Raw genomic sequence first — 47,855 nt, forward strand, 5'->3', positions numbered from 1 at the left:
GGCAAGATATGATAAGCGCGATCGCATCTTACAATCACGCTGTGAAAATAAAGAGTGATGACCCCAAAGCTTGGTACATGCTGGGTATTGCGCTGGGTAATTTGGGACAGTTTGAAGAAGCTGTTGCATCTTACGATGAAGCTGTGAATATAAAGAGTGATGACCACCAAGCTTGGTACAACCGGGGTGTTGCGCTGGGTAATTTAGGACGGTTTGAAGAAGCTGTTGCATCTTTCGATGAAGCTGTGAATATAAAGAGTGATGACCACCAAGCTTGGTACAACCGGGGTGTTGCGCTGGGTAATTTAGGACGGTTTGAAGAAGCTGTTGCATCTTTCGATGAAGCTGTGAAAATAAAGAGTGATTTACACGAAGCTTGGTACAACCGGGGTATTGCGCTCTCTGATTTAGGACGGTTGGAAGAAGCTGTTGCTTCTTACGATCAAGCTGTGAAAATAAAGAGTGATGACCACGATGCTTGGAACAACCGGGGTATTGCGCTCTTTAATTTGGGACGATTTGAAGAAGCTGTTGCTTCTTACGATCAAGCTGTGAAAATAAAGAGTGATGACCACGATGCTTGGAACAACCGGGGTGGTGCGCTCTTTAATTTGGGACGGTTTGAGGAAGCTGTTGCTTCTTTTGATGAAGCTGTGAAAATAAAGAGTGATGACCACGATGCTTGGAACAACCGGGGTATTGCGCTCTCTGATTTAGGACGGTTGGAAGAAGCTGTTGCTTCTTACGATCAAGCTGTGAAAATAAAGAGTGATGACCACGATGCTTGGAACAACCGGGGTATTGCGCTCTCTGATTTAGGACGGTTGGAAGAAGCTGTTGCTTCTTACGATCAAGCTGTGAAAATAAAGAGTGATAAACACGAAGCTTGGTACAACCGGGGTAATGCGCTCTCTGATTTGGGACGGTTTGAAGAAGCTGTTGCTTCTTACGATGAAGCTGTGAAATTAAAGAGTGATTACCACGAAGTTTGGGATAATCGCGGATATGCTTTATATAAACAGGGAAAATTGCCAGACGCAATTAAATCTTACGACCAAGCAATAGAAATAAAATCTGACGATGCAAATGTTTGGTACAATCGCGCTTCTGCCTATGGTGATTTAGGTGATGTTGATCAAGCCATAGAAAACCTGCAAACAGCGATTAATTTAGACGCCAAATATCGAGAAATGGCGAAAACAGACGCTGATTTTGATAGCATCCGTAATGATGTGCGGTTTCAAATGTTAATTGGAGAGTCCGGAAATAAAATTAAATTGTAGGGTGCGTTATGTCGCGATCAGCAAATCACACACACTGTAGAGACGTTCCACTGGAACGTCTTTACGACAGTTGCGATGTTTTTATTACTATTAATTAAACGAACATGATATTACATCAGGAATGAGCGCATAATTATGGAAAAACGAACCGCAGAGTACACAGAGAACACAGAGGAATAATAGTTTGGGAGGTATTTTGCGTAAGTCCTGTTACATGTTTAACAGGTTTAATGCTTGTTCCAAGTGCATTTTAGCTTTATGCAAATTAAGCAGCGTTTCTTGCTCATAGCGTTGGGGATACTCTAAACGCTTTCCTTGCATCGTTGCTCTAATTAATGCCGCTTGTTGATCGGTAGGTTCTCCCATTTGGTCGATCGCTTGTCCTAAGTCCTGATATCCTTTAAAGGTCATTCTCCTTAATCCTTCCCCTTCCCTCACCTGACGTAAGGCAATAGCCGCAAACGTCAATAGAACATCAATCCAACCAGTTTTATAGCTAGGATTACCGAGTGGCTTTAATCCATACTGCTTACACAGTCCCTTTAGTTCCCCAAGGGTTTTAATTTCCAATTCCGAACGAGTGAACATAAAATAATAATGTCCGTTGATTGATATTGATGGATTTAGGTGAGTAAAACTTTCCACGGTGTAACTCACCTAAAAACTAATTTATAACTATGCGGACATAGGTTTCAACCTATATTCACATTTCTCAATAATGCCTAACCCCAAAGGGAACCCAGAAAGTTTAGAGCCTCATAAACTAACTACTAATAGACCGGAGGCACTAACAGAGAAAATTACTGTCAGGGTTAGCCCTTCTATGAATGCCAGACTGAAAGCGTTAGATGATTATGCGGAATTTGTGAGACAGGCTATAGCTAAAGCGTTAGATGAACTATAGCGGTTCTCGCTTGGGTACAGTACAGTCAAACCTCACTTCCATTCCTCTCTCCTACAAGCTACGGTGTACACACAAGTCGGAAAAACCTCACCCTCGCTTTTAGCTACGCTAAAATCTTTCCCTCTCCTTATCAAGGAGAGGGATGTCCGGAACGGACAGGGTGAGGTTTTTCAAGATTTTGGGTAATTTGATAACTTGTGTGTACACGGTAGCCTACAAGGAGAGAGGCTTTGATTCTTGCTCCCCTTCCCTCGTAGGGAAGGGGTTGGGGGTTAGGTTTGCGAGAAAGTTGCACACGGCGTTAAGTAGTTACGCATCACGTCAGCTAAATTAGAGAAGGTATCTCTATAAGCATCATGATGATGTAAACAAGAATACTCAAATGAATGATTAAAACATTTAATTTGGGCTATTTGAGCATTATATAAGCATTTTTTATATATTAATGGTTAAAAGCCTTGAAGATAGGTACCTCAAACGTTCACTGCATAAATCCTGACTGTCAACGTCCTTATCCCCAGCTTTGGGGACAAAAGTTTTGTAATAGTTGTGGGGCAACGTTACAGTTATTAGACCGTTATATCCCTCTTGAACGTTTGGGTTCAGGAGGATTTGCCCAGATTTATACGGTTTGGGATGAAAAAAGCCAAACCGAGAAAGTGCTGAAAGTGTTGATCGAAAATTCAGCCAAAGCACTAGAATTGTTTACTCAAGAAGCTGCTGTATTAAGTAGTTTGCGACATCCTGGTGTTCCCAAAGTCGATAAAGATGGGAATTTTGAAATAGATTTGTCCAATCCACAACCACGCAAATTAGCTTGTTTGGTAATGGAAAAAATTGATGGGTTGACTCTAGAGGAAATTCTCGAACAATATCCTCAAGGATGTCCCGAAAAATTGGTGTTAAGTTGGCTTACCCAAACGGTGGAAATCTTACAGGAGTTGCACAAACGTCAAATTCTTCACCGGGATATTAAACCGAGTAATTTAATGTTGCGGACTTTTCCAGCTACCACACTTTTAAATAAGGGGGGAGTTGGAGAAAGTCGCTTGGTGTTGATTGATTTTGGTGGTGCAAAGCAATTTAATGAGAAAATACTTCGTTCTCAATCTGGTTCAACGAGGTTATTTTCTTCTGGTTACAGTCCACCAGAACAAGTTGTTGGGGGTAATGTCGGACCTGGGACTGATTTTTATGCCCTTGGTCGGACGATGATAGAATTACTTACAGGGAAGTATCCGCCAAAGTTGGAAGATCCGCAAACTGGGGAATTGCGCTGGCGTGGTGGAATTAATCTCAACCCTGAATTGGGAGATTTGCTTTCGGAAATGGTAGAAGAGGATGTGCGATCGCGTCCAACATCTTCAACAATAATTTTAAAACGTTTGGCGCAAATTTCTCAACCTCCACAACCAGACTTTTTCGCCATAATTATGCAAGCTATCCGGCAAGCGATCGCCGATTTTACGCAAGCAATAAGTAAAACTACTCTTTTCATCATCCAGACGATATTTAGAGTCTTCGGTGCTTGTGTGATGACCATTTGGACAATGGTTTTAAGCTGCATCGGTGCTGGTGTAGGTACAATTGCTGGTTATATTTTGGCGTATCACACAATTTTAGGCGATCGCGTTGGCGCAGTTGTATCTCAACGCTTACTTGGATTAATCCCAAATACTAACCATTTTTTCGGTTCTGAAATTATTTTATTTGCCACCGCTGGTTTGGGAACCGCATGGGGATTAACTCTTGCCGGAGGGTTTGGTCAACAACGACGGTTTATAGTAGCTTCAATGATGGGTATAATCGGCTACGGATTTAGCTGGTTAATGTTGCAATTAATTACACCCCAAGATGGAATTGAAGCATCAACGATTTCGATTTTGATTGCTGTTTTTGTTCTCACCCTTGGTTTAGGGCTACGCAGTCATCACATAGTTTACGCTGCGATCGCTTCAGGAGGCACGGCGATCGTCTTTGCGCTTTTGATCAGTTTCGGATTTTCGCCCACTGCATTTCTCTTTCACAATACACCCAACCAATGGAGTTTACTGCTAACTATTCTGTTTTTTAGTCTCGCCGGTTTGTTTGTCAGCTTCTGGTTAGCGGTGAGTCACTATCTCATCGTACCGGGATTGCGTTTTTTAGGTTGGCGTTGAGGGGGATGAGGGGGATGAGGGGACAAGGGGACAAGGGGACAAGGAGGCAGGGGAGGCAGGGGAAGATGAGGCAAATAGTTCTTTTTTCCCGATGCCCAATGCCCAATGCCCTATTAATCAAAATCCCCCTAGCTGCTTTTATCGTGCAACTAGGGGGACTTAATAAAGAGTGGGTTATAGAGTTTCAGTATAGTTCTTGATGTTTCTATTGTAGAATCTCTATATGCTTTTGACTAGTACTTATAACATAATTCATATTATTTTAATAATTATTTTATCATTTGTTCATATAGGTGGGCAAAACAGAGGGCAATTTACATACCAACCTCCCCAATGCCCCATGCCCAATGCCCCATGCCCAATGCCCAATGCCCAATGCCCAATGCCCAATGCCCAATGCCCAATGCCCCATATAAATAAAGATCCCCCCAAACCGTTTTTTTACTTAAGGTGTGGGGGGATCTCATAAAGAGTAGGCGATAGAGTTTCTGTATATTTGCTGACGAATACATTCTATAAGCGCGTGTTTTCTATTGACTAGCCCAAATGTGAGAATTTACAGTATTTTTACGACTTCTTTATTACTTCTTCATGGCGATCGCTTACTGAACAAGTCTTATATGTCAGTATAGCAATACATTCAAAGCCTAACTCTATGCAAAAAAATATTAAACTTAAAGTTGTCGCTACCGTAACGCTCTTAGCTTGTTTAGGGTTTACAGAGCAAGCCTTTGCATTCAATCAACAAGACATAGATAACTTGAAAGCAACAAGGTCTTGTCCACGCTGCGATTTGAGTGGTGCTGACTTAAGTCAAGCTAACCTAGTAGGAGCAAATTTACGAGAAGCTAACTTAAAAGGTGCGACTTTATCTGGTGCTAATCTCAAGAATGCAGATTTAACAAGTGCAAATCTGGAAGGTGCGGTAATGAATTCTACCAATCTGTATGGTGCTTCCATGACGGGTACTAATTTGAAATCAGCATCGCTGGAAAATGCCGATTTGAGATTTGCAGGTTTAATTAGCGCCAATTTGGAAGCAGCTAACTTGAAAGGTGCTAAATTGGACTTTACCAATTTCCGGGGGGCATACTTCCGACTGACAACTCTGCCAGTTGGCACCGTCACATCTGATAAACCCTATGGGTGGTCATTGCAAGAAGGAACAGAAGACCCGAAAAAGAAACCACGGGAATCTAAAAAATAGGGCATTAGGCAATTTGAGGAGGGGGAAAGGGGAAAGGGGTCGGGGATAAGAGGGGAAAAGGGAAAGGGGGAAAGGGGAAAGGTATGGAAATAAAATACAGATTTATTCACTATAACTCTATATTTCTTACCCTTTCCCCTTTTTTCCTTTCCCCTTTCCCCCTCCCCAGAAGGTAACGTTTCTTTATGATGGGAAACAAGCCTGTAGATTAGTTTTTTCGATGCTTACCCGTATTAAAGACTTAGCAATAAAACTAGCGCCTCGTTTAATTGAAATTCGTCGCCATATTCACTCTCACCCAGAACTCAGCGGTCAGGAATACCAAACAGCAGCTTTTGTTGCTGGTGTTTTGTCTTCTAGTGGTCTTCATGTACAAGAGGGTATTGGTAAAACTGGTGTCATTGGAGAACTGCAAGGAACTGGTAACGATAATCGTTTATTGGCAATTCGTACAGATATGGACGCTTTGCCAATCCAAGAACGTACTAATTTGGAATATGCCTCTCGTCAACAAGGTATAATGCACGCTTGCGGTCATGATGTGCATACTACAGTTGGTTTGGGAACAGCAATGGTATTGTCCCAAGTAGCAGAGGAGTTGCCTGGTAAGATCCGATTTTTATTTCAGCCAGCAGAGGAAATTGCTCAAGGGGCAAACTGGATGGTAGCAGATGGGGCAATGGAAAATGTCTCAGCTGTGTTGGGAATTCATGTTTTCCCCTCAATACCCGCAGGTTCAATTGGTGTGCGTTATGGTGCGTTGACGGCAGCGGCTGACGATCTAGAGATTATTATTATCGGTGAATCTGGACATGGCGCTCGTCCTCATGAGGCGATTGATGCCATCTGGATTGCCGCGCAAGTAATTACTACACTGCAACAAGCGATTAGCCGGACGCAGAATCCGTTGCGTCCAGTGGTATTAAGTATAGGGAAAATTAATGGTGGTAGAGCGCCGAATGTGATTGCAGATCATGTGCAGTTGTTGGGAACCGTGCGATCGCTTCATCCGGAAACTCGTGCTAATCTACCAAAATGGATTGAAAAAATCATCGCTAATGTCTGCAATTCATACGGGGCAGGCTATCAAGTTAATTACCGCCAAGGTGTGCCTAGCGTGCAGAATGATTATGCTTTAACACAGTTGTTACAATCATCTGCCGAAGAAGCATTTTCGAGCGATCGCATTCAAGTATTACCCGAACCCTCTCTTGGTGCTGAAGATTTTTCTGTTTATTTAGAACATGCGCCAGGTTCTATGTTTCGCTTGGGTGTAGGCTACAAAGATAGAAGCATTAATCACCCTTTACACCATCCCCAATTTGAAGTAGATGAATCTGCCATTATCACCGGAGTTGTAACTATGGCATATAGCGCTTATAAATATTGGACACACGGTTAATAACTCAGTCTCTAAAGGATTTTGAGGCTTTTAATTGTTAATTTAAGTAGCAAACAAGTAACAGTGAAGTACCTACGCCGACTGCTGGACAGTACGGCGTAGGCTCAAATACTCATATGTCCTCCAATTTCGTTTGGCGTAGCCAAATATTAATTGGAGGACTATTCGTATTTGTTCCGTTATTCATTCCGGCACTGATTCCTAAGAAGGAATACAGTGCGGGACTTCTAACGGGAAAGAGTTAAAACCAAATGAGGATATCAATTACTTTCAACCAGCTGATTTTCTTGCCGTAAGTAAGATTGGATGAACATGTCAATTTCGCCGTTCATGACATCGCCGATCGCTGTAGTTTCCACATTGGTACGCAAATCCTTTACCATTTGGTAAGGGTGAAACACATAGTTACGGATTTGGTTTCCCCAAGAGGCTTCGACCATATCACCCCGAATTTGGGCAATTTCTTGAGCGTGTTGCTCTTTAGCGATAACTAACAGCCTTGCTTTCAAGCGAGCGAGAGCTTTCTCTTTATTTTGCAGTTGACTGCGTTCTTCTGTACAACGGACGGCAAGACCGGTGGGAAGGTGAACAACTCGGACTGCTGTTTCCACTTTGTTGACATTTTGCCCACCTTTACCACCAGCTCTAGATGTGGTAATTTCCAAATCCTTATCTGGAATATCTAGTTTTACGGTATTATCTATTTGCGGCATCACTTCCACCCCTGCAAAACTAGTTTGGCGTTTGCCGTTGGCATTGAAGGGTGAAATTCGCACTAGGCGATGAGTGCCTGTTTCCGATCGCAAGTAGCCGTAGGCATACCGACCTGTAATTTCTATGGTTACTGATTTGATTCCCGCTTCATCACCTTCGGAAAGTTCGCTAGAAGTAACTTTATAACCTTGCCTTTCTGCCCAACGAGTGTACATCCGCAACAGCATTTCTGTCCAGTCTTGGGCATCTGTTCCACCAGCGCCGGCGTTAATCGTCAGGACTGCGCCTTTTTCGTCGAATTGACCGGAAAGTAGCTGTTGTAACTCCCATTGGTCGAGTTCGCGATTAAGCTTAGTGACAGTATATTCGGCTTCTTGGAGTAATCCCTCATCGCTTTCTAACTGCAAAAGCTCAAAAACTGCTTGGGTATCTTCTAAGCTGGCTTGCCACTGATGATACTGCGACAAATGTACTTTCAGGTTGTCAAGTTCTTGTAAAGTTTCTTGAGCCTGGGTTTGGTTGTCCCAAAATTCCGGCTGTGCGGATATTTGTTCTAAATCTTGAATTTTAGCTGTCAGTGCAGGGATGTCAAAGATAGTCCTGAGTTTTACCCAGGCGATTAGATAACGTTTCGATTTCGCGTTTGAGTTCTAAAACTTCCATAGGCTTGTGTGAAATAACGAGTGCTTTATATTTTAGGCGATCGCTCTATATCTATTAATTTTAGTATACTTGACCACACCGTTGCTCTATTTATAAATGAAAAGCGGTGTATGTCTGATTCTTTATGCTTCATTTTGACGAGGCAAAAATGCGATCGCTTTGTCTGACAATTTCATTTGGTGACATTTACACCGATTTTTGCAAATGAAAAAGTTATAATTTGCTTAAAAAATGCTGGAGTTTAGCATGATATTTTGGGGAAATCACACTGGTCAACCAATGCCTTATAGAGGCTGGAATGTAGTTGTCGGTAACAGGAGAAATAACACAAAAGCTAAATTTGTTGCCTCTATTAATAAGCTACTCAAGTGGCTGCAAGAGTATATATCGGTAGATACAGTAACGCTGCTGCTTCCTGTGGAAAATCAACAGCATCTAGCTGTATACGCGACTTTGGGACTAGAGGAGGAGATTGTAGGACAGATCCGTATTCCCATTGGGTCAGGAATTGCTGGTCGCATTGCTCTTAGTATGCAGCCGATGATAATTGATGATATGTCGGCGGTGGAAGTCTTCAGTCCAATTCTGCGCGAGAAAGGTTTGCGATCGCTTGTGGGTATTCCAATACCGTTCAATGAACAATTAGTTGGAGTTTTACATGTCGGTACGTTTGATTCTCATCACTTTAACGAACGTGATGTACAGCAGTTGGAATTAATTGCACATCGCCTGAAGTTGATCGTAGGGAATGGAGATGTGTTGAATTTTGAGTGCGATCGGCATCACAATGTCGGAAGACTTATATCCTACATTAATATTATCCATCGGGAATTTTTGCTTAATTTATCTGCCTTGAAAAAGCAAATTATTCAATTAAAAAGCCTGTTCAAAACTTTCTATAATTCATCTATCCAGAGATACATCTACGCATTTAGCATTATGCAATCATAACTAGATTAAGATTTTGGCGTTGCTGATCGCACCATGAATCCGGATGTAGAGACGCGATACAAAGAGCCTCTTTACAAGGGTTTGGAATCACGCACAATCATTTTCATACATCTAATCAGCAAAGCCAAGATTTTTATTATTTATTTTGCAACCACGGTTACTAAAAAAGTATTATTTGATTATTGACAGCTAATTGAAACTTTTGATAGCGTAATTGCTTCAATATTAACAGTCTACTTATTTTGGAGTTATCAAACAATGAATACAAAACAATCTACTTCAAGATGGATGCGATTAAAAGAAGTTTTGGTTACTACTTTCCTGGGTTGGATTCCATCAATTGCTTTCGGTGCAAAGTTACGAAATTTACTATATCGTAGTATTATTGCCCGTATTGGTAGCTCAGTTTATATTCAAAACGGCGTTGAATTTCTGGGCAGTTCTTGCATAGAAATAAGCGATGGAGTGCATATTTTCAAGAATGTCCGTTTAGATGCAAAAGGACATGAAAACAATAAAATTTATCTTGGACAAGGAGTAGCCCTAGAGCGTGGTGTTGAAATTGGATCGTTAGAAAATAGCTCTATTCATATTAGTGAAAATACATATATCGCTCCTTACGTTTGTATCGCTGGTCCTGGCAACATAAAAATTGGTAAGCACTGTATGATTGCATCTCACTCGGGGATATATGCTAACAATCATAATTTTGCTGACCTGAATGTGTTAATCAGAGAACAAGGTGTGACTCGCAAGGGAATTATTATAGAGGATAATTGTTGGCTTGGACATGGAGTGACAGTATTAGATGGAGTCACCATCGGTCAAGGTAGTGTGATTGGTGCAGGATCGGTTGTTAGCAAAGATATCCCTGCGTTCTCGGTTGCAGTGGGTGTGCCGGCAAAAGTGATCCGCGATCGCCAAGATAAAGAACTAGATAATAACAGCCGCCTCGACATTAAGCTAAGTGCAGCTCTAGCTAAAATTGAGAAGACTCCTGAACTAAGTTATTCACAGACAGGAGATGATACTGTATCTCCTCATTTTGTTTTGGAAAATCTGCTTTCCGTGCTGCTTGACTGCATCCGTCAAGTAATGAATGTGGATACAATTACGATTTTATTGCCCACAAAGAACGGGCAGCAATTAGCCGTATGCGCTAGCATCGGTCTTGAAGAAGAAATTGTAGAAGCTGTGCGAATTCCTATAGGGCAAGGCTTTGCAGGTCATATAGCCGCAAGTGGTGAGCAAATGATTGTAGACGATTTGTCAAAAGTAGAAGTTGTAAGTCCGATTTTGCGGAATAGGGGAATTCAATCAATGATCGGTGTCCCTTTGCTGCTGAAAGAGGGGGCAAGTGGTGTGTTTCATGTTGGCACGTTTCGTCACTGTGAATTCACCAAAGATGATGTACAGCGACTGCAACTTGTAGGCGATCGCATTGGATCGGCAATTGAACCGTTTGTTACAGAGATACTGGAAACTTCTCAGTCTAAATGAAACTTGACTCATCATTATTTTGTCAATGGCAGCACACACTCTCTAGTTTTGAAGTAGACCAACTAGCAGCACACAACGCATTTAATCTTTTAGTTGAGGCTTACTCTAGTAGCGTTCGCTATTACCATACGCTCAAACACATTTATCACGTTCTCAAAACTATTGACAATTTGCAAGCTTACACCAGAAACCTAGCTGCGGTTCAACTTGCTGCCTGGTTTCACGATGTAGTTTATGACACGAAAGCTCAAAAGAATGAAGAAAAAAGCGCTGATTATGCTTATGAATTGCTGAGTATTTTGGGCATTCCTCTTAGTAATATTAGCGCTGTAACTTGTCTGATTCTAAACACCAAAAATCATCAAGCTACGGCAGATGACTTTGATAGTCAAGTCCTACTTGATGCTGATTTGGCAATTTTGGCTGCTAACCCAGTCCAATATCGAGAATACGCTCTTTACATTCGCCAGGAATATGCTTGGGTATCAGAAGCAGAATATATTGTGGGTCGCGCTCATGTTTTAGAGAGCTTTTTGCAGCGTCAGCGTATTTACTTCACAACTTTGATGTTCGAGGTTGGGGAAAAAGCTGCTCGTTGCAATATTAATGCAGAAATTCAATCCTTGTTAGCTCAATAATTTTAGTAAGCGCGATTGGGACTTTTAACACCGCTTTCTCAAAAAAATCGTCCGTCAATGCTGGAATATCAGAGTAGTCAATATCATCATCTGACATTAATTCTAATGCTGTCCAATTAGTACGAGAGGTATTTTTCAAATCAGTGCGTAAGTCCTAAAAATGTACAATTCATATGTTTTATCATCCTTGGTCATTGAAACTTCTCCTAGGAAAATCGGTAGCTTTCAATTATTCCACTAATAATTTTAAATCAATGACAATAAAGTTAGTTGAGGATTTCATTGTGCGCTTTTTTATAGTACAAAAAACTACTGGGTCTAGTCTCCACTTAACGCAACGCCTAGCTATCAGCTAATTGTCACACCAACACGGAAACCAGACCCAGTATAAAATTTTAGGTATTTCTAGTTGAAATCCTAGCGTCTACCACGAGATGGCACGAGGCTGAGAAAATCGCCGAGGTCAAAAGCAGAAATCTTTTGAGCGTAATTATTTGACGTATCAATGGAGGCTGCCATATCCGCATATTTACTGGGATCACCTTCTGGCAAGCGCCGTTCTTTGGACTTGCGGCTATAGTATTTGTCCAGAGTGAAGCGCCAGTCTGTTTTAACGGTGCCTTCTCTTTCTTGGAAGTCTTCGCCGTAGCGAGGAGTAACCAAGTTGTAGGGGCGTCCTTCCATGCGCTTGCGTTGGTAAGGTACGGTGTTTTCGCCAAATGCGCTGGTGTACTCTTCACTATCAATTAAGGCATCAACAAAGCCACTAAAGCCTTTGGTGCCAATCACAATTGACCAAGCGATTTCTTCTTGTTTGTTGTAAGAAGAACGACCTAAAAACCGCTTGAGGGAAATGTCTACTAAGCGGTAATTGTTATTAACTGAGACAACTAAACGGTAGAAAGCCTCAGATTTGGCTAAACCACGGATGAAGTCGCGTACAGTTAGCGAGCCATTTTTCAGTTGAGATTCGAGGTTTTTCTGGCGGTTAAAGGTGAGAATCTCATGTTCTGAGAAAACTTGGCGATAGCCCGCCCAAATGATATTTTGCATGTCAGTATAGCTGCTGACATCTTCTATTCTGTAGATGTATGGTGTTTCTTCATCTAAATCAGCTTTGCCAAAGCTTTTGACTCGTTGATTTTGACTGCTGGGTTTGTATTGAAGTAATGGCAGTGCCATGCTGCAATCTTCCTCGTAATTTATTAAACGTCATTGCAAGAGAAACTGAAAACTGAAAGAGGTTTGATTACTCAAAATCCTCATCGAAACTCCTCGCGGTCTGAAACCTCGTCCTTGCAGGACGCATTTATATTTGCTCCATTACACGGGGGTTACAAAATTTAAGTGTGCTATTGTGTTGCACTTTCAACGGGACAATTACCGTTTCAAACTTTTCACCCTGTACGCATAACAGTTTTGCTCAAACGAGCCTCCCTTTCGGGGTAAAGTTAGCCTTGACCAGTTATAAGAGCTTTTTGGGCTTGCAACACTGTTCCAGTGACCTTAGAACTGTTTAATCACAAGCGACAGAGCGGGGGACTGGCTGCGTATCCCAAGGTGTCGTGACTCAAATAACGGCTACCTATTACTAGGTGGTCGGGTCAGAATGGCTTGCATTTTCATGCAAGCCCTATGCCTTTAGGCTAGGGTTCCTGACTCTTTATTTATTGTCCCTTATTTAGATTTGGGATTTTAGATTTAATCTCAAATCAATTTACCGGAAGGGAAAACTAGCGCTGGAACTAACAGAAACAGGAATACCTTGGGGCTTGGTATTCTTTGTCATGTCAGGAATTTGGATATTAGCAGTGCTAACTGGTGTAGGGTTAACAGTCCTAATCTGAATTCCACTCGCCATCTCTAGGAAGTTACTGATATCGCCAGACTTGTAACGCTCATTTTCTTCCTTATCGCGCCAGTAATTACCGTAGCGAGGTGTCACTAAGTTAAAGGGTCTATCTTTGTACCGACGTCGTTGATAGGGAACTGTATTCTCGCCAAAGTTGGTTAGATACTCTTCGCTATCTAGCAATGCATCGACAAAGCCACCCCAACCGAGGGTTGCTATCTTGATTGACCAAGCGATTTCTTCGTCTTTATTATAAGACGTGCGCCCCAAAAGCCGTTTGAGACAAACTTCAACGATGCGGTAGTTAGAGTTTGTCTCTACTACCAAACGCCGAAACGCCTCAGATTTTGCCAAACCCCGAATGAAGTCGCGCACGGTAATTGCGCGGTTCTTCAACTGAGATTCGAGGTTTTTTTGGCGGTGAAATTTCAGGGTTTCGTGTTCGCTGAAAATCTGCCGATAAGCAGCCCAAATTAAGTTTTGGATTTCGGTATCATAACCACAGTCTTCTATGCGGTAAGTTCTGGGGGTGTCTTCGTTACCGACTTCATAACCAGCTACGCGCTGGTTTTGAGAACTGGGTTTGTATTGTAGTAGAGGGATTGACATTGGTATTTGTCTTGTTGTTTTTGTTAGTTGTTGGTTGTTGATAGTGGGTGGTTGTTAGTTGATGGTTAACAGTTATCGACTATCTACGCTCCTACTAACCATTACGCGATTTCCTAGGTTGTTTTGTTTCCTGGGATGTAACGATAAGGCAAAGCAACTTCCGTAGGTTTGACGATAGTTTGTGTACCTTGTTTGGAGGACTCAGGCAGGCTGATATTTGAAATGTAATTTCTGGCGCGATCGCTCGATCGCTGGTAATCCATCCCGCCTGGTGATATACTCGCAGCCATTGACAAGAATGTGTCCGGAATTGCTTGACGAACTCCGCGTTGTACAGATTCTCCTGTGCGTACCGCTTGATAAAAGGAACGTCCTTCTAAGTATTGTCCCAATAGGCGATTGCGATAATATGCATCGTACCGGGGGTTAACTAAGTTGAAGGGTCTATCTTTAAAGCGGCGGCGTTGGAAGGGTACAATGTCGTTGCCAAAGTTGTTTAGATACTCTTCGGAGTCAAGCAAGATGTCGATGAAACCGTGCAAGCCTTTGGTGGCAATCACAATTGACCATGCAATTTCTTCGTCTTTGCCGTAGCTAGCACGTCCTAAAAACCGCTTTAAGCTGATGTCAACTAGGCGGTAATTAGAGTTAGTTTCTCCAACTAGTTCCCAATAAACGTCAGTTTTACCTAATCCGCGAATCAAATCGCGAACGGTAATCGCCCGATTTCGCAGTTGTGATTCTAAAAAGGCTTGGCGATGTCTTTTTAAAATTAAGTGTTCGCTGAAGATTTGCCGATATGCTGCCCAAATGATGGCATCAATATCTGCATCTTCAGAGGTTGGTGTTAACCGATAAGGTTGTGGGGTGTCTTCGCTAGGTACTTCGTACCCTTCAACACGCTGATTTTGCGAGTTGGGAGTATATTCAAGTAGTGGGATTGTCATCTTGACTTTTACCTTTTTTTATGATATAAATCCATGACGCGATAAATGGCATCTTTACAACACGCGATAAATCGCGTCTCTACACTTTTAATTGCGCTAGTTGTACGCGGGCACAGACTGCTTTCTCGGTGTCAGTGAAGAGCATTTCTTTGAATCTAGCCTGAATAGGCGATCGCAAATCAGGAATTTTCGCCAATGCTTGCAACCCGACGACAGCAGCATAACGAATTGACCAGTCTGAGTCAGTAGAAATATTGACTAATGTTTCCAAACATCGAGACAGGGCAGATACGCGATCTTTATCGTTCAGTTTATGCCAGTGTAAGTTTCCTAACCCTTTGGCAGCGGCACGACGGACACTTGGGGCAAAGTCGGTGGCGGCAGCTGTGAGTAATATTTCTATAGCGCGGGGGTCAGCGATCGCACTCAAGGCACGAATCGAGTAAGCCCGTGCGCCATAATTATAATCATCAATTTGAGAGAGCAATTGCGGCACTGCTACTTCCCCCAATTCCACCAGTCCGGCAACTGCCAAAGAAGCTGCGGTTGGGTTGTTATAACCAAACACAGCAATTAAGGTAGGAATTGCCGCTTCATCTTTCGCGGCTACCAACTTCTGCACTGCTGCCACCATCAAGGCTGGTGAATCAGCCGACTCGACGGCGCTAATTAGTTCTTTAATCATTGCTAAGAGTGTTAGTTGTTGTTTGTTAGTTGTTAGAGTTGTTAGTTGTTGGTTTTTGACCACTAACACTCTTTCCAATAACCACTAACCAATAACTAATAACTACAAAAGCGCATCCATCAGGTTCATCACCCGGATGGTGTCATCATTAAGTGAAAGTGCATCTAACTCTCTTTGGAGTTGATGCTCTAACAATCCTTTGAGAGCGATGAGTTTAAAGCTATTTTCAACTTTTGCGATCGCGATCGCATCTGCTGCTGCTAGATATCCGATTGCACCCAAATCCCCCAAGACAACGCGGCGCAATTTTAGATCGTCGCTGTCCAACGCTTTCACTAAGCGATCGCCATAACTGGTATCTCGTGTTAGTTGGTACATTGCTCTAGTTGCGGCGCATTGCAGTCGTGGTAGTGGATGCTCTAGGAAAGGTTGAATTAGGGGAATAGCCTCTGTTGCCCCAATCGCTCCCAAAGCTTCTAATACGGCTTCATAGGGCTGGACTAAGTGCGGGCGTCCGGGTACTTGGATGGCTGCGGCAACACCCCCTTCTAACAGTTTTGCCAGTGCTGGGGCGGCATCTGAGGCACGCAACATTTCCAGAGATTGGGCAGATGCTTCACGCACGTAGAAGTCGGGGCAGTCCAAGGACTTAATTAAGCCATCAACAGCTTGTGTATCGCCTAATTTCCCTAACGCTCTTGCTGCATTGCGTCGCAGAGGATAGCCTCCGAGTTCTGTTCTGTCGGCTTCATCCTCTAACGCTGCAATTAAAGCATTTACAGCAGCTTTGGAATTAACGCGGAATTTGCCCAACCACCAAGCTGCGTAATAGCGAAGACCTGTATCTGGTGATGTCAGATTGGCGATCGCTTGTTCAGAGTTTAGCGGTGGTGCGTTTTCTGCTAGATGTTCTTCCGCGCCATTTTCTCTCATTGCCCTCGTCTTAGTTATGCTCTTGAAATTAGCTATCTGCACCAAGTGCTGATTGAGCTGTCAACGGCTCAATTTTGACAATTGTGCCGCCCATACGTGTAATCCGCTGCATTTCTTCATTCATCCGGTTGTATGGAACTGTGACATACACGCTGCCACTGTTACGGATTTCATAGTTATTTTTGTCGTTTTCGGAGTTTTGTCGCAAGCCTGTGACTTCGTAACGAAACATCCGGCTACTTGCGCTAGAAATGCCACCGGTACCAACTGTGGTTTGACCGAACATATGATTAATTTCTCCTTTAGTATTTTGCGTTCATCATTGGAGCGTTGTTAGTAGTTAGTTGTTAGTTGTTAGTTGTTAATTGTTAATTCAATTTCTTGACAACTATCCACTATCCACTAACTACTAACAACTAACAACTACCAATTAAGCTGGTGACACGCTGACGATTTTGCCACCTTGCTTTTGGATTTGCTGCATCTTTTCCGAAAGCCGTTCGTAGGGTACGACGATGGCGTAGCTGCTGCGACGCACGCGGGGATACCCAGGACTTAGCTGTCCGGTTACTTCGATGCGGTAAACGCGATCGCCTACACCCACTGCGTTACCCATATTTCTTCTGGGTGTTACATCTGCGCTGGCGCGGAAACTCCAGTTATCGTTGCTACCTGATGGTCCAACAATTGAGGAAGCGCTATTGGTTCCCAATTCCCGTGCGAGGCGAGATTTTGTGCCTTCTACTTGCGAGCGATCGCTGTTGGCATAACCCCGGTATAACCTAAACATCCGGTTAAAACCGACAGTTCTGCTACCTGCTTGCACATCAAAACCGCGATAGTAGGGCACAATATTGTCGCCGAAGTTGGTTTGATATTCGGTTGAATCAATGTATGAGTCTATTTCCGCGTCGTATCCTTGGTTTTCGTATAGATCCAAGTGATAAACTACTTCTGATTCATCGTAGGGAGCGCGACCCAACAAATGCTTGTAGTTGAGTTCGATTACCCTAGTTTGGAAACTATTGTAGAAAAACTTGTTTTTGTAAAGTTCTGATTTGGCAACGCTGCGGACAAATTCCCGCACTGTTAGGTTGCCATCCCGCAGTAGTGATTCTGGGCTTTTGAGGCGTTCTGATGCCATCAAATAGTCATTTCCTAAGACTTGCCGATACACGGCACGAATCACTGCTTCCACGTCTTCTTTCGTGGCATTGGGACGCAGTTCAATTCGTCCTGCTTCACTAAAAGCTTCTGTTCCTAGCCTGGATGCTGCTGCTGTAATCGCCATTTTTATTTCCCCCTTGTCGAAAGCACTACGTCGTCGGCTGCTCTTGCTGCGTGCGTGTGATAAGTATTTTTTATCTATATTCCAGATAAAACGATGCCCGGAGCGAGATCCAACTGCTAGGTGATTTCATCCAGCACTTGCATCCCTCTCCGGGCCCGATCGCTATCTAGCTTAATGCGTTGATTGCGTAGTCGAGGTAGGTGTTGGCTTCGTTAGCAGCTTGACCACTCAAACCATGATTAGATTTGATGTGCTTCAGAGCTTCTACATACCAGCTGGGAGACAAGTCGAAGGAGCGGTTGATCTCATCCAAACCAGCAATTAAGTACTCATCCAAAGGACCAGTGCCACCAGCTACTAAGCTGTAAGTAACAATCCGTAGATAGTGACCAATGTCACGGGAACACTTAGCTTTACCACGAGAATCAGCAGCAAATTGAGGACCTGATGTTTGGGTGGTGTAACCGTACTTTTGATAAACAGCTTGAGCTGCGCCATCAATTAGGCGTTGAGCATTAGAGGTCAATCCACGAGCAGCTTCCATGCTGGCAGCTGCGCGGTCAAAACGACCGTTAACGGCTTGGAGTTCGGTGTTGCCCAAGAAACGTCCTTGGGTATCAGCAGCTGCGATCGCTTCGGTAATTGGTGTTTTCATTGTGTATAATCTCCTTCTTTTTTCGTAGCTTTTGCCTATCAACCTAAATCTTTAGGCTTCGGACTTTTTTTGTTTTAAATTAACCAACCGCAGCAGCTGCGCGATCAAAGTAGCCAGCTACTTCAGAAATCAATTGGCTGCAATCGCCTTTGGTGATACCGTTAGGATCGTTAGCAATGCTGATTGCAGCATCCTTCATTTTTTGAACACCAGCTGCCACGGAAGAACCAGGTGTACCCAAAGCTTGGTATGTTTCGCGCAAGCCGTTCAAGCAACGGTCATCAAGCACGCTAGAATCACCAGCCAGGATCGCGTAGGTTACATAGCGTAAGATGATTTCCATGTCGCGCAGGCAAGCAGCCATGCGACGGTTGGTGTAAGCATTACCACCAGGAGCAATCAAATTAGGCTGTTCTTCAAACAAAGCACGAGCAGCGTCGGTAACAATTTTGGAACCACCGCTGGTGATGCGGTTGACGGTATCCAAGCGCTTGTTACCATCTTTAACTAAGTTGCTCAAGGCATCAAATTGCTCGTTGCTCAAAAACTCGCCTCTGGAGTCAGCTTGAGAAACTACCTTTGCAAATGCGTCTAACATGGACTCTTTTCTCCTAATTCCTTAGTTGAGTGCTGTCTTGATTAAAACTGGCAATGTTTTATCAATGCGGAACTGCTAAACAACAGACTTCAAATAAAACTGTTTCTCAACTCCTCTCACATTACTCTTTCACTGTCTGAAAGAAAAATTATGAGAAACTGGGGTGATTTTATGAGAAACCAGCAACCTTTATGAATTGATTGCCTTGTTTAACTTTTGTCTGTTCTTTAACCCCTCCAGCTTATGTTTATACAACGCCATAGATCCATTATTTGTTACAAATTATGAAGAAATAAGTTGCACAGATAAGAAAAGCCTCAAATCCTTTACATACAAGGGTTGCACCTGAGAAAAGCAAACCTTTTTCGTAACAAAACTTAACTTTTGGTTGATATTTAAGCAAAATATTACTGATTTCATATTTTCTTAAGTTTTCCCAAAACCCTTACAAGGCATATATTACAGTCTCATATAGTCTTCGCCGCTCCGGGCAGATTTATTACAAAAAGTTAAATTTACCTTTCTAAAGTTTGTTGCAAATTTTTTGGATTCTTCGTTTCAAAGGGAGATGGGGGCAGGGGGAGATGGGGAAAAGAAGAATTATTCCCCCTTGTCCCCCTTGTCCCCTTGTCCCCTTGTCCCCTTGTCCCCATCTCCCCCTACCCTACGCCAACCTCTAGCGCGTCTAAGGCGGTTGTAATGCGATGAAGGACAACTTTATCGGTTTCTTGGGCTAAAGCCTGTTCTAGGGCTACTAGAGCGTCTGGTGTGGCAATTTCTGCCAGAGAAACTACAGCAGCGTAACGCAGTCCCCAATCTTCGGGAGAGGACAACGCCCAAGTCAACTTGTCGAGAGTACGGCGGATATTTTCTGGGTTGTTATAAATGCTACCGATTCGTCCCAGTCCTCGTGCGGCGATACGGCGGACATTTCCTTGACAGTGATTGGCGACTGATGTACCGATAACTTTAGCTAATAGTTCAATTGCTTCCGGGTCGCCAATTTGGGCTAAAGCTTGAATAATGTGAGCTTGTAAACCCTGATCGCTAGAAGCATTAAAAGCAGCAATTAACGGCTTTACTGATGCTGGTGCTAACTGCACCAAAAGTTCAACCGCAGCGGCACCAACAGAAGGATGGTGATGACTCAAAGCTGAAATTAACGCTTCGATAACTGGTTGTTCGTTTATACCAGTAGCAGCGATCGCAGAAATTGAAGCGATCGCATCCGTTGGCGTCGAGGCGTGGTTTAATTGCAAAATCAAGCAGTCAATATCGTCATTGATTGTATTCATGGTCAACTGATAATGGTTAGTCGTTACTCAAATAACCAACAAAATAATAGCCTTCAGGCTGAAGCCTGAGGCTACACGAACAAAGCCCACCTTTGTGGGCTAAGAACTTTATTTTTCCATAGTCCGCGCAGGCGGACTTTGTTTGTATAGCCGCACCCTTCCAGGGTGTCGGTTACGCAGGAAAACACAACCTAATCGCTAATCTCAAAGTTGAAATAACAAATCATCAATTGCTTTGAAAATTAACTGCGATGTTTGCTTTTGTGAGTGCTGATTATCCAAAACGGCTTCTAAAATTCGCTTCAAATTTAACAGCTTCAAACTGTTAGGAACCTTAGCTGTCAAAATCGCTTCTACAGCTTGCTGATGACCAACAGATCCTAAATCAAAAATCGCTGCCCAGCGCAAATACATATTCTCATGATTGAGATTTTTAACAATACGTTCAATGTATTGAGGCTGTTGAGTCAAAAGATACATATACCGTGCCGCTGCACATTGTACCCGCTCAGAAGGATGATGAAGAAAAGGCTCAACTAACTTTCGAGCTGACCAAACTTGCAAAGTAGCTAGTGCTTCAATTAGCGCTTCATAAGGTTGCTCTTGGCTAGATTGTAAAAGATCAAGCAAAGGTGTAGCCGCTTTTTCGTCACCAATCGCGGCTAAAGCTTGAATTGCGGCTTCCCGCAAACGCAAATCCGTATCACATTCTAACGTGGCAATTAACGCGCTGACGGCTTGCGGATTTTGCAGTTGTCCTAGTGCCCGTGCAGCTTGACGGCGTAGGGGATACCCGCCATCCGGGATGCGATAGGTTTCATCCAAAAGGGCAGTACACAGAGCCTCACAGCTTTCTTGTACGCCATGCTTCCCCAGCCACCAAGCAGCATAATAACGGATTTGATTATCTTCGCAAGACAGCGCCGCGATCGCTGAAGACGGAGACAAAATTGGTTCGAGGTGTTGAGTAGTCATAGGAATGGGGATGGGGGAGATAAGGAGATGGGGAGACAAGGGGATGGGGAGACAAGGAGATGGGGAGACAAGGAGATAGGGAGACAAGGGGATAGGGAGAGAATGAAGAAAATTCCCCTTGTCCCCTTGTCCCCCTTGTCCCCCTTGTCCCCCTGTCCCCCTGTCCCCCTGTCCCCCTGTCCCCCTGTCTCCTCTTCTCCTACGCTTGAGAAATGTTGACGATCTTCCCACCGCGCTTGTGGATTTCTTGGTATGTGGCGGAGAGTCGCTCGTAGGATACGGTGTAAACTTGTACGCTACGACGCACTGCTGCTTTAGAACCAATTCCACCAGCGATCGCTTGAATCACAAACATACGAGAATCTCCTTTTGGAGCCCCACTGATTAACGTTGGTGCTGTTGAGGTAAAGCGACTACCCCCTGATGAAGGTGCCGAAATCCAGTTTGCCAAATTCATTGAGATTTTTGACCGCAAGCGTGAATTTTTACGCCCCATTTGCGCGTTATCACTGTTACCGTCACCACGATAAAGTTCAAATATGCGGTTATATCCTACTGTCATCATTCCTGGAATTGATTGAAATCCACGGTAATAAGGAACGACAGAAGTACCAAAAGCATTTTCGTATTCTGTTCCGTAAATGTAAGACTCAATATCCGCATCGTAGCCACGAGAAGCATAAAGGTCTACATGATAAGCAATTTCTGATTGCTCATACGGAGCGCGTCCTAATAAGTGTTTGTAGTTCAACTCAATAAAACGCCCTTGGGAATTACTGTAAAAAAAGCATTCCTTGTAAAATTCAGATTTTGCTAAAATCTCAATGAATTGTTGAACGTTGATTTTGCCGTTACGTAACAAAGCTTCAGCGCTGGTAAATTTTTGACTTGCATATACTCCTTGACGCCCAAAAATTTGTTCGTAAGCAGCTCGGAATACCACTCGCAAATCATCTTGGCTCCAATTTTGGCGAAGCTCAACTTTTTTGTCGATTAAATCTCTAACCCCTAGTCTATCTGCAACAGTCATTTTGCTAATCGCTCCCTTGCAAAGTTTTTTCTTATTAATAAAATTGGGTCTTTGAAATTACATAAAAACTGATTTTAATCAAGATAAACAATACTGTTTGTAGTAATGCTACACTACGACAAAACATTTAATTTTGTTTATCTAATTAATCAGTAATTATCTATTTCCAAAGACCCAAGACTTTTGCCTTAGCTCAATGCATTGATTGCATAATTGAGATAAGTATTAGCTTCACCAGCTACGTCACCATGTAAACCATGATTGTCACGGACAAATTCTAAAGCAGCTACATACCAGCTAGGAGATAAACCAAGAGCGCTGTTGAGTTCGCTCAAACCTGCAATTACATATTCATCTAAGGGTCCAGTTCCACCGACTACACAGCAATAGCTGATGGTGCGGAGGTAGTGGTCGATGTCACGCACGCACTTAGATTTCCCTTCGCTTGTAGAAGCGTATTGAGGTCCTTGCATTTGCGTGGTGTAGGGGAATTTTTGATAAACGTGATTGGCTGCTGCTTCCGACCATTTCTTACCATTATTAGAGAAAGCTTTGGCAGCTTCTAAACCTGCACGAGCGCGGTTGAAACGACCAAATACCGCTTGCATTTCGGTATTGCTGAGGTAAGATCCGCGAACATCTGCGGAGGCGATCGCTTCAGTCAATGGGGTTTTCATGATTCTCTTTTTCTCCGATAATTACTAAAAAATGCTTTGAAAAAAACGCTTGCTTAAGCAACTGCGGAAGCAGCGCGATCGAAATAGCTAGCGACTTCAGACATCAACTGGCTGCAATCACCTTTGGTGATACCGTTGGGGTCATTGGCAATATTAAGTGCAGCTTCTTTCATCTTTTGAATTCCTGATGCTACAGCATCACCAGGAGTACCAAGTGCTTGATAAGTTTCACGCAAACCGTTCAAGCAGCGATCGTCCAATGCACTGGCATCGCCGGATAATATAGCATAGGTGACATAACGCAGAATAAATCCCATGTCGCGGATACAAGCAGCTTGATTGCGGTTGTGGAAGGAAGCACCACCAGCATTGAATATTTGGGGGCGTTCTGCTACTAAAGCGCGATAAGCATTTGCCACAATGGAGGAAGCATTACTGGTGAGTCTGTTGACTGTATCTAAACGCTTATTGCTATCACCAACCATTGCTGATAGTGCATTTATTTCGTCAGCGCTCAGGTAAGAACCTTTTCTGTCAGCTTGTTCAACTACTCTGGAAAAAGCGTCAAGCATTTTTAAAATTCCTCTGAAAATTATCGCAGTTATTTTGTGGTTAAAAGCAATTAACTCGTCATTGCCATTAACATCAATTTGGCAATAATCGCATATCAAAAATACTGAAAACACTTGACTAATGTGTAATCAAGTAATTTGAAACAATGTTTTTTTGCCTGTTGTAATTGCTTTTTAAACCTTGTTTGTATTTTATATATCGATTGAGTTCCTTTTTTGTTAAGTTATTTAAATTTGTGTAAAACTCTACAGCAATTCATCAAAATCATGACCAGTAAGGGTTTGTTCAAATTAATTTCCTAAATGCTTTACAAATAAAGATTTTTCTTTACATTGCTTCATATGCTTGTATTTATACTGGTTTTTTGAGTAATTAAAAAATTAATAAACTCTAGGTATTCTAGCCTGGGAAACTGTTATGGAAATTATGTCAATAAAATTTTGTATCTTATCTAACAAATTTTTGTAAATTAAGTAGCGTAAAAATGCTCTTCATTTAAAACCGCTTGTGTCAAGTTGTAATCATTGACACAAGCGGTTATTGCCCCGATTTACGGCAACCTTAATGCAGCAGTTATTTATAACTTTTTGTAAAGCTTAGTTAAGGAAAGTCGAAAAAATTTCTCAGATTTGATGTTTAAGGCACTTACCAGTAAATAAATCTCACTTTCGTCATACCTAGATCCGCACAAGCCGTGCGAATAATTTCAAAACACGGAGTCGTGATTTATTTTTATGGTTCTCTCTAAGAGGAGATGGCAGCGCGTCGTCGGAGAACTTCCAAGAGAGTTGTGAAAGTTTGGGGAGGGGGAGCTGTCACCTCAATCAACTCTCCAGAGAGCGGATGCTGTAACTTGAGTTGCCAAGCGTGCAATGCTTGACCGGGTAGGTTTACACCTACAGAATGATTAGAACTATAAATCGGATCGCCGACAACCGGATGACCGATTTGAGCGCTATGTACGCGAATTTGATGGGTGCGACCAGTTTCTAGCTGGAAATCGATTAATGTATAGTTGCCCAAACGTTCTAATATTCGCCAATGAGTGACAGCGTTGCGTCCACCTTGTTCAACGGGTACGATCGCCATTTTTTTGCGGTCTTGTGGATGCCGACCAATCGGGAGATCAACTGTACCACTTTCCGTTTTCGGCGCACCGTAGGCAATACCTAAATATTCTCTGCGTGCGGTTTTGGCTTTGAGTTGTGCTTGCAGATGTTGATGAGCAAGTTCTGTTTTGGCGATCGCGATCGCTCCGGTGGTATCCTTATCTAATCGATGGACAATTCCCGGACGTTGCACACCACCAATACCTGGTAAATTAGGACAATGAGCCAACAAAGCATTTACCAATGTCCCGTCTGGATGACCAGGTGCAGGATGAACCACTAAACCAGCGGGTTTGTTAAGAATTAATAAAGAGTCGTCTTCGTAGAGAATATCTAAAGGAATATCTTCAGCTTGCAGTTTTAAGGGTTCAGCTTCTGGTATTTGTAGAGTAATGCGATCGCCTGCTTTGACATTTATCTTCTTAGATGTGCAGATTTTGCCGTTGAGTTGAAGTTGACCTTGTTCGATTAACTGTTGAATGCGCGATCGTGATAAGTCTGGTAATTCTTGGGTCAGATAGCGGTCTAAGCGTACTCCGTTTTCTTCGACTTGTAAATTAAATTCAGTTTGGGTAGAGGATGACAAGTGTGTAACCATTGCTATCAGTCTTTTTGGACTGGTGGTGTTATTAATTTTAACTTTATTGGCGAGCGATCGCAGATAGCAAAATAATCTCGACAAAACTGTTTTTATTTATACTTTGATTTTTCTTAAGTAAAAGCACCTAAAAAGTTATAATTGATCAAATATTTCCGACTAATTATATATTTATCGTTCATAGTTTCTTTACTTTATCCCAATTATTTTTACATAGTTTTTAACTGATTTAAAAATTTTATAGTAACGTAAAGATTAGGAGTAGCTTACTTACATCTACCATTTCACTTCATGAATCGGGTTTAAGACCCCTACTTCAAGTATTGTGGTCTATAAGAAGGGTGGGGTCGCAATCCCCATACAATTTCTTCCACCTTTACCTTTTCCTCTCTTCATGAATAGGAGTTTGCCATTTTTATTTCTAAAGCGAAGATATTGCCCAAACCTGGTAAAAAAGCTCTACAATCTAACATTTGGGTAAGATTTAAATAAACTTTCATAAACTACAGCACCCTATCGCTCTAATCGAATAGACGTAACAGACGTAGCAGTGCTACGTCTCTACAAGGAGAGGGGTTTTATACATGTATTTTATTTACCTAAAATCTGCTGTAGATACGCAAGTTTATATCTTTACAATGCTTGTGAGATAACTTGACAAGATACGCAAATTTTGCTTTTTTGGCAATTTGTATTTTTGCGATCTCACACCTTGAAACAGGCTCCACAGCGTTATTATAGTCACTCCACTAAGTAGGGCTGAACCTCTATGTCGCGTTTAAGCTACTGTTAGATTAGCGAAAGATACAGAATGTACAATCTCATTTTTGGAATACTGTTGAATGGCAATAATTTGAGCCATTTTGCTATTTGGCAATAATAGCATGGCATGTCTCTTCTATTCGCCCCCAGTAACGATAAGAGTATACCTGTGAATTCCGGACAGGATATTGACCAATTTCAATTGCAAATATTAATTTTATATAAGAGCCGTAGCGATGAAGACACTTCCCATTAGTAGATACAGATTTTTCCAGAAACTACAACCCCTATCTCTATTAACAAAAATAAGTAGTAAGTCTGTTACTGGTTGTTTGCAAGTGTTCAGCACGACAGGTTCTTGGTCAATCTATATAGAAGAAGGTAAATTAACTTATGGTTGCTACTCAGATCGCGTCTTCGAGATGCTTTACAAAAATTTGCAGCGATTGAGTCAGCATATTCCTGCTTTTCCTACAGGAATTTACGAGCAGTTACGGGCAATATTTGAAACAGGTATTGATAATGAAGCAATACCGAATCCAGATTATCTAGCTATTTGCTGGTTAGTTAATCAAAAGTATCTTAGCCCAACGCAAGCAGGGATCTTGATAGAGCAATTAGCAATAGAAGTTTTGGAATCGTTTTTGAGATTGCAAGAGGGAAGTTATGAGTTTACTCATGAAAGTTTTCTCGATGATATGCCAAAGTTCTGTCATTTGAATTTGCGATCGCTTGTCGAAAAGAGTCAAAAGCGAGCTTCATACCGCAAAAATACTCAGACACAAGTTTCCCAAGCACAGCGATCGCAATTTTTACGTCAACCTCAACCAACACAATCGCAACAATTACCCAGACAAAACCGCTATCAAGCAGAAGAAAATCCTAACCATGCTTCACCTCGCGATGTTCATATTGCTGATAATAGTAGAGAGCAAAATTACCAACAGTCATCTGATAAAAAACTCTATAAAATCTTCTGCATTGATGATAGTCCCACAGTATTGAATGCAATAAAAGGCTATTTAGATGAGCAAATGTTTTCTGTTATTGCAGTTAACGAACCATTAAAAGCTTTAATGCAAATTCTCCGTACCAAACCAGATCTAATTTTATTAGATATTGAAATGCCGAATTTAGATGGATATGAATTATGTTCTTTGTTGCGGAAACATTCATATTTTAAAAATACACCTATAATTATGGTTACAGGTAGAACAGGATTAATAGATAGAGCTAAGGCAAGGATAGTTAGAGCTTCTGGCTATTTAACCAAGCCTTTTACACAAGCAGATTTATTGAAAACTATTTTTCAACACATTGTTTAATTTACCAATCAGATTGTCAAGACGCTAAACTAACTTATTTCTGAAGAGAAGATTTAAGGAGCGAATATTACTTGCTTTGACAAAATTCTAATAGACAACCCATGTGGAAATTAATTATGCGTTACCTAGAACCCCTAGAGACGTAGCATTGCTACGTCTCTACATATTTTCCATGCTTATAATGTGGCAAACCACGACGTGCAGAATCTGATTTACAGTTCCACAAATTAAGTAGGTGAGCATTTTATTTCACAACAATAAAATGCTCGCATTTATAATTGAAGCTTTACAGCCGCAAACAGGTAAAAAGTGCAATTAAATTAGTGGTTGCGCGGATCTACATTATACTATGAAAAATTCCCAAATTTCAATCAATCTTGGTAATGGGGAGGGGGGAATTACCAATGCCCAATGCCCCTTGCCCAATGTCGAATTTTCAAACCGGACGACAACTCGATAAAACGCTGTGCATATTTACCACGGCTCCAATTACAGCGATCGCTGGTGCTGTAAAGTTAGTTTTATCAACTTGCTCTACAATTGTTTTTAGCTGACCAATCAATTCTTCCTGTTCTGGTCGTGTACCCCAACGCACTAGAGCGATGGGTGTTTCTAGACTCAACCCAGCAGAATGTAATTGTTGGACAATGTAGGGTAAATTGTGAATTCCCATGTAAATCACAATCGTTTCTGAACCTTGAGCGATCGCATTCCAGTTGACCGCCGGTTGGTATTTACCGGCTGCTTCATGACCAGTTACAAATGTCACCGAAGAACTATACAAGCGATGAGTTAAAGGAATACCCGCATAAGCGGGAGCGGCAATTCCCGATGTAATACCGGGTACAACTTCGGTGGATATTCCAGCTTTTAATAATTCTTCCATTTCTTCACCACCGCGACCAAAAATAAACGGATCGCCACCTTTTAGCCGCACCACAATTGCATTATTATGTGCTTTATCAATCATTAATTGCGTAGTTTCTGATTGTAATAAAGAATGTCGTCCCATTCGCTTACCGGCGTTTATTTTCTCTGCATTAGGATTAATCATTGCGAGAATTGCCGGACTTACTAAAGCATCATAAATGACGACATCGGCACATTCTAACAAAGCTTTGCCCTTAAGAGTCATTAATCCCGGATCACCGGGTCCCGCACCGACTAAATAAACTTTTGCCAAATATTTCTTCTGTTCTTCGTTGGAGTCTTCGCGGTTCATTTGTTAATCAAATCCCAAATTAGATCGGCTAACTCTGCACTTGCTCCCAAAGGTTCAGCCAGTTGGAAATGCACAGCAGGGAATTGTAATTTTAACTCTTGTGAAGAGTGAGCGATCGCATCTGTGATACCGCCAGCAAATAAAAAGTATGGCAAAATATTAATTTTATGATAACCCGCACTCACCAACTCTTTCACTCGTGATTCTAAACTAGGAGCTACAGACCAATAAGCAACTACTACTTTTAAATTTGCTGCCATTGCTTGGACTTGCTTTTTAGAACCAGGACGACGGCTACCGTGAGTTAAAAGAATCCATCCTTGGTTATAATGATTTTCGCTGCTTTGGGCAATTTGCTTTGCTAGCAACTGTTCTACACCAGCATGACTACCTAAATATGGTTGCAACTCAATTATGATATCTTGGGCGATCGCCTGTTGAGCCAGAGCTACTTCACCGGGAATATCTTCCATTACATGCACCCCCGCCAGCAGAAATAATGGTAATATTTTTAGGCGATCGTACCCACTTGCCAACGCACTTTCAGCAAATCTTTTAATCTGCTGGTGCAAAGGTTCAGGCTTTAGTTCTAAGTATGCAGTACCTACCAATTCACATTTTGGCTGCAACACCACACCACTAATAAGCTTATTATTTACCAGTTTTGCCAATTGCTGCATAGCAATTTCCTGGCGTGGATCGCGACTTCCGTGAGACACCAACAGATATGCAGATGGCATTAGACATCATTTACTCAAAGCGGAATTTTTATATATCTTATCAAATTATTCAAACAATTAAGTAGCGTAGACGCAAGTCTAATTTGCATCTACGCCATCACCGCTAATTATTATTCTCGCTAGTGGTGCGTCTCATTAATTATGATAGGTACTTAGTAAGCACGAAGAGTGCTTGTTTGAGCGATAAATCGCTCACTACGAACTTCTCAAATTAATGGGACAGACTACTAGAGTGAACTACCCTGCCGTAAGACGGACGGGGCTTCCCAATTCATTGGGAATAGCCTCAAAAACTTTGTAGTTTTTTTCGTCTTACATTCCCTCCAAGGGCAGGAGTCCTGGTTCCCAAGACCCAAATCTTTTTCTTGCAACATATACCTGTTAGCTTGGTTTTCGCTTATAGCATTGATGGTCAAGATAATTTTTAGTTTACCAGAAAATTTTGGGGATTCGTCATACATCTGGAATTTGTTTTTGCATAAGCAAAAAATCAATTCCAGATGCAATCCTCATCAAGAGCTCCCTATACCTACCATTAGAGTACATTGAAGGTGGGGACTTCCGCAATACGTTAAAATTGAAACCCTTTTTTCAGTTTAGTCCGCGCACCATCCGGACGAGCGTTTGTCTAGCCAAGCCATTGCGTTGCGCGGGTTAAGAGCGTTGTTCGCGCAGCGTCTCCCCTTCTCCCAAAGGGAGAGGCTAACGCCAAGGGAGAAGCACCTGGCGCGCGACTTCCAGTCATAGAGATTTCTATTTTGCCGCACCTGGGTCAGCAACGTAACGGAAAGTCGGTTCAGAATTCCAAGGACCGCGTTCATCTTTACCATTGGTAGACAGATTATAGTAAATATCCACAGTGCTGTCAGGTTGGATATTTCCAAAGAACGGGTCAGTTAATTTACCCAAAGAATCCAGCGCTTTCATAAACATTTGGGTATGAGAAATTTCCCGTGTCAACAGATGAACGAGGGTGTTTTTAGTTCCTTCATCAGTAGCTAGCTTAATCAAGGATTCATAAGTTTGACGTGCCCCAGCTTCAGCAGCAATATTAGCCCGCAAATCGCGTACTACATCACCACCTTCATTCACATAGTTAGCACTCCAAGCATTACCTTGACTATCTAGTAAGTGGGGACCCATACCGCGCACTGCAAACAAAGTGCTTTTGTAAGCTTCAGTTTGGTCAACATTTTTGGTGTGAATTTCAATCAATTTACCCACCATTTCTAAGTGACCAAATTCTTCTAATGCAATATCTTGGAGCATATCGCGAATACTGGGGTCTTCGCAATGAAAAGATTGAGTCCAGTATTGCAAAGCTGCTGTTAATTCACCAGTTGCACCGCCAAATTGCTCTAAAAGCAATTGAGCAAAGCGCGGATTTGGCTCTTTGACGTCAACAGCGTGAATTGGGTCTTTTTTGTGAAAAAACATTAGCGTCTCTCTCTTTTTTTATGGCAAATTCCAGTCTGCTCAATGTAACTTCTTTCAATTACTTGTAGCTGGAAATGCTCGGCACACTTCTAATCATGTTAGATATTAGAGATAAACTTTACCTGAACCTTGAGAATGACTTACTTGATAAGCATCTCTAACCAAAGTTTGATTTTGTCGATTAGAAAATTGAAATAAAAATAATTCAGGACTTACGCACGAACTACATATTTCCGTCCCAATCGACGCTTCGGTTGCACCTATTTAAGTCTTGTTTTCTGGTAACGAGTGCGTAAATAAGGTGTCTTTATTCGATAAACTGCCCAAGAGAGGGTGCCAGTTCCCGATTTGGTAAACTAGTTGACACGCTCAAAGCCAAGGCAATGGAAACAGCACCAAAAATTATTTTTAGATAAAACCTCCCAAGGGATCATATTGTAATTAAGCTATTAAAGCTAAAGTAAAAATTTTAGCAAAGTGCAATGCTTGATATTGGCGATCGCTTCTACTTTGGGTTCGCTGGTTGGCATTTCTGATTTTGGTGGTGAAGTGCTATCTCGTTCTAAACCCACTTTGCTAGATTTGGGTTTTTGGATAAATTTACTTTTTGTTACAAAATGGCGGTTTATTTGTGTCCTTCTACTTAAGTTACTTTCAAGATGAAAGACGAATCAAAAGTTAATGTCTTACCCTTCTTGTCTAGTGCTGTTCGGCGTTGTAGGTATAAAAGTTTTCAAATGCTCCTACGCTTTCAAATGTATAAGAAGGCAGCCATGAATTCAGTTTTAAGTCTGTACGATAAATACTAAAAATAATAAAATCTTGTCGTTCCGTTGTCCCCGCAACAAGTTCGCGCACTTGTGGACTAGTCGAGTCTACTAGTTTATCGCAATCTAATTTAATTAAATTTTCTAACACCTTTGGTGTTTTTTTGCAGACATCGCTTTTTAAGTATTTTGTCAACTGCTGCACGGCATATTCTTCATATTCCGCTTGACTGGGGTTTGTCTTCGCCATCGTCACTCCCAAGACAACTAGTCCGACGCCGACAACATATGTCATAATTGTTGAGAGTCTCATTTTTCCTAACTGTTAATCACTGTGGTCTTTTGACTCTAGATTAACTGACTCCGTTCCTTAAACAAAAACTCTGGATCAATTCGCCGGGGCTATGTTATAATGAGTTAAAGAATGGCGAGCGTAGCCAAGTGGTTAAGGCAGTGGTTTGTGGTACCACCATTCGTGGGTTCAATTCCCATCGTTCGCCCTTATTTGAGAATAAAACCAACAGCACGGCGAATGTATGCTTCAATTGGTTCAACGCTAGGCATAAATATCAGCGCGTAAAGCATGATTTTGCTCATCAGGTCAAAAACTAAATCGCTATCTGTATCAGAGGGGATTTCATTTCTAGCCTTAGTCCGTGCGATCGCAACCTGAAAAGCACAGGCGTCGTGTAAAAGGTATTTTGTCCAATAAACTTGGGCAAATTATGGGTTTAAAGCCCCCACTTTTTAAGTGGTCTTAATAAGGAGGGGATTGTAACCGCTTCTAATTTCTTCCCCCCCTTTCCCCTTTCCCCCTCTTCATGACCAAAGTGTATTCTACGCAACCGAAAACCCTTATAAAGCTACTCAGTCTCAACAAGCACACAATTGACATGGGGTAGCAATACACGGTACTGATGATTCAATAGTTAAATTTTTGAAGATGCAAAATTTGATTAATTGCAAGTTTCATCAGCACAAGGAGGGGTGGTAATGGATGCCAGTTTAATCGTTTCCAACATCCTGAATCCGCCAATCTTATTTTTCTTTCTGGGGATGACTGCTGTTTTTGTCAAATCGGATCTAGAAATTCCGGCACCAATACCCAAACTTTTGTCGCTTTATCTGCTGTTTGCGATTGGTTTTAAGGGGGGGGTAGAACTGATCAAAAGCGGCATCACTCAAGAAGTAGTGCTAACAATGTTTGCAGCCATGTTGATGGCTTGTTTTGTCCCAATTTACACCTTTTTCATTCTGAAGCTGAAGCTGGATACTTACGATGCGGGAGCGATCGCAGCAACCTACGGCTCTATTAGTGCTGTCACCTTCATCACTGCTAGTGCCTTTCTGCATGAGCTTGGTATTGCTTATGACGGCTACATGGTTGCAGCCCTTGCTTTGATGGAATCTCCAGCAATTATTGTTGGACTCATCCTGGTGAATATATTTACCACCGATGGGAAGCGGGACTTTTCCTGGGGGGAAGTCTTAAAAGAGGCATTTCTTAATAGTTCAGTTTTTCTTCTAGTCGGTAGCCTCCTGATTGGTGTCTTAACAGGAGAACGTGGTTGGCACTTATTAGAACCCTTTACTCAAGGCTTATTTTATGGTGTTCTTACCTTCTTTTTGCTGGACATGGGACTAATAGCTGCCAGAAGAATTAAAGACTTGCAAAAAACCGGATTTTTTCTCATTTCATTTGCCATACTAATTCCAATACTCAATGCAGGCATTGGGTTGGTGATTGCTAAAATTATCGGTATGCATCAGGGAGATTCACTCTTGTTTGCTGTGTTATCTGCCAGCGCTTCTTATATCGCTGTCCCAGCTGCAATGCGGATGACTGTTCCAGAAGCGAACCCCAGTCTGTACGTTTCTACCGCTCTGGCAGTAACATTCCCGTTTAACATTATCGTAGGAATTCCGTTATATCTATACGGAATTAACCTGTTTTGGAGGTAATAATATGCACCTAGTTAAGAAAATAGAAGTTATTGCTAACGCCTTTGAGCTTGGCAAAATTTTAGATAGTTTAGACAAATCCGGTGTACATAGTCATATTGTGATTCGCAATGTTGCTGGTAAAGGATTGCAAGGAACCGCTGAAGATTTAGACATGACAATGCTTGATAATGTTTACATCATCGCGTTTTGTATGCCAGAGGAAATCAAGCCTGTACTCGAAAACCTCAGACCATTGCTCAACAAATTTGGGGGTACTTGTTACATCTCAGATGTAATGGAGATTCGCTCTGTAAAATGTGTGGCGTCGCTCTAAGAGGCTGAGAAATATAATGAAGCATTTCATAGAACGTCGTGACTTTTTGAAGTTAGGGGTCACGGGAGCATTTGGGATGATGGTAACTGCCGCTGATTTACTTTGGCAGGTGGAACAAGCTAAAGCTGCCGGATTGCCAAATGGCTCTTCAGCTACCCCTCAATCCCTTAATCCCGATGGTGCGCTGCAAAAGCTGATTGAAGGAAATCAGCGGTTTGTGAAACATAAACCTCAATACCCCGATCAATCTGCGGCTCGATTGCAGGAAGTCGCTCAAGCTCAACATCCATTTGCAACTATCCTTTGTTGTGCTGATTCACGGGTGCCGACAGAAATTGTTTTTGATCAGGGTATTGGAGACATCTTTGATGTACGGGTTGCTGGAAATATTGTCACACCAGAAACACTCGGCAGTATTGAATATGCGGTTGTACTGTTAGGCACACCGTTGCTGATGGTGCTGGGTCATGAACGATGTGGGGCAGTCACCGCAGCTGTACAAAACGGATTGCTGCTGGGCGAAATTGGTAGCTTTGTGAAAGCAATTAAGCCAGCGGTGACAAGAGTCAAGGATCAACCAGGTGATGCAGTTGAGAATACTGTGGTAGCAAATGTGCAATATCAAATTGAACGGTTGAAGCGATCGCAACTCTTAACTGAACAAATCAAGTCCGGCAAGTTAAAAATTGTGGGGGGTCGTTATGACTTGGATACAGGCAGTGTGACTATGATTAGTTAATTAGACTGGTAGAAAAGACGTAAAGACGTTCCACTGGAACGTCTCTACAAGGGTTGTGGACAACGCACAATTCATTTTCACTTCTAAGAACGATCGCATATTTTAACGCAGAGGAGCGCGGAGGTAAACGCAGAGGAGCGCAGAGTTTTTGTGATAAATTTTCGTCATGAATTTATGCTCTTGTTGTACTAAGTTTTTTAGCGGCGTTGCTGAATCGGAGTATGAAAATAATTTTACATAATACTAAAATCCTTGTAGAGACGTTCCGGCGGAACGTCTTTACATCCGGATTCATACTCTGAGACGTTCCGGCGGAACGTCTCTACGTGTATTCAATAAAAACGCAATCTGCTGTATGCCAATGCAGAGCCTTGTTATGCCAATGCAGAGCCTCGTTATGCCAATGCAGAGCCTCGTTATGCCAATGCAGAGCCTCGTTATGCCAATGCAGAGCCTTGTTATGCCAATGCAGAGCCTCGTTATGCCAATGCAGAGCCTTGTTATGTTAATGCAGAGCCATGTTATGTTAATACGTCCCCCCTGCATTTAAAAACGCTACGCTTTTACGCCAAACAGCACTTAAAACAGTCGAATCCCAGTTAAGACACGATACGGAATTCGTTTAATTCGGGTAGGATATTTAAATATTGAAGGCTGAAAGCGTTAAGTTTAGATTATTTATGCGTATTTCTTTAAGTTGGCTGCGGGAACTAGTTGAAATAAAAATCAGCCCGGAAGATTTAGCCGAAACCTTGACAATGGCAGGGTTTGAGGTAGAAGATATTGAAGACCGTCGCACTTGGGCTTCGGGTGTTGTTGTTGGTAGAGTGGTTGAGCGTCAACCTCACCCTAACGCTGATAAGTTGAGTGTGTGCCAGGTTGATATCGGTGCTTCTGAGACTTTAAATATCGTTTGTGGTGCTGCTAATGTCCGAGCAGATATTTATGTGCCAGTAGCAACTACAGGAACTTATTTACCAAATATCGATTTAAAAATCAAGCCTGCAAAACTGCGAGGTGTTGCTTCTCAAGGTATGATTTGCTCTTTGAAGGAACTTGGTTTACCGACTGATGTAGACGGAATTCATATTTTTCCTCAGGAAAATCTTCAACTGGGTAGCGATGTGCGTCCTTTGTTGGGTTTGGATGATGTAATTTTAGATGTCACTGCTACTGCTAATCGCGCTGATGCTTTAAGTATGGTAGGGATAGCGCGGGAAGTAGCTGCGTTAACGGGTGGAAAGTTGACAATTCCGGAACCTGCTGAGGTGTCTGTTCCTCAAAGTACGGGAAATTTCACTTTAAAAATCGATGAGACGCAAGCTTGTCCGGCTTACATTGGTACGGTAATTGAAAAGGTAAAAATTGCGCCTTCTCCTGATTGGTTGCAACAACGTTTGCGAGCTGCTGGATCGCGTCCGATAAATAATGTTGTGGATATTACTAATTATGTGTTGTTGGAATGGGGACAACCACTGCACGCATTTGATAGCGATCGCTTGGGGGGAAAAACTTCCCAAGTTGGGGTGCGTTTTGCTAATGTAGGAGAATCTCTGAAAACTCTCGATGGTCAAACTCGCAATCTAACTACCCAAAATTTGGTCATCACTGCCAACAACAAACCCGTTGCTTTGGCTGGGGTAATGGGTGGAGAAGAAACCGAAGTATATGAAGGTACGCAAAATATCTTTTTAGAAGCAGCGTTATTTGACTCTGTAGCAATTCGTCGTTCTTCCCGTAGTATTGGTTTAAGAACAGAAGCTTCTGGAAGATATGAACGAGGTGTAAACCGTGCTGAGTTGGAAAAAGCCATACACCGCGCTTTATCGATGATGGTGGAGATAGCACAGGGAACTATTGTAAATCAAGAAGTTGCCGATACGCGTCCCGATCCATCGACTTGGAGTCGAGCGATCGCACTGCGTTTAGAGCGAGTTAATGAAATTCTCGGACCAATCGAGAAAAACGACACAACCGGAGAACTCCAAGCGCAAGATGTTGAGCGCATTCTCACTGCATTGGGATGTCAGCTAACTTCTTCTGGTAAGAATACTTGGACGGTAACTGTCCCCCCCTATCGTTACCGCGACTTAGAACGGGAAATCGATTTAATTGAAGAAGTTGCCCGTCTTTATGGTTATGATAACTTTTGCGATACTTTACCAGATAAATCCGAAGCTGGTTATCTGCCTTTAGATCAAGAACTGGTACGCAAATTGCGAGCTTCTTTCCGTGCCGAAGGATTGACAGAACTAATACACTATTCTTTGGTGAAACCACAGACAGAAAGGCAAGTAGTCCTGTCAAACCCCTTATTTACAGAGTATTCGGCACTGCGAACCGAGTTAATTTCTGGGTTGATTGATGCTTTTCAATATAACTTAGAGCAAGGAAACGGTTCGCTGAATGGCTTTGAAATTGGGCGAATTTTTTCGCGAGAAGAAGAAGGTTTAGCTGAAGCTGAAGCTGTAGCTGGTATTATAGGAGGCGATCGCACTGTCGGTAAATGGTCAAGAAATGGTGGTGAACAACCTTTAACATGGTTTCAAGCCAAAGGCGTTTTAGAAGGTGTATTTCAGCAACTTGATTTGCAGGTAGAATATCAACCAGATAATCAAAATTCCCGCTTGCATCCAGGACGCACCGCGTCTTTATGGATACGCGGTAATCGACTCGGTACTTTTGGACAGTTACATCCGCAAGTACGTCGTGAAAAAGGTTTACCAGATTCAGTTTATGTCTTTCAACTGGATTTAGATGTGCTATTGGATTCTTTAGAAAAAGATGAAATACTTATACCGCAATTTAAAGCTTATTCTACCTATCCAGCAGCCGATCGCGATATTGCCTTTTTTGCACCGATTAAGGTAACTGTTGCCGAAATTGAAAAAGCGATCGCCAAAGCTGGTAAAGATTTATTAGAATCTGTAGAATTATTTGATGAATATCGCGGTGATAATGTACCAAAAGGACAACGCAGTTTGGCGTTTCGCTTAATTTATCGGACAAGCGATCGGACTCTTACTGATGCTGAAGTCGAACCAGTACACAACAAAGTCCGTGAAGCATTAGTTGAGAAGTTCGGCGTCAGTTTGAGAAGTTAGGTAGAGACGTTCGGAACGTCTGTATTTACCTAGTGAGCGGTTTACCGCTCAATTCTTTTTTAAGCACTCTTCGTGCTATTTAGACCTTTTGTAATTTTAGATGGTATGGCAAAATATATAATGTGGGGAAGTTATTGCGAAGATGTCTTAGAAAAACGTGCGGCTCATCGTCAAGCGCATTTAGACGGACTCGCAAAACAAAAAGAATCCGGTGTGTTGATTACGATTGGTCCAACCAAGGATGTAACGAAAGTTTTCGGCATTTACGAAGCTGAAGATGAAGCCATTGTGCGCGAGTTGATTGAAAATGACCCTTATTGGCAAAATAATATCTGGACAGAATATTTTGTCAAAGAGTGGATTCAAGCTTTTTGAATCGAAAATCAAATGAATGCGGAAGAATTTTTACAGCAAGGAATAAATCAGAATTCCCAAGGAGATTATCAAAGCGCGATCGCTTCCTTTAGTCGTGCATTGCAAATCAATCCCGATTTTGCTTTATCTTACCAAAACCGGGGTAATGCTTACTTTGCAATGGGTGAATATGACTCCGCGATCGCTGATTACACCAAAGCAATCAAAATTAATCCGGATTTAGCTGCCGAGATTAATTTTGATCTGTCTATTGCCTACTATAATCAAGGTTTGACCCTTTGCGAACAAGGCGACTATCAACAAGCAATTAAGGATTTTAACTCAGCTTTGCTGCTAAATCCTAACTTTGCCGAAGCTTACAGCAATCGTGGTAATGTTCGCTATCAATTAAAAGATTATCAAAGTGCGATCGCCGATCAAAGTCTGGCTTTGCGACTAAATCCCAACTTCATAGAGGCTTATCATAATCGAGGTAATGCTCATTATGCTCTTACAGATTATCAAGAAGCCATTGACGATTACAACCGCGCATTGACAATAAACCCTAATTATGCTGTAGCATACTACAATCGCGGTCTGGTTTATACTTCCCTGAAAGACTTTCAAAAAGCGATTGCTGACTTTAATGAAACTTTAAAACTGAATCCTCTGGATGTACAAGCATACTACAATCGGGGTCTTATTCGCGCTACCTTGGGAGATTATCAAGGAGCGATCGCAGATTACGATCGCGCATTAAAGGAAAATCCTTATCTAGTTTTAGTTTATGGCTTTCGGGCGAATGCACGCTGTCAACTGGGGGATTATCAAGGTGCGATCGCCGATTGTAACGAATTATTGCAACTTCATCCCCATCTAGCGGAAGGATATTGCGATCGCGCTACGGCTCATCGTAGTTTAGGAGATTATCAAAGTGCGATCGCTGATTATGATCGCTCCTTAAAAATTAATTCCAACTTAATAGAAGCATACTATGGTAGAGCTATTGCCCGCGATGCAATGGAAGATTACCAAGGCGCAATTGTAGATAACCAAAAAGCAATTCAGCTTAATCCTAACTTTTCTCAAGCATACTGCAATTTAGGTAATGCTAGACGCAATTTAGGTGACTTTCAAGGGGCGATTGAAGATTATAATTGTGCATTACAACAAAATCCTGACTTGATAGAAGCTTATTACAATCGGGGTTCTACCTACTTTGCTTTAGAAGATTATCAAAGAGCGATCGCTGATTACACCAAAGCAATAAAAATTAATCCGCATACTGCTGCATTTTATAGCGATCGCGCTAATGCTCGCTATGCTTTAGAAGACTTTCAAGGTGCAATCGAAGATTATGACCGGGCAGTAACTATAGATAAAGGCGTTGCCGAAGACTGGTATAATCGAGGTCGCAGCTATTCTTTGTTGGGAGACTTGCAACAAGCGCTTTTCAACTTAAATCAAGCTTTGTATTTACAACCGCATTTCGCATCAGCTTACATCGTTCGGGCTGATATTCGCCATAATTTGGGAGACATTGAAAGTGCGATCGGTGATTTTCAGAAAGCTGCCGATTTATATCAGCAAGAAGGAAATACTCAATATTCTCAGCAAATTATTGATTTAATTCGCAATCTTCAGCAATAAAAAATTACAAAATAAAGACTTGGTGATGTTCGGTAAAATCACTATTGTATCGTATTATTTTTTACTATTATAAATAATATGATGTCCCAATAAATAACCATAATAAAAGAACCCCACCCGCCTGTGGCACCCTCCCCGCTTGCGGGGAGGGTTGGGGAGGGGTTCTTCATCAATTATGGAATTATGGGTGACTGCCAGGACATCATATAACATGAGCTTTTTGCTCAAAACCAATCAAGCAAAACTTGAGATTTAACAAATAGTAATAAAATGAAGAAAGCGATTCAGAACATAGTATTTTCTGGTGTCAATATTACTTTACTTGCTGTCATTCCCTTCATGTTGAAAGCACCATCAGCTAATGCACAATCTATACAATCAGCAGTTGTTATCGACCCGCCATCAAATGTTAGAGTTAAACCGAATGGTGCTATTATTTGTGCCATCAGATCCCAAGCAGCTATAGCTATCTATGATTATAAAAATGGATGGTACAAAACAGATGCTTGCGGTCGTTCTGGTTTCATTCATCAAAGCCAAATTCGACTGCAATCAAATAGTGAAGTTGTAGAAGCTTATTGTAGTGTAACAGGCATCCAAACAGGACAGTTAGCCCTTCGGTTTTCTCCCAATGGAAAATCTAAAGCTGGGTTAAATAATGGAAATACAGTACTCCCCATGAAAACTCAAGGTAATTGGTCTTACGTGCGTGTCATATCTGGACCAAACAACCGAGTTAATGGATTAGAAGGTTGGGTAAATTCCAATTATATAGCTTGCCCATAAAAATTGTAGGTTGGGTTTTGCAGATCCCCGACTTCTTAAAGAAGTCGGGGATCTGAAGAAGGGTTTGGAAATAGTATTGTTATATAAAATAATGAATTTACGTTAAGATAAATTAAATATTTAATATATATAGGACTCATATTTGATTGCGTGAACAAAACTCAGTACACTTTTATTTCTTCTTCCCAGTAAAGAGTCCCTTACCTCTACGAGTGATTCTCCAAATCAAATCGGATTCCTATATCAAAAAAGCTGGAAGTAAATTATGCAAGAAATATCCAACTATACCCAAGAACTTTTCAACCGCATTTCACCAATAGTTAAAAAGTTGTTTACAAATAGTAATTTTTACATAGATAGATTAAATGAACAAGAAATGGTAGAAATGTTAGTAAACCTGTTTGGGAAGTTTTCCCCTGAAGAAATGAAGGCTATTTCTGATAATGAATTGTCAAGTAGAATCAAAAAAATCTTGACATTAGAAGCTGTTTCTGGGACTTTAAATGATTTAACACCCGAACAAATCAAAATCTTTGATGAAGCAGTGCTAGGAAAATAAATAAAGTGACCTTTTTATTAGATACAAATTTGGACGCCTCAAGTTATGATCTAGTCAAAAGCCATACAGCAAAACAAAAAACTCTCATCATGTCCAATCAGACAACCTTAAATGATGCTAGTGCCAGCCTTGCCCAACTGTGTGAGCAAGTAGTTAGCGATCGCGATGTCGTAATTATTACGCGACAAGAAGGCGAAAGCGTTGCCATAATTGCTGTTGAGGAACTAAATAGTTTACTAGAAACAGCTTATTTACTTCGCTCATCGAAAAATGCTACCCGCCTATTAACAGCTTTGTCAAGAGCAAAAGCTAGAACTTTAGAACCTCAAAGCATTAACGAACTACGTCAGGAGTTGGGTATTGATGCGTTACCTGATCCCAAGAGACGTAGCAATGCTACGTCTCTACATTCGTTTTAGGAGATGTCTAATGAATCCTAAATATTTGCTTTAGCTGTATATAACCAAATATTTCCCAATCCCTAAGACTGCCAAACATCCCAAGAGCGATCGCATAACTTTACATTAAGCTATCATTTACAAGCAAAGCCATACAGCATAAAGCTTAGGTCTTAATGAAAGTAGCAGTCTTCAGTACAAAAGCCTACGATCGCCAGTTTTTAGAGGCTGCAAACTCTCGCAACGAACACGATCTAGTCTTCTTTGAACCCCGTCTCAATCGCGATACCGCTATCTTAGCCGCTGGATTTCCGGCAGTTTGTGTATTTGTGCATGACCAAGCTGACGCCACAACTTTAGAGATTTTAGCATCACGCGGAACTCGTTTATTGGCGCTACGTTGTGCCGGTTTCAACAACGTAGACTTAAAAGCCGCAGCCGAGTTAGGAATTACCGTTGTCCGTGTTCCCGCTTACTCACCCTACGCAGTTGCAGAACACGCTGTAGGACTAATTCTCAGCCTCAATCGTAAGATTCATCGCGCTTATAACCGCGTCCGCGAAGGCAATTTTTCTTTAGATGGACTTTTGGGATTTGACTTGCACGGATGCACCGTCGGGATTATCGGTACTGGTAAAATCGGTCAAATTCTCGCCCAAATTATGAAAGGATTTGGCTGTAACCTGCTTGCCTACGACGTGTATCAAAATCCTGAACTTGAAGCATTGGGTGCGAAATATGTCGAGCTTTCGGAATTATTCCCCAACTCTGATATTATCTCATTGCATTGTCCCCTAATGCCGGAAACTCATCACCTAATTAACGACAAAGCCGTAGAACAGATGAAATCCGGCGTGATGCTGATTAACACTAGCCGAGGTGCGCTAATTGATGCGACAGCCGTCACCAAAGGTTTGAAATCAGGTAAAATCGGCTCATTGGGTATGGATGTATACGAACAAGAAGCAGACTTGTTTTTTGAGGATTTGTCAAGTGCGATTATTCAGGATGACGTTTTCGAGCGCTTGATCATGTTTCCTAACGTTCTTGTTACCGGACATCAAGCCTTCTTTACCGAAAATGCCATCAGTAAAATTGCAGAGACAACCATAGCTAACATTACCGATGTTGAACAGAGTCGTACCTGTGTAAATGAGATTCGCGCCGAACCGACTAAGGTACTAGTTGGCTAACAAAAGTCTTGACGGCTAAAACCCAGTTAAACACCAAATCCTCGTAGAGACGTTCCGCCGGAACGTCTCTACAACAATGTAAAGACGTTCCGGTGGAACGTCTTTACAATGTCAGTATTCTACTGATTCCTAAAAATTTAATACCAACAAATATCACAATACAAAAATATTACCAGAGCAATACACAAGACCAGACAGCCCTTTCATAAATGCAACTGTGTATTTTTTATAACCCCGTAATAAAAGCATCACCAAACCAGACGACACCACATATGAATCATCAGCAGATGCATGATACCTTGTAACTCCGTCGTCTCGCATTTTCGCTTTACCTGATGCAGCACTATTTACACCCCCAACACCTTGAGGAATTAGTCAATAGCTCAGGTATAGATTTAAACCTGGCTCAGATAAATTTCCGCTCTCTCCAAGACAGAACCGCTTATGAATATTTATTAATTTCGGAACGTCTCCCGCGTAAAAATAGCGGTATGGTGAAAAATGAGTGGTTGCAACGTTACGCTCATATTACCGCAGGCGGTTGGTGGTGTTCTGGACTTGACCCATTGCATAATTGGCAAATGATGGAATGGGGATGCTTTAAGCCAAATCAACCCCGATTAAATCAAAATAGCAAATCTATCAAATACGAACATCCTCCCAGCACAGCGACGCGGATATTTTGTCTGCGGGTAACGTTGCGTGTCTGGCAGCAAGTCGCCAAACGCTACAATGTAGCTATACCTGAAGATATCAACATTGCTGAAAATGGCGAAGCTATAGGCTTTTGGCAATGGGTAATGCAACGAAACATACCCATAATTATCTGCGAAGGTGTGAAAAAAGCCGCCGCACTTTTAACACAAGGATATGCAGCGATCGCAGTTCCCGGAATTACCAGCGGTTATCGTGTCGTCAAAGATGAATTTGGTCAAGTTACCAGTCGTCAACTAATCCCAGATTTAGCAGCTTTTGCCATTACAAAACGCACCTGTTATATTTGCTTTGATTTTGAAACAGAACCGAAAAAAATCGCCGCAGTAAATAACGCTATTTCTCAACTTGGTTTTTTATTCCAAGCAAAAAATTGCCCCGTTCAAGTCATCGAACTTCCCGGAAAAGAAAAAGGTGTAGATGAATTTATCGTTGCCAAAAGTGCAGGTGCATTCGAGCAAATTTATCGCCAAAGTGTTGATTTAGAAGTTTATATTGCTCAAACTAAACCGCACACCGCTTTAACCATTTCTCCTGCACTTACTGTGAACCGTCGCTACTTAGAAAAAATACCTTTCCCCGCTTCTGGCTTAGTAGGAGTAAAATCAGCCAAAGGAACCGGAAAAACCACAGCATTGCAGGCAATAGTCAATCAAGCAAAAAGCCAAAATAAACCCGTTTTATTAATAACCCACCGCATCCAACTAGGACGCTTCTTATGTGAAAAAATCGGCATTAATTGGAAAATACGTAGTGAGCGCTTTAGCGCTCATTCCCTCGGACTATGCATCGATTCCCTCTGGAAACTTAACCCCGAAGATTGGCACGGCGCAATCATAATATTAGACGAAGTAGAACAATCCTTATGGCATTTACTCAACAGCAATACTTGTAAAGATAAGCGTATTAAAATTTTAAAAGTATTTCAACAGCTAATTTCCACAGTTTTAACCAGTGGTGGGTTAATTATTGCCCAAGATGCCGATTTATCAGATGTTTCTCTAGAATATTTGCAAGGTTTAGCAGGTATTAAATTAACGCCTTGGGTAGTTGTAAATCAGTGGAAACCAGAGCGAGGTTGGGATGTAACTTTTTATGATTCTCCTAACCCAACGCCGTTAATTCATCAACTCGAATTAGAGTTACTTGCCGGACGTAAATGTTATGTTACTACAGATAGTCGGACTGGGCGTTATAGTTGTGAAACCATCGAACGTTATTTAAAAGAGCGTTTAGAAAGATTGCAAAAGGAATTTCCCAAAACTCTGGTTGTTAGCAGTCACACAACAAACACATTGGGACACAAAGCGGTTGATTTTGTGGCAGAAATTAATCAAAAAGTAACTGAATATAACGCCGTTTTTGTAACTCCTAGCCTGGGTACGGGAATCAGTATTGATGTCGAACATTTCGACTGCGTTTATGGCATTTTTCAAGGAGTAATAACTGACTCAGAAGCACGACAAGCATTAGCGAGAGTCCGGGATGATGTGCCGCGCATTGTTTGGTGTGCTAAACGCGGTATAGGTTTAATTGGTAGTGGTAGTACAAATTATCGTTTGCTTTCTCATTGGTATCAAGAAAATCAAAAAGAAAATTTAGCTTTACTCAGTCCGTTGCATAAAATCGATGTTGATTTGCCAGCAGCTTATGACCCAATACATTTAAGAACTTGGGCGAAGATGTCTGCAAGGGTGAATGCTTCTATTACTTTTTATCGCAAATCGATGAAAGAGAATTTGATTGGTGAGGGACATCAAATTTGGTTAAGAAGTAATGCTGTTAACAATAATATTATTCGCGATTTAAGACTTGCTTTTTTAGCAACTGATGCTGATGACTCAGTAACTCGACGAAGGTTAATTTTAGATATTGTCAAAGTCCAAAAAGATTGGTCACAAAGTCGGCAAAAGGCAAAAGAAATTAAAAACAAGATTCAAGAAATTAAGCAACAAAATCAATTATCGGCAGCGATCGCTATCACTAATGCGAGAGATATTGATTCTGGAGAGTATCAGCAATTATTAGCTAAACATTCTCTCACCGATAAAGAACGTAACCAAATTGATAAATATATTCTCAAAAAAAGGTATGGTGTTGAGGTTACTCCACTGCTGAAGTTGCGGGATGACAAAGGATATTATTATCAATTATTAACTCACTATTATCTAACTCACGAAAGCGAGTATTTTTGGGTTAGAGATAAGCAAGAATGGTATCAGCAGTTATCTAGGGGTGAGGGGAAGGTTTTTCTCCCAGATTTAAAAACATATACGCTGAAAGTTGAAGCTTTGAGAGCATTGGGGATGCAACAATTTTTGGAAGCGGGACGCAGATTTAGTGAGAATGATGCTGATTTGATATTATTAAAAAATACGACGTTGCAGTGCAGCAAGCATATTAAGAGGACGCTGGGGATTAATTTGGTGCAGGATAAAGAGCGGGTTTCGGGGATGAAAATTCTCGGTCGATTGTTAAATTTGTTGGGTTTGAAACTGAAGCGAGTAAATGATGCAAGACTTACGCACGAGTCACGGAATAACGAACCGCAGAGTACGCGGAGGAATGAGAGTTTAAGAGGTATTTTGTGTAAGTCGTGTGATGTTTATGAAATTGATTTAGCGACGCTTGATGATGGGAGAAAAGATATATTTGCAGTTTGGGATGAAAGAGATGAGTTGATGTTGGCAAATGTTAAGGCTGATTATGCTTCATCGTGGAAGAGTGAAACTATACGAACAAAGCCTGTTTACGTCGGTGTACCATTTTAAATATATGAGCGATCGCATAATTCAAGAGAATAATGAAAGAAATAACGCGCCGTCAATTTATTGCAACAGCTACCCTAGCAACAGGTTTTGCCTTAGCAGTGCAACCCGTTTCTGCCAAAGTCATCACCACCGATAGTAACGGATTAGTCGCAGGTGCGGTGAAAATTCCCGTTAAAGATGGTGAAATTCCGGCTTATAGGGCAATGCCTGCAAAAAGTGGAAATTTCCCGATTGTCCTAGTAATCCAGGAAATCTTTGGTGTACACGAACACATTCAAGACGTTTGCCGTCGCTTTGCCAAGTTGGGGTATGTGGCAGTTGCACCCGAATTGTTCGTGCGTCAAGGTGATGTCTTGAAGTTAAGCAGTATAGAAGAAATTCGCCCGATAGTCGCTAAAGTACCAGATGCTCAAGTGCTATCCGACCTCGATGCTACAGTAAATTGGGCAGTAAAGTCAGCAAAGGGCAATAGGAATAAGTTGGGAATTACAGGCTTCTGCTGGGGTGGTCGTATTACTTGGCTGTATGCAGCACACAATCCTCAAGTGAAGGCAGGTGTGGCTTGGTACGGACGACTAGTTGGTGATGTTACTGAACTAACACCCAAGCATCCTATTGATATTGCCTCTACGCTGAAAGTCCCTGTTCTCGGACTTTATGGTGGTAAAGATACGGGTATTCCTCTTGATACAGTCAAGCAAATGCGCGATCGCTTGAAGTCAGGCAGCAGCAAGTCGGAAATCATTGTTTACCCAGATGCACCCCATGCCTTTTTTGCTGATTATCGCCCCTCCTACCGCGAGGCAGACGCTAAACAAGGCTGGCAACGCCTCCAAGCATGGTTTAAGCAGCATGGACTGTAACAATCTATAGATATGTGCGATCGCACTTCAATTATTTTGGGCGATCGCATGAGTCACATCCTCACAAATTGCGTCTAGTTTAGTTCACGGTTTGCTAGATTCCGCTTCTAAAAAGCCTTTAATTGTCTCTACCGAAATACTGACGACAGGATTTTTGTAAACTGCATCTAGCGCTTGTTTCAAAGCCTCAACACCACCCTGTTTCAAAGCATTTAATAGCCTATCTCTCAAAGTTGGATTTTGTTTAATATGTTGCTCAACTTTGTGAACAATAGCCGCTTGCTTCTCTTGGTTAGTCTTATTAGGATAAGTCCGATCTAGTTGAACCAGCAAATCCTGAATTTCTTTCGCTGCTTCTGCTAGATTTTGACTTGGTGCGTAGTTGTGCTGAGAACCAACTTGATCGCCGGCTATTGTGGTATCTCCTGCGTTGACGTTACCAACAGGTTGATGGAAATTAAATGTATTTTGGTTTTTAGGACTTTCTGACATAGGTTTAATTTTTTGATTGAGTTTATTTGTTGTACTGTTCGCCTATTTGATTTCCCTGGATATTTACATTTTCTGCATTTAAGTTACCAACGGTTCCATAAATATTAATAGTTTTTTGCCGATTCTTTTCTGATTCAGGTTCCTTTTCCTTTTCCACTGAGGGAGACTGAGCTATTTCGTAGTTATAAAACTTGCAGCGCTCTTGAATTAACTTTAAAGCTTCCGCAACTCGCCAAATAACACTATAATCGGGGTCTTTTAAAGTACTTTTTAACGATGAAATAGCCTTTTCATCCCCTATTTTACCTAATACTTCAACTGTTCTTTCACGAATCTCGCAATCTTCATCGTCTAGCGCTTCAATTAAAATAGGTACTGTAGGGTTTGCTGAAAAAGTATGAAAAAGCAATTCTTTTGGGTTGACTAGTTATTCAAGTAAAATCAAAGATAAGC

Annotated in this window: 45 protein-coding genes, 1 tRNA gene and 2 pseudogenes; 24 read left to right on the top strand and 24 right to left on the bottom strand. The window is 41.7% G+C overall.

Annotation, left to right across the window (positions count from 1 at the left end; genetic code table 11):
• The coding region (locus tag TOL9009_RS41290) for a tetratricopeptide repeat protein (RefSeq protein ID WP_144238481.1) at window positions 1-1,283 on the top strand (1,283 nt) is incomplete at its 5' end.
• Between the two features lie 210 nt (window positions 1,284-1,493).
• On the opposite strand, the gene TOL9009_RS0132685 is transcribed toward TOL9009_RS41290, so the two are convergent.
• Window positions 1,494-1,928, bottom strand: a complete 435-nt coding sequence (locus TOL9009_RS0132685) for a hypothetical protein (protein ID WP_313770086.1) — start codon at window positions 1,926-1,928, stop codon at window positions 1,494-1,496.
• Between the two features lie 73 nt (window positions 1,929-2,001).
• Here TOL9009_RS0132685 and TOL9009_RS0132690 point away from each other — a divergent pair, with 73 nt between their 5' ends.
• The 5 genes from TOL9009_RS0132690 (at window position 2,002) to TOL9009_RS0132715 (ending at window position 6,955) form a co-directional block, all read left to right on the top strand.
• Complete coding sequence (locus TOL9009_RS0132690; RefSeq protein WP_029637584.1) at window positions 2,002-2,187, top strand: hypothetical protein; 186 nt, start codon at window positions 2,002-2,004, stop codon at window positions 2,185-2,187.
• 458 nt (window positions 2,188-2,645) lie between these two features.
• Complete coding sequence (locus TOL9009_RS0132695) at window positions 2,646-4,346, top strand: serine/threonine protein kinase (protein ID WP_029637585.1); 1,701 nt, start codon at window positions 2,646-2,648, stop codon at window positions 4,344-4,346.
• Between the two features lie 293 nt (window positions 4,347-4,639).
• Window positions 4,640-4,762, top strand: a complete 123-nt coding sequence (locus TOL9009_RS49840) for a hypothetical protein (protein ID WP_260676002.1) — start codon at window positions 4,640-4,642, stop codon at window positions 4,760-4,762.
• A gap of 239 nt (window positions 4,763-5,001) precedes the next feature.
• Window positions 5,002-5,553 carry a pentapeptide repeat-containing protein gene (locus TOL9009_RS0132710; protein WP_199341485.1) on the top strand — a complete coding sequence of 184 codons (552 nt, stop codon included), beginning with the start codon at window positions 5,002-5,004 and terminating at the stop codon, window positions 5,551-5,553.
• Window positions 5,554-5,773: 220 nt separating this feature from the next.
• Window positions 5,774-6,955, top strand: a complete 1,182-nt coding sequence (locus tag TOL9009_RS0132715) for a M20 family metallopeptidase (RefSeq protein WP_029637588.1) — start codon at window positions 5,774-5,776, stop codon at window positions 6,953-6,955.
• Window positions 6,956-7,215: 260 nt separating this feature from the next.
• On the opposite strand, the gene prfB is transcribed toward TOL9009_RS0132715, so the two are convergent.
• A protein-coding gene (gene prfB / locus TOL9009_RS0132720) for a peptide chain release factor 2 (RefSeq protein ID WP_144238438.1) occupies window positions 7,216-8,332 on the bottom strand; the annotation gives its coding sequence in 2 pieces (ribosomal slippage) (window positions 7,216-8,259 and window positions 8,261-8,332; 1,116 coding nt in all).
• 231 nt (window positions 8,333-8,563) lie between these two features.
• Here prfB and TOL9009_RS0132725 point away from each other — a divergent pair.
• The 4 genes and pseudogenes from TOL9009_RS0132725 (at window position 8,564) to TOL9009_RS0132740 (ending at window position 11,421) form a co-directional block, all read left to right on the top strand.
• Entirely contained in the window at window positions 8,564-9,283 is a 720-nt protein-coding gene (locus TOL9009_RS0132725; protein WP_260676003.1) for a GAF domain-containing protein, read from the top strand.
• Between the two features lie 258 nt (window positions 9,284-9,541).
• A pseudogene (locus TOL9009_RS49845) lies at window positions 9,542-10,219 on the top strand (acyltransferase); the annotation flags it as partial.
• Window positions 10,220-10,267: 48 nt separating this feature from the next.
• Entirely contained in the window at window positions 10,268-10,783 is a 516-nt protein-coding gene (locus TOL9009_RS49850) for a GAF domain-containing protein (protein WP_398345586.1), read from the top strand.
• The gene (locus tag TOL9009_RS0132740) at window positions 10,780-11,421 is read left to right on the top strand and encodes an HD domain-containing protein (protein WP_029637591.1); all 642 of its coding nucleotides are present in this window, start codon (window positions 10,780-10,782) and stop codon (window positions 11,419-11,421) included. Before TOL9009_RS49850 ends, TOL9009_RS0132740 begins: the two co-directional genes overlap by 4 nt.
• A gap of 417 nt (window positions 11,422-11,838) precedes the next feature.
• Here the strand turns inward: TOL9009_RS0132740 and TOL9009_RS0132745 are convergent, their stop codons facing one another.
• The 15 genes from TOL9009_RS0132745 to TOL9009_RS0132815 all read right to left on the bottom strand — a co-directional run bounded on the left by TOL9009_RS0132745 (window position 11,839) and on the right by TOL9009_RS0132815 (window position 25,248).
• Entirely contained in the window at window positions 11,839-12,603 is a 765-nt protein-coding gene (locus TOL9009_RS0132745) for a phycobilisome rod-core linker polypeptide (RefSeq protein ID WP_029637592.1), read from the bottom strand.
• A 535-nt stretch (window positions 12,604-13,138) separates the two neighbouring features.
• Window positions 13,139-13,882: a phycobilisome rod-core linker polypeptide gene (locus tag TOL9009_RS0132750; protein ID WP_029637593.1), complete on the bottom strand. Its 744-nt coding sequence runs from the start codon at window positions 13,880-13,882 to the stop codon at window positions 13,139-13,141.
• A gap of 113 nt (window positions 13,883-13,995) precedes the next feature.
• Window positions 13,996-14,829: a phycobilisome rod-core linker polypeptide gene (locus TOL9009_RS0132755; protein ID WP_029637594.1), complete on the bottom strand. Its 834-nt coding sequence runs from the start codon at window positions 14,827-14,829 to the stop codon at window positions 13,996-13,998.
• Window positions 14,830-14,908: 79 nt separating this feature from the next.
• Window positions 14,909-15,514: a HEAT repeat domain-containing protein gene (locus TOL9009_RS0132760; RefSeq protein ID WP_029637595.1), complete on the bottom strand. Its 606-nt coding sequence runs from the start codon at window positions 15,512-15,514 to the stop codon at window positions 14,909-14,911.
• Window positions 15,515-15,616: 102 nt separating this feature from the next.
• Complete coding sequence (locus TOL9009_RS0132765; protein WP_029637596.1) at window positions 15,617-16,447, bottom strand: HEAT repeat domain-containing protein; 831 nt, start codon at window positions 16,445-16,447, stop codon at window positions 15,617-15,619.
• 28 nt (window positions 16,448-16,475) lie between these two features.
• Entirely contained in the window at window positions 16,476-16,733 is a 258-nt protein-coding gene (locus TOL9009_RS0132770; protein ID WP_029637597.1) for a phycobilisome linker polypeptide, read from the bottom strand.
• A 144-nt stretch (window positions 16,734-16,877) separates the two neighbouring features.
• Window positions 16,878-17,738, bottom strand: a complete 861-nt coding sequence (locus TOL9009_RS0132775; RefSeq protein WP_029637598.1) for a phycobilisome linker polypeptide — start codon at window positions 17,736-17,738, stop codon at window positions 16,878-16,880.
• A gap of 166 nt (window positions 17,739-17,904) precedes the next feature.
• Entirely contained in the window at window positions 17,905-18,393 is a 489-nt protein-coding gene (cpcA, locus tag TOL9009_RS0132780; RefSeq protein ID WP_029637599.1) for a phycocyanin subunit alpha, read from the bottom strand.
• A gap of 79 nt (window positions 18,394-18,472) precedes the next feature.
• Entirely contained in the window at window positions 18,473-18,991 is a 519-nt protein-coding gene (locus tag TOL9009_RS0132785; RefSeq protein ID WP_029637600.1) for a phycocyanin subunit beta, read from the bottom strand.
• A gap of 659 nt (window positions 18,992-19,650) precedes the next feature.
• Window positions 19,651-20,286, bottom strand: a complete 636-nt coding sequence (locus tag TOL9009_RS0132790; RefSeq protein ID WP_029637601.1) for a HEAT repeat domain-containing protein — start codon at window positions 20,284-20,286, stop codon at window positions 19,651-19,653.
• A 204-nt stretch (window positions 20,287-20,490) separates the two neighbouring features.
• Window positions 20,491-21,261: a HEAT repeat domain-containing protein gene (locus TOL9009_RS0132795; protein WP_029637602.1), complete on the bottom strand. Its 771-nt coding sequence runs from the start codon at window positions 21,259-21,261 to the stop codon at window positions 20,491-20,493.
• Window positions 21,262-21,460: 199 nt separating this feature from the next.
• Window positions 21,461-22,291, bottom strand: a complete 831-nt coding sequence (locus TOL9009_RS0132800; protein WP_038298197.1) for a phycobilisome rod-core linker polypeptide — start codon at window positions 22,289-22,291, stop codon at window positions 21,461-21,463.
• Between the two features lie 188 nt (window positions 22,292-22,479).
• Complete coding sequence (locus TOL9009_RS0132805) at window positions 22,480-22,971, bottom strand: phycocyanin alpha subunit (protein ID WP_221928683.1); 492 nt, start codon at window positions 22,969-22,971, stop codon at window positions 22,480-22,482.
• A 50-nt stretch (window positions 22,972-23,021) separates the two neighbouring features.
• On the bottom strand, window positions 23,022-23,540 hold the full coding sequence (locus tag TOL9009_RS0132810) for a globin family protein (RefSeq protein WP_029637605.1): 519 nt from the start codon (window positions 23,538-23,540) through the stop codon (window positions 23,022-23,024).
• Between the two features lie 745 nt (window positions 23,541-24,285).
• Entirely contained in the window at window positions 24,286-25,248 is a 963-nt protein-coding gene (locus tag TOL9009_RS0132815; RefSeq protein ID WP_038298200.1) for an RluA family pseudouridine synthase, read from the bottom strand.
• A gap of 998 nt (window positions 25,249-26,246) precedes the next feature.
• Here TOL9009_RS0132815 and TOL9009_RS0132825 point away from each other — a divergent pair.
• Window positions 26,247-27,335: a response regulator gene (locus TOL9009_RS0132825; protein WP_029637607.1), complete on the top strand. Its 1,089-nt coding sequence runs from the start codon at window positions 26,247-26,249 to the stop codon at window positions 27,333-27,335.
• Window positions 27,336-27,771: 436 nt separating this feature from the next.
• Here TOL9009_RS0132825 and cobA read toward each other — a convergent pair whose 3' ends face one another.
• The 4 genes from cobA to TOL9009_RS0132855 form a co-directional block, all read right to left on the bottom strand.
• Window positions 27,772-28,557 carry a uroporphyrinogen-III C-methyltransferase gene (gene cobA / locus TOL9009_RS0132830; protein WP_029637608.1) on the bottom strand — a complete coding sequence of 262 codons (786 nt, stop codon included), beginning with the start codon at window positions 28,555-28,557 and terminating at the stop codon, window positions 27,772-27,774.
• A complete protein-coding gene (locus tag TOL9009_RS0132835) occupies window positions 28,554-29,297 on the bottom strand; it encodes a sirohydrochlorin chelatase (RefSeq protein WP_029637609.1) in 744 nt (247 codons plus the stop codon). Before TOL9009_RS0132835 ends, cobA begins: the two co-directional genes overlap by 4 nt.
• A gap of 753 nt (window positions 29,298-30,050) precedes the next feature.
• Window positions 30,051-30,734: a manganese catalase family protein gene (locus TOL9009_RS0132845; protein ID WP_029637611.1), complete on the bottom strand. Its 684-nt coding sequence runs from the start codon at window positions 30,732-30,734 to the stop codon at window positions 30,051-30,053.
• 699 nt (window positions 30,735-31,433) lie between these two features.
• Window positions 31,434-31,814 (bottom strand): DUF4359 domain-containing protein, encoded by a 381-nt coding sequence (locus tag TOL9009_RS0132855; RefSeq protein ID WP_029637612.1) that lies wholly within the window; start codon window positions 31,812-31,814, stop codon window positions 31,434-31,436.
• Window positions 31,815-31,928: 114 nt separating this feature from the next.
• On the opposite strand from TOL9009_RS0132855, the gene TOL9009_RS0132860 reads away from it, so the two are divergent.
• Window positions 31,929-32,001, top strand: a tRNA-His gene (locus TOL9009_RS0132860).
• A 1-nt stretch (window position 32,002) separates the two neighbouring features.
• Here the strand turns inward: TOL9009_RS0132860 and TOL9009_RS46525 are convergent.
• Window positions 32,003-32,209: pseudogene (locus tag TOL9009_RS46525) on the bottom strand (TetR-like C-terminal domain-containing protein); the annotation flags it as partial.
• 285 nt (window positions 32,210-32,494) lie between these two features.
• Here TOL9009_RS46525 and TOL9009_RS0132865 point away from each other — a divergent pair.
• From TOL9009_RS0132865 to TOL9009_RS0132925, 12 genes are all read left to right on the top strand, one after another.
• Window positions 32,495-33,463 (top strand): sodium-dependent bicarbonate transport family permease, encoded by a 969-nt coding sequence (locus TOL9009_RS0132865; RefSeq protein ID WP_029637613.1) that lies wholly within the window; start codon window positions 32,495-32,497, stop codon window positions 33,461-33,463.
• Between the two features lie 4 nt (window positions 33,464-33,467).
• The gene (locus tag TOL9009_RS0132870) at window positions 33,468-33,779 is read left to right on the top strand and encodes a P-II family nitrogen regulator (RefSeq protein WP_029637614.1); all 312 of its coding nucleotides are present in this window, start codon (window positions 33,468-33,470) and stop codon (window positions 33,777-33,779) included.
• Between the two features lie 16 nt (window positions 33,780-33,795).
• Window positions 33,796-34,518 (top strand): carbonic anhydrase, encoded by a 723-nt coding sequence (locus tag TOL9009_RS0132875; protein ID WP_084763436.1) that lies wholly within the window; start codon window positions 33,796-33,798, stop codon window positions 34,516-34,518.
• Between the two features lie 680 nt (window positions 34,519-35,198).
• The gene (gene pheT, locus TOL9009_RS0132885) at window positions 35,199-37,622 is read left to right on the top strand and encodes a phenylalanine--tRNA ligase subunit beta (RefSeq protein ID WP_029637617.1); all 2,424 of its coding nucleotides are present in this window, start codon (window positions 35,199-35,201) and stop codon (window positions 37,620-37,622) included.
• 105 nt (window positions 37,623-37,727) lie between these two features.
• Window positions 37,728-37,997, top strand: a complete 270-nt coding sequence (locus TOL9009_RS0132890; RefSeq protein WP_029637618.1) for a YciI family protein — start codon at window positions 37,728-37,730, stop codon at window positions 37,995-37,997.
• A 12-nt stretch (window positions 37,998-38,009) separates the two neighbouring features.
• Window positions 38,010-39,626 (top strand): tetratricopeptide repeat protein, encoded by a 1,617-nt coding sequence (locus tag TOL9009_RS0132895; RefSeq protein WP_029637619.1) that lies wholly within the window; start codon window positions 38,010-38,012, stop codon window positions 39,624-39,626.
• 270 nt (window positions 39,627-39,896) lie between these two features.
• Entirely contained in the window at window positions 39,897-40,412 is a 516-nt protein-coding gene (locus TOL9009_RS0132900) for an SH3 domain-containing protein (RefSeq protein WP_029637620.1), read from the top strand.
• Window positions 40,413-40,677: 265 nt separating this feature from the next.
• A complete protein-coding gene (locus tag TOL9009_RS0132905) occupies window positions 40,678-40,971 on the top strand; it encodes a hypothetical protein (protein ID WP_029637621.1) in 294 nt (97 codons plus the stop codon).
• Window positions 40,972-41,060: 89 nt separating this feature from the next.
• Window positions 41,061-41,390, top strand: coding sequence for a type II toxin-antitoxin system Phd/YefM family antitoxin (locus TOL9009_RS41300; protein WP_038298479.1), 330 nt, complete (start codon window positions 41,061-41,063; stop codon window positions 41,388-41,390).
• Window positions 41,391-41,545: 155 nt separating this feature from the next.
• On the top strand, window positions 41,546-42,562 hold the full coding sequence (locus tag TOL9009_RS0132915; protein WP_029637622.1) for a 2-hydroxyacid dehydrogenase: 1,017 nt from the start codon (window positions 41,546-41,548) through the stop codon (window positions 42,560-42,562).
• A 332-nt stretch (window positions 42,563-42,894) separates the two neighbouring features.
• On the top strand, window positions 42,895-46,047 hold the full coding sequence (locus tag TOL9009_RS0132920; protein ID WP_029637623.1) for a plasmid replication protein, CyRepA1 family: 3,153 nt from the start codon (window positions 42,895-42,897) through the stop codon (window positions 46,045-46,047).
• 32 nt (window positions 46,048-46,079) lie between these two features.
• Entirely contained in the window at window positions 46,080-46,910 is an 831-nt protein-coding gene (locus TOL9009_RS0132925; protein ID WP_029637624.1) for a dienelactone hydrolase family protein, read from the top strand.
• An 84-nt stretch (window positions 46,911-46,994) separates the two neighbouring features.
• Here the strand turns inward: TOL9009_RS0132925 and TOL9009_RS41305 are convergent, their stop codons facing one another.
• Entirely contained in the window at window positions 46,995-47,402 is a 408-nt protein-coding gene (locus TOL9009_RS41305) for a hypothetical protein (RefSeq protein WP_051503180.1), read from the bottom strand.
• A 22-nt stretch (window positions 47,403-47,424) separates the two neighbouring features.
• Window positions 47,425-47,811, bottom strand: a complete 387-nt coding sequence (locus tag TOL9009_RS42400) for a HEAT repeat domain-containing protein (RefSeq protein WP_051503181.1) — start codon at window positions 47,809-47,811, stop codon at window positions 47,425-47,427.
• Window positions 47,812-47,855 lie beyond the last annotated feature (44 nt).

Origin of the sequence: [Scytonema hofmanni] UTEX 2349 (assembly GCF_000582685.1) — a bacterium.
Lineage (GTDB): Bacteria > Cyanobacteriota > Cyanobacteriia > Cyanobacteriales > Nostocaceae > Hassallia > Hassallia hofmanni.

What these genes read in the sequence shown, in the direction of transcription:
- pheT (WP_029637617.1), top strand. Translation starts at nt 35,199, where the DNA reads ATGCGTATTTCTTTAAGTTGGCTGCGGGAACTAGTTGAAATAAAAATC.
- cobA (WP_029637608.1), bottom strand. Translation starts at nt 28,557, where the DNA reads ATGAACCGCGAAGACTCCAACGAAGAACAGAAGAAATATTTGGCAAAA.
- TOL9009_RS0132905 (WP_029637621.1), top strand. Translation starts at nt 40,678, where the DNA reads ATGCAAGAAATATCCAACTATACCCAAGAACTTTTCAACCGCATTTCA.
- TOL9009_RS0132890 (WP_029637618.1), top strand. Translation starts at nt 37,728, where the DNA reads ATGGCAAAATATATAATGTGGGGAAGTTATTGCGAAGATGTCTTAGAA.
- TOL9009_RS41305 (WP_051503180.1), bottom strand. Translation starts at nt 47,402, where the DNA reads ATGTCAGAAAGTCCTAAAAACCAAAATACATTTAATTTCCATCAACCT.
- TOL9009_RS0132775 (WP_029637598.1), bottom strand. Translation starts at nt 17,738, where the DNA reads ATGGCGATTACAGCAGCAGCATCCAGGCTAGGAACAGAAGCTTTTAGT.
- TOL9009_RS0132925 (WP_029637624.1), top strand. Translation starts at nt 46,080, where the DNA reads ATGAAAGAAATAACGCGCCGTCAATTTATTGCAACAGCTACCCTAGCA.
- TOL9009_RS0132795 (WP_029637602.1), bottom strand. Translation starts at nt 21,261, where the DNA reads ATGACTACTCAACACCTCGAACCAATTTTGTCTCCGTCTTCAGCGATC.
- TOL9009_RS0132690 (WP_029637584.1), top strand. Translation starts at nt 2,002, where the DNA reads ATGCCTAACCCCAAAGGGAACCCAGAAAGTTTAGAGCCTCATAAACTA.
- TOL9009_RS0132755 (WP_029637594.1), bottom strand. Translation starts at nt 14,829, where the DNA reads ATGACAATCCCACTACTTGAATATACTCCCAACTCGCAAAATCAGCGT.
- TOL9009_RS0132800 (WP_038298197.1), bottom strand. Translation starts at nt 22,291, where the DNA reads ATGACTGTTGCAGATAGACTAGGGGTTAGAGATTTAATCGACAAAAAA.
- TOL9009_RS0132790 (WP_029637601.1), bottom strand. Translation starts at nt 20,286, where the DNA reads ATGAATACAATCAATGACGATATTGACTGCTTGATTTTGCAATTAAAC.
- TOL9009_RS41300 (WP_038298479.1), top strand. Translation starts at nt 41,061, where the DNA reads ATGTCCAATCAGACAACCTTAAATGATGCTAGTGCCAGCCTTGCCCAA.
- TOL9009_RS0132750 (WP_029637593.1), bottom strand. Translation starts at nt 13,882, where the DNA reads ATGTCAATCCCTCTACTACAATACAAACCCAGTTCTCAAAACCAGCGC.
- TOL9009_RS0132825 (WP_029637607.1), top strand. Translation starts at nt 26,247, where the DNA reads ATGAAGACACTTCCCATTAGTAGATACAGATTTTTCCAGAAACTACAA.
- TOL9009_RS0132770 (WP_029637597.1), bottom strand. Translation starts at nt 16,733, where the DNA reads ATGTTCGGTCAAACCACAGTTGGTACCGGTGGCATTTCTAGCGCAAGT.
- TOL9009_RS0132765 (WP_029637596.1), bottom strand. Translation starts at nt 16,447, where the DNA reads ATGAGAGAAAATGGCGCGGAAGAACATCTAGCAGAAAACGCACCACCG.
- TOL9009_RS0132915 (WP_029637622.1), top strand. Translation starts at nt 41,546, where the DNA reads ATGAAAGTAGCAGTCTTCAGTACAAAAGCCTACGATCGCCAGTTTTTA.
- TOL9009_RS0132845 (WP_029637611.1), bottom strand. Translation starts at nt 30,734, where the DNA reads ATGTTTTTTCACAAAAAAGACCCAATTCACGCTGTTGACGTCAAAGAG.
- TOL9009_RS0132835 (WP_029637609.1), bottom strand. Translation starts at nt 29,297, where the DNA reads ATGCCATCTGCATATCTGTTGGTGTCTCACGGAAGTCGCGATCCACGC.
- TOL9009_RS0132900 (WP_029637620.1), top strand. Translation starts at nt 39,897, where the DNA reads ATGAAGAAAGCGATTCAGAACATAGTATTTTCTGGTGTCAATATTACT.
- cpcA (WP_029637599.1), bottom strand. Translation starts at nt 18,393, where the DNA reads ATGAAAACACCAATTACCGAAGCGATCGCAGCTGCTGATACCCAAGGA.
- TOL9009_RS0132810 (WP_029637605.1), bottom strand. Translation starts at nt 23,540, where the DNA reads ATGCTTGACGCTTTTTCCAGAGTAGTTGAACAAGCTGACAGAAAAGGT.
- TOL9009_RS0132760 (WP_029637595.1), bottom strand. Translation starts at nt 15,514, where the DNA reads ATGATTAAAGAACTAATTAGCGCCGTCGAGTCGGCTGATTCACCAGCC.
- TOL9009_RS0132725 (WP_260676003.1), top strand. Translation starts at nt 8,564, where the DNA reads ATGCTGGAGTTTAGCATGATATTTTGGGGAAATCACACTGGTCAACCA.
- TOL9009_RS0132855 (WP_029637612.1), bottom strand. Translation starts at nt 31,814, where the DNA reads ATGAGACTCTCAACAATTATGACATATGTTGTCGGCGTCGGACTAGTT.
- TOL9009_RS0132785 (WP_029637600.1), bottom strand. Translation starts at nt 18,991, where the DNA reads ATGTTAGACGCATTTGCAAAGGTAGTTTCTCAAGCTGACTCCAGAGGC.
- TOL9009_RS0132870 (WP_029637614.1), top strand. Translation starts at nt 33,468, where the DNA reads ATGCACCTAGTTAAGAAAATAGAAGTTATTGCTAACGCCTTTGAGCTT.
- TOL9009_RS0132815 (WP_038298200.1), bottom strand. Translation starts at nt 25,248, where the DNA reads ATGGTTACACACTTGTCATCCTCTACCCAAACTGAATTTAATTTACAA.
- TOL9009_RS0132895 (WP_029637619.1), top strand. Translation starts at nt 38,010, where the DNA reads ATGAATGCGGAAGAATTTTTACAGCAAGGAATAAATCAGAATTCCCAA.
- TOL9009_RS0132740 (WP_029637591.1), top strand. Translation starts at nt 10,780, where the DNA reads ATGAAACTTGACTCATCATTATTTTGTCAATGGCAGCACACACTCTCT.
- TOL9009_RS0132865 (WP_029637613.1), top strand. Translation starts at nt 32,495, where the DNA reads ATGGATGCCAGTTTAATCGTTTCCAACATCCTGAATCCGCCAATCTTA.
- TOL9009_RS0132715 (WP_029637588.1), top strand. Translation starts at nt 5,774, where the DNA reads ATGCTTACCCGTATTAAAGACTTAGCAATAAAACTAGCGCCTCGTTTA.
- TOL9009_RS0132875 (WP_084763436.1), top strand. Translation starts at nt 33,796, where the DNA reads ATGAAGCATTTCATAGAACGTCGTGACTTTTTGAAGTTAGGGGTCACG.
- TOL9009_RS0132745 (WP_029637592.1), bottom strand. Translation starts at nt 12,603, where the DNA reads ATGGCACTGCCATTACTTCAATACAAACCCAGCAGTCAAAATCAACGA.
- TOL9009_RS0132710 (WP_199341485.1), top strand. Translation starts at nt 5,002, where the DNA reads ATGCAAAAAAATATTAAACTTAAAGTTGTCGCTACCGTAACGCTCTTA.